This window comes from uncultured Cetobacterium sp. (assembly GCF_947072685.1).
Classification (GTDB): Bacteria; Fusobacteriota; Fusobacteriia; order Fusobacteriales; family Fusobacteriaceae; genus Cetobacterium_A.
In genome coordinates, this window is sequence record NZ_CAMTIK010000004.1 from 57,672 (window position 1) to 115,342 (window position 57,671).

Sequence of the window (57,671 nt, forward strand, 5' to 3'; positions counted from 1 at the left end):
AAACTGCAGAGATGCAGTTTTTTTTATTTGTTTTGAAAAATAAAAAAGACTTTAGTAGTAAAAAAATAGCACTTCAAAAGATTGTCACCTATTTTGATAATAATTATATAAAATATGAATAGAACTATTATAAAAATATATTTTCAAATTAAAAGATAATGAAATATATTATTCGGAATAATAAAAAATAAAAAATAGGGAGGGAATTATTTATGAGAAAAATATTGACGTATCTATTAGCAACATTATTTTCTGTATTTACTTTTGCGGAAGTTCCGTATCATATTGGGGTTATAACAGGAACGGTTTCTCAGTCTGAAGATGGTCTTAGGGGTGCAGAAGAAGCCATAAAGATTTACGGTGCTGCCGATAAAGGGGGAGAGATTGTTCATGTGACCTATCCAGATAACTTTATGCAAGAGATGGAGACAACAATATCTCAAATGGTAAGTTTAGCAGATGATCCAAAAATGAAGGCGATTGTTATAGGAGAAGCTATTCCAGGAACAGTAGAGGCTTTTAGAAGAATAAGAGAAAAAAGACCGGATATACTGTTGTTAGCAAACTCTCCACATGAGGACCCGGAGATGATAGGGGAGGTGTCAGATCTAGTTGTAAATCCAGATAGTATCGCAAGAGGATATCTGATAGTTAAAGCTGCTAAAGAGATGGGAGCAGATAAATTTATGCATATATCGTTCCCAAGACATATGAGTTATGAATTACTTTCAAAGAGAAGAAATATAATGAGAGTGGCGGCAAATGATTTAGGTATGGAGTTTATTGAGATGACAGCTCCAGATCCTGTAAGTGACGTTGGAGTAGCTGGAGCACAACAATATATATTGGAGCAAGTTCCAAGTTGGATAAATAAATATGGGAGCAATGTAGCTTTTTTTGCAACGAATGATGCCCATACAGAGCCATTGTTGAAAAGAGTTAGTGAATTAGGAGGGTATTTTGTTGAGGCTGATTTACCATCTCCAACTATGGGCTATCCTGGAGCTTTAGGAATACAATTTACAGAGAGTGAGAAAGGAAATTGGCCAAAAATATTAGGGAAAGTAGAAAAAACAGTTGTGGATAAAGGTGCAAGTGGAAGAATGGGAACATGGGCATATTCATACAATTTTGCTGTGACAGTCTCTTTAGTTGATCTAGCTAAAAATGTTTTAGATGGAAAATCAAAAATAGATGATTTCGATTCTCTTAAAGAAGTTTTATCTAAAAATACTCCAGGAGCACAATGGAATGGAAGTAACTATGTGGATGTAAGAGGGGTTGAAAAAGACAATTTCTATTTATTATATCAAGATACCTATGTGCTAGGAAAAGGATACTTGAAAATGACGGAATTAGAAGTACCGGAAAAATATTTTTCAGTTAAATAATTAGAAATATATTGACCACTAGTTTCTATAACTAGTGGTCAATATTTTAATAAACTCAAGAGGTGATGGGATGTCTGAAGTACTTTTAAAAATGGAAGGTGTATCTAAAAGTTTTGGTGAGAATACAGTTTTAAAAGATATAAATTTAAATATAAAAGCGGGTGAAATAGTAGGATTAGTAGGAGAAAATGGAGCTGGGAAATCTACACTTATGAAGATAATATTTGGGATGTCTGTTATAAATGAAACGGGCGGGTATAACGGAGAAATGTTCTTCAACGGAGAAAAAGTAAGTTTTAAAACTTCTTTTGATGCTTTAAATGCGGGAATAGGAATGGTTCATCAAGAATTTTCTTTGATTCCAGGATTTAAGGCTTCAGAAAATATAGTTCTAAACAGAGAGAGTTTAAAAAAATCATTTCTTAAAGATATTTTTGGAGAGAGAATAAGTAGAGTAGATGAGCAGCTAAATGATGAAAGAGCTAAAAAAGCGGTATCTCATTTAGGAATAGATTTGAGCATAGATACAAAAATCTCGGATATGCCTGTTGCTCATATGCAGTTTACTGAAATTGCACGGGAGATTGAAAGGGAAAATACTAAACTATTAGTTTTGGATGAACCTACAGCAGTTTTAACAGAGAAAGAAGCTGAAATACTTTTAAAAACTATGAAGAGACTATCACAAGAGGGAATTGCAATAATATTTATAACACATAGATTGGAAGAGATTATGAATATATCCGATAGGGTTATAGTTTTGAGAGATGGAGTTATGATGAATGAATTAGAAACGTCAAAAACTGATGTAAATGAAATTACTGAATTGATGATAGGGCGTAAGATATCTCATGAAAGTAGTAAGAAAGAAAAAACTGAGAATATAGAAGAAATATTAAAGATAAATGATTTGTGGGTAGATATGCCTGGAGAAAAAGTTAAAAAGATAAATTTAAGTATCAAAAAAGGGGAGATAATAGGATTAGGAGGAATGGCAGGTCAGGGAAAAGTTGGAATAGCGAATGGTATAATGGGACTTTTTGAAGCGGGTGGAGATATTATTTATAGAGGGGAAAAATTAGAGTTAAATAATCCCAAGATTCCTTTAGAAAATGGGATTTATTTTGTATCGGAGGATAGAAAAGAGGTAGGATTAATCCTCGATGAAACAATTGATTTGAATATAGCTTATCCATCGATATGTATAAAAAAGAAATTTTTAAAAAAGAAGTGTTTTGGAATTTTTAATAGTTTAGATATGGATTCTGTTGAAAATAATTCTAATAAATATATAGATAAATTAGAAATTAAATGTATGGGAGGTAAACAAAAAGTTGGTGAATTGAGTGGCGGAAATCAACAAAAGGTTTGCTTGGCTAAAGCTTTCACAATAATGCCAGATATTTTGTTTGTATCTGAACCTACTAGAGGGATTGATATCGGAGCTAAAAAAATTGTTCTTGAAACACTAAGGGAATATAATGTAAAAGAAAATATGACAATAATACTAACCTCTTCAGAGCTTGAAGAGTTGAGGATGATATGCGACAGAATAGCTATAGTTAACGAAGGAGAAATAGCAGGAATACTTCCTCCAGAAGCAAGTTTACTAGAATTTGGGAAGATGATGGTTGGAATAAAAGGGGGCAGCGATGAATAGAACGGATATATCTAAAAAAATTTCTAAGATAGGATTACCTAGAATAATAATCGCACTTTTTTTGATATCTCTTTATGCAGTTGCTCCGTTTGTAGGGATAAATCTTAAAACAGCTTTTCAAGATACATTTGTAAGAGTTGGGATGAATATCATATTGGTTTTGTCACTAGTACCAATGATTCAAGGGGGGACAGGATTGAATTTTGGAATGCCACTGGGAGTGGAGGCTGGACTTTTAGGAGCAGTAATCAGTATTGAACTAGGATTGACTGGTTTTTTAGGTTTTTTAGGAGCTATGATGATATCTCTACCAATAGCTGTAGTTTTTGGGTATGGGTATGGGAAGATATTAAATAAAGTAAAAGGTGGAGAGATGATGATAGCTACTTATGTAGGGTTTTCATCCGTAGCACTTATGTGTATTATGTGGCTCTTATTGCCGTTTAAAAAGCCGGATATGATTTGGGCTTATGGAGGGGAGGGGCTTCGTACTACAGTGAGTGTAGAGAACTACTGGAGTAAGATATTGGGTAAAGTTTTGAATATACCTAATAGTTACAGTTTTATTGGAGAATTTATATTTTTTATTTTAGTTGCTTTCTTGATAAAGGAGTATTTTAGAAGTAGAAGTGGTCTTTCTATGAAAGCTGTTGGAGCAAATGAAAAATTTGCTAAATCAGTTGGAATAGATATAGATAGAGCGAGGATAGTGTCGGTTGTAATGTCTACAGTCATAGCGGCGCTAGGAATAATTGTGTATCAACAAAGTTTTGGATTTATTCAGCTTTATTTAGCACCATTTTATATGGCTTTTCCGGCAATTGCAGCAATTTTGATAGGTGGAGCTTCAGTTCATAAAGCGACAATATTCAATGTTGTGGTGGGTACATTTCTGTTTCAAGGGATAATAACGATGACGCCGATTGTTATAAGTGGACTTATAAAAACTGATATGTCAGAAACAATAAGGGTTATAATTTCTAATGGAATGATACTGTATGCGCTTACTAGAAAAGGGGGTGGGAATTAATGAAAAGATTAAAAGAATTTTTAGAAACTAATATTGTTCCTATATTTATACTGTTTTTTATAATTTTAACAGTTCCTATTTCAAAATTGACACCACAATATTTAATTCAAGAAATGATATTGAGATTGGATAGGAATCTGTTTTTAGTACTCTCGTTACTAATTCCAATAATAGCGGGAATGGGGCTTAATTTTGGAATTGTTTTAGGAGCTATGGCAGGGCAATTAGCCCTTATATTTATAACAGAAATGAGAGTTGTAGGGTATCAGGGCGTATTTTTAGCTATGATTATATCCACACCTATCGCAATTTTATTGGGATGTATGAGTGGGAGTGTTTTAAATAAAGCTAAAGGAAAAGAGATGATCACATCCATGATATTGGGGTTATTTATGAATGGGATATATCAACTTGTAGTTCTTTATGGGATGGGAAGCATAATAAAAATATCAAATCCTAAACTTATTTTATCAAGGGGAAGTGGGATAAGAAATGCAATAGATTTACAGGGAATAAGACAGGGATTGGATGGGTTATTGGAAATTAATATCTTGGGGCAGAAAATACCGTTAGCAACATTTATAATTGTTGCCATTTTATGTGTGTTTATAGTTTGGTTTAGAAAAACAAAGTTAGGGCAAGATATGAGAGCAGTTGGACAAGCTATCGATATTGCAAGAGCATCAGGAATAGATGTAGATAGAACAAGAATAATTGCTATTGTAATTTCAACAGTTTTGGCGGGCTTTGGGCAAATAATTTATTTACAAAATATAGGGACTATGAATACATATAATAGTCATGAACAAATAGGGATGTTTTCAATTGCAGCTCTTCTTATAGGTGGGGCTTCAGCAGTTAAGGCAAGTATCCCAAACGCAATAACAGGGATTGTATTATTTCATATGATGTTTATAATATCTCCAATGGCAGGAAAAGAGCTTATGGGGTCGGCTCAAATAGGGGAGTATTTTAGAGTGTTTATATCCTATGGTATAATAGCCCTTGTATTAGTGATGCATGAGTGGAGAAGAGAAAGAGATAAGAGGAAAAAAAGAAAAGCACGTTTTGATGCAAAAGAGGGGGAAGCCTTATGAAAAGAGTGCTAGGAATATTGAGCTTTTTTTTAGGAATAATTTTTATAACATTTATTCTTTTTTATACAGGGCAAGAGCATACACTTATAATAGATAATAAATATAAAGAAAAAAATGAGTCTAAAAATATAGTTTTTAAAATTGAAGGAGAGAAAGCTAAAAAAATATCAAAAAATAAAAAAGCTATATTGGAGTTAAAGGGATTAAAACATAAGTTTGAAATAGAGATAGATGGAGAAAATTTTTATGGGGAGATAAACTTTTCTTTAAATAGAGGAAGCGAAATTATGGTAGAAAATTTTGTAGCTAAAAAAGAGGAGTGGATAAAATCTATACCACAATATTAAAAATGTAACAGTGTCAAGCACTGTTACATTTTTAATTTATAAATCTACTTTCTTCAAGATATTTAGGATCGTTTCCAGCTATGAAAACAATAGAATTATCGGAAAGTAAATCGATAACAGGTTTGGACAGCTCCAAAGGAATAGCAGGACATCCCAAAGTTCTTCCTAAAAACCCCATATCATCAATATATTTTTTAGAAGCGTAGTCAGCTCCATGAATTACTATTGATCTATCATAGGCATTCGAGTTGAATCTGTTTTCTAATCCTTTAAGTCTGAGAGAATAACCATAAGCACCAAAATATGGTTGAGTATCAGTTATGAAAAAACCTAAAGAACTCTGAAAAGAGTTGGGGGAGTTCGAAAATTTTGTAGCTAAAACTTTTCCACTATTTTTTCCATGAGTTACGTATGTATAATATAGAAGTTTTTTTTCTTTTAAATCAATAACAGAGAATCTAGGTTCTGTGGAGGGCTTTGTGAAATCAATAACAGTTAAAAATCTAAACTTTTTACCTTTTATTTTAGAGGAACCTTTCACAGCATTCTTAAAAACTGAGTAGTTCATTTTATCTTTAAGGTGAAGATTTCTGTACAATTGTGATGTAGAACCAAGGGCGGTTAAATAAAAAGTAATGAAAAACAGGAAAAGCTTTTTCTTCATAGATCCCTCCTAAAATTGTAAAGATGTATTAAAGTTATTATAACAGAAAAAGTAAATAAAATTAATAAATTAATAAAAATGATGAAAAAAAATCCTAAAAAAGTTATTTTTTTATCAAAGTTAAGGAAAGAGAAAGAGAAAAGTTGACACAAAATATAAACTCATGTAGAATACTAGTAGACTAAATTTATTTGGAGGAAAAATATCATATGTTAAACGAAGTAATTGTTGAAAAAATGAAAGACTTGGTTGAAAATTGTATGGGAGATTCTCAAGCAGCATGTAAGAGCAATTGTCCTATGAATACAGATGTAAAAAAATATGTAAACTTAATCGGGCAAGGGAACGGGAAAGAAGCTATTGATGTTATCAGAGAAAAGCTTTTCTTACCAGGTACTCTAGGAAGAATTTGTGCACATCCTTGTGAACAAAACTGTAGAAGAGGAGATGAGGATTCATCTATAGCAATAGCATCATTAAAAAGATATGCGGCAGATAACTTTGATGATGAAGCTAATTGGGATTTATCAAAAGAATCATTAAAAGGAAAGAAAGTAGCTATTATAGGAGCTGGGCCAGCGGGAGCTCAATCAGCAATAGATTTATCTAAACAGGGATATGATGTGACAATTTTTGAAAAACTACCTGTGTTTGGTGGAATGATGAGAGTAGGAATTCCGGAGTATAGACTTCCAAGAGAAGTAATAGATAGAGAATATGCAATATTAAAAAAATTAGGTGTTGAGGTAAAGTTATCAACTGAGATAGGTAAGGACATATCGTTTGAAGAGTTAGAAAAAAATTATGATGCAATTCTAGTGGCAGTAGGAAAGCAAGCAGGAAGAGTTGATAGATCCCTAGAAAATCATGGTGCAAAAGGGGTTTTCCATGCAGCAGAGTATCTAAAAGAGATTTCATTGACTAAAAATTTTCAAGGTGCAGGTAAAAAAGTTGCGGTTATAGGTGGTGGAGACGTAGCCATGGATTGCGCTAGATCATCTAAAAGAGTTCCTGGTGTTGAAGTTGTATACTCAGTACCTTTAGAAGCTACATTTGAAAATATGGCTTCTTCTAATCATGAAATTCATGGGGCAATAGAGGAAAATATAGAGTTTAAGCTAGGAAATGGAATCAGCAGAATTATCGTAGATGAAAATAATAGAGTTTCAGGACTTGAAATTAAAAAATGTCTAGGACTTTTTGATGAAAACGGGAACTTTAATCCTCAATTTGATGAAAATCAAAAAGAGATTATAGAGATAGATACATTAGTTTTCGCAATAGGTCAAGGGGTAGACAGTTCGTTTGATAGTGAAGGGAAATTAACAACAAGAAGAAATGGAACTTTCGAATCAGATAAATTGACAATGCAATCAACTACAAATGAGAAAGTATTCGTTGCTGGAGATTGTGCTAATGCCTTTATAGTTATAGAAGCTATGGCAGAGGGAAGAAGGGCAGCAAGATCAATAGGTAGATTTTTAGAGGGGAAAGATCTCTTTGAAGGAAGAACAATAGATGATGAGGGTGGATATAAATCAAAATTATATTTACCAACAGAGTACTTGCCGGAAGGTTGGGACGCAGCTGAAAAAGTTGAAAGAATGGTTTCTAACACTACCAATGGAGAAAAAAGAATTAAAGATTTCTCTGAAGTAGAGATGGTATTTACTGAAGAGCAGGCTTTAAAAGAAGCCAATAGATGTTTACAGTGTGAATGTAAGCTTTGTATGAAAGAGTGTATTATGTTAAATGATTATACAGATTGTCCAAAAACTTTATTCCAAGAGTATTTAGAAAAAGGTTGTGAAGAGATGGATGCTAAAATTGCTTACTCTTGTAACATGTGTGATCAATGTACGCTGAAATGTCCTAAAGATTTTGAGATAAAAACTAATTTTGGAGCTATGAGAAGTGAGTACGTGAAAGTAAATAATGGAAAATCTCCTATGAGTGGGCATAAAGCTATCGAAGTTCATCAATATTTAGGATATTCAAAGATGTTCAATACAACCAATGCAGCACCTGAAGGAAAGAAAACAAAATATGTATTTTTCCCAGGATGTTCACTGCCATCATATAATTCTGAGGCTGTTGGAAAGATACAGGAACATTTACAGGATAAATTAAATGGAGAGGTAGGTTCACTTCTAAAATGTTGTGGAAAACCACCCAAAGCTTTAGGGCAAGATGACTTATTTAAAGAGAGATTTAAATCAGTTCAAAAAGAACTTGATAAAGTTGGAGCAGAAACAGTTATAGTTGCATGTCAATCTTGTTTTGGAATATTTAACATGTATGCTAAGCAAAATGTGGTATCATTATGGGAACTCTTACCAGAAATCGGACTTCCTGAATCTCAAATAGGTGTGGGAAAAGGTTCTGATGTTACATTTAATATACATGATTCTTGTTCGATTAGAAAGCAAACTAAAATTCATGATGGAATAAGATGGATTATGAATGAATTAGGATACAATGTAGAGGAGTTAGAGAACTCTAGAGAAAAAACTAGATGTTGTGGATTTGGTGGGATGATAGTTCCAGCAGTACCTGGTGTAGCAAAAAGAGTTATGGAAAGAAGAGCTTGTGAGACAACAACAGGTCATATGGTGACATATTGTGCAGCATGTAGAGAATCTATGGAAAAGGGTCAGGCAGATGCACTTCATATATTAGATTTAGTGTTTGGGGAAAAATATAATAAATCCCAAGCTCAACCAAGAAACGCTGGTCCAGTGAAGCAATGGATGACAAGATATAAATCTAAAATGGAATTAAACAAAAGAAAATAAACAAATAAAAAAACTAAAGAGATAAGGCGGAGGAATGAAGAGATGAAAAAGTCATTAATTTTAGGATCGTTATTATTATCAATGGTAGCATTTGGAAAAGATTACACTCAATATAAATCGGATAAATTAATTAGTCCAGAAGCAGCCAAGCAATTGGTAGAAACAAATAAGAATGTGGTACTTATAGATGTTAGACCTGAAGCGAAATTCATGTTAAACAACATAGAAGGATCATATAATATGTGGAGACCTGATATGGAACCAAAAGATCATAGACATGGTGAAATTGGTGGGATGAGAGCTTCTAGAGAAGAAATGGAAATTGAGTTAAATAAAATGGGAGTGACAAAGGATACAACACTTGTGCTTATAGGAGATGGACTAGACGAGTATAGATTGTGGTGGATACTAGATCTATATGGAATGGAAAATATTAAAATAGTAGACGGCGGATATGCAACACTTAAGGGAACTGGAATAAAAACTAAATTTGGAAAAGAAGCGGCTGAAAAAAAAGGCGATTACAAATTTCCAGAAACGCCTGATAAAAATACTTTAGCAGAAATGAAAGAGATGGAAGAGGCGTGTGAAAGTCATTCAGAAGTGATTCTTGATACAAGAACTAAAAAAGAGCATACTGGTGAGGATATGAAAAAAGGAGCAGTGGCTAAAGGAAGAATACCCGGAAGTGTATTTGTAGAGTGGACAGAGGCTTTAAATAAAGATAAAACTATTAAATCTTATGATGAGTTGGTAGAACTATATACATCTAAAGGGGTTACAGCAGATAAAGAGATTCTACCATACTGTCAATCAGCGGTGAGATCAGCTCATACAACATTTATATTAAAAGAACTTTTAGGATATCCACAAGTTAAAAACTATGATGGTTCTTGGATTGAGTGGTCTCATGCAGTAAAATCTGGAAAAGAAAAAGTGGAGATAGGAGAATAAAATGAATCAGAAGAAAAATCCGTTAAAAATAATTTTAATAGTAGTTGTTCTAGCAGCACTAATATTTGGGCTTATAAAGTCAGGTGCATTCGAGTATTTAAAAGATAGAGAGAAACTTGAAACTCTGATAAAAGGGTTAGGAGTTTGGGGACCAATAGCCTATATGGGAATGTATGCATTAGTAACAATAACATGTGTTTCAGTTCTTCCGTTGACACTGGCTGGAGGACTTATATTTGGAGCTGTTATGGGGGTTGTTTATACAGCGATCGGGGCATGTATTGGTCTTTCACTGTCGTTTTTAATAGCTAGATATATAGCTAGAAAACCTATTGAAGAAAGATTTGGGAAAACAGAAGCATTTAAAAAGATAAATGAAGGAGTAAAAAACGAAGGATGGTTCATTCTTGCAACAACAAGATTATTACCGGTATTTCCTTTTGGAATTCAAAACTATGTATATGGGTTAACACCGATTAGTTTTATTCAATACTCACTACTTTCAACAATATTTATTTTGCCAGGAACATCTGTATTCGTCTTACTGGCTGGAGCAGTGGCATCTGGGGATATGAAAACGGCAGTTAAAATGTCAATAACAGCCTCTTTAATATTCTTTGCTTTAACGATGATAACAAAAGTTATTGCAAAAAAATCAAAAAAAAGTTAATAAAATAAAAAAAATATCGAAACAAAAAAGCAAATGATGTATAATTTGAGGGGGAGGATTTAATCCCCCTTGTTTTTATTAAGTCAGAGGGAGAGTTGAAATGATAAAAAAAATAAAATGGTCTTTGCAAATGCTGTTGATACCGTTAATATTTATGGGTTGTGGGAAAAAGCAGAGCCAAGAAGTAAATATCTATATGTGGGGTGGATCTAAAGAGATCAATACTTTTATGGATGATGTAGTGGCACCAAAAGTGAAGCAAAAAGAGGATATAACTTTGAAAAGAGTTCCTATAGTAGATATAAAAGATATCGTAAATAAATTAATAATAGAAAAACAAGCTGGAAAAAAGGATGGAGTTATTGATATTCTTTGGTTAAATGGAGAGAATTTTAAAGCATTAAAAGATGCGGGTGTTTTAGAACAGAATATTCTATCAAAAATTTCGAATAAAAATCTATTGAAAGAGAGTACAACAGTTAAAGATTTTGGAGAGGATATAGATGGATTAGAAGTGCCATTTGGAGAAGCTCAGTTCAATTTTATCTATGATAGTAAAAAAGGGGAAGTACCATTTACAAATTGGGAGAGTCTGACAGAATATGTGGAAAAAAATCCAGGTAGATTTACATATCCAAATGTATCTAACTTTACAGGGAGTGCATTTGTTAGAAATTTAACTATTGATATGTTAGGTTATGATAATATTCAAAACATGACATCAGAGGAGCTTAAAGTACAACTTAATATTGTATGGAATTATTTAAATGAAATAGAACCTTTTTTATGGAGAGCAGGAGAGACATATCCAGAGTCTGAAGGGAAATTAGATCTTTTATATTCAACGGATGAAGTAGATGTAACGATGGGATATACAGTAAATAAAGTGAATTCTAAAATAGATTCAGGAGATTATCCAAAAACATCTGAGAGTTTTTTATTGGAGAGGGGAACACTGTTTAACAACCATTATTTAGCAATTCCAAATAATTCTAAAAACAAAGAGAATGCCCTAAAAGTTATTGATACTCTAATCTCTCCAGAGATTCAGATTTTAAAACAAGAGCCAAAAAATTGGGGTGATTTTACAATTTTAGATATGAATAAACTTAGTTCTGAAGATAAAATAGCATTTGAAGAGTTAAATAAAAGTGGGAAAATTCCAAGCTTAGAAGAGTTAGAAACTAAAAGAGTTTTGGAGTTATCGCCAGAAAAAGTTACTCTTATAGAGGAAGGATGGACAGAAGAGGTTGGAAAAAATTAAAAAATTTATATGCTTAATACCTTTTTTAATGTACATAACATTTTTCTTTTTATATGGATTGTACTATGTTTTAATGACATCGCTGGGATACAACAGAATTCTTTCAAAATCATGTTTTACCTTGCACTACTATAAAGAGGTTTTAAATTCAAAAGAATTTTTAGAAAGTTTAATATATACAACAAAACTTAATATAATTTCAGCATTTTTTGCGTTCGTTTTAACTATTATAATTTTATATTTAGTTTTTTTAAGTAAAAGAAGAGGGTATTTTTATAGTAAAAGTTTTCAAAAGGTTATAGAAGCCCCTGTTTTCGTTCCATATTTAGTAGGTGCTTATGGAGTTCTTTTACTTTTAATGAGAAGAGGGATAATGAGCAATATCTTAATGCAGTTGGGAATAATTAAATCAGCACAAGAGTTTCCTATACTTACAAATGATCACAGTGGAATAGGGATAATTATAACGTATATATGGAAAGCTCTCCCTTTTATGACAATGATGACATTACCTATAGTTTTTAGAGTTGATAAAAAATGGGATTCGTTAGGAAAATTATATAATTTAAGTAACTATCAATTCTTTAGAAAGATAGTGTTGCCACTCATATTACCAGCTTTAAGTGTCAGCTTTTTTATTGTTTTAACATATCTATTTGCTTCTTTTGAAACTCCATACATACTAGGAGTAACTCACCCTAGAGTACTTTCAGTTTCTGTATTTGATATGTATACAAAAGGAAGTTTAGAAGCTAGAGGTAAAATTATGGTTATGAATATTATGATTTCAATAATAAGTTTATTTTTTGGTGGAATGATCTCTCTAGCTTTGAAATTTTTCTCAAAATTTGAAAATAGGGAGTGGTAAAAATGAAAAAAACAATCATAGGTACTATATATTTCATAATCTCGTTAATTTTTTTACTTCCGTTCATAGGTATTGTTTTAAAAAGTCTGAATTTTAAGATGTGGGAGTATGTTTTACAAAATAATAAAACCTATTTAAGTTTATTTACGACATTTATGGTGGCCTCGATAGCTATGTTGATAAATTTTTTAATAGGAACACCTCTGGCCTCTTTTATGGCTAGAGAAAATTTTAAAGGGAAAAAAATAGTGGAGTTACTTATAATTTTACCTATTATAATTCCAACACTTGTAAGTACTATGGGATTGCAGTTTTCTTTTATAAAATTAGGACTTATTGAAACTGTAATAGGAGTAGGAATAGTACATAGTGTGACTACAATGCCTTATTATGTTCAGAGCATGAAAGCTGGATATATGACTCTGAGTAAGGATTATATAAATCTAGGAAAAATTTTGGGAGCGAATACACTTCAAAGGTTTTTTAAAATAACATTGCCGATAATTTCACCATCATTTTTGGTGGGGATGTCTCTTGTTATAATAGTTTCATTTTCTCAGTATTTGGTGACTTTTATAATAGGTGGAGGTCAAGTTATGACACTCCCAATACTTATGATGCCTTATTTAGCAGATGGAGATATGAGAAACGGGACAGTATACAGTATAATATATGTTTTATTTACTTATTTTTTAGTTTTTTTAGTGGGAAGATTGGTAAAATTTATTTATAGAAAGAGTGATAAGTGTAGATGATAGAGATAAAAAGATTGTCAAAAAAATTTGCAGAATTTTCGTTGAAAAATATAAACTTTCAAATAGAAACAGGGGAGTTTGTGGGTATTTTAGGTCAATCTGGATCCGGGAAATCAACGATATTGAATTTGATTGCAGGTTTGGATAAAGAGTATGAAGGTGATATTTTAATAGAGGGTGAAACGCCCAGAAAATCTATAAAAAATGGAGATATAGCAATGGTTTTTCAGCAGGATCTATTACTTCCACATTTAAATGTATGGGAGAATATAGCTTTTGGATTAAAAATAAAAAAAATTCCAAAAGAGGAAATAGAGAAGAGAATAAAAGATGCTATTCTTGAAATGGATTTAATAGGGAAAGAAAAAAGATATCCCAATGAATTGAGTGGAGGAGAAAAGCAAAGAGTTTCAATAGCTAGAGCAATAGTAACTCGTCCGAAGCTTCTTTTAATGGATGAGCCGTTCTCAGCATTAGACTTTAATTTAAGAGATAGAATGCAAAAAATGGTCAAAAACATGCATAAAAAATTAAAAATAACAATAGTTTTCGTCACTCATGATAGGGAGGAAGCGTTCTTTTTATCTGATAAAATTGGAGTTATGTTTAAAGGGGAACTTCTAGACTTTGGAACTCCACAGGAGTTGTATTATAATCCTAAGAATGTGTATACCGCTAAACTTTTAGCTATGGAAAATATATTTTCTAAAAAGGTTTTTGAAAAAATATTTATGTGTAAAGTTGAAAAAGGTGAGTTTGTGGGATTGAGAGGAAAGGATTTGAAAATTTGTGAAAAATCTGAAGTCAATGGTGAAGTTATAGGAGTGAACTTTGGAATGGGAGAGTATAATATAACTTTGAAAATCAATGGAGAAAAAATAGTGGTAGTAAAACAGGGTGAGTTCAAGGTTAGATTGGGTGACATTGTAGGAGTAACTCATAATGAAAAAAATCGAATTATAATAGAGGGAGTTAAAAGATGTTAGATACACATTGTAGGAAATATATTCAGCCATCAATAAAATTTGGGGCTTATATTGCTATGAAAATGGGATTAAGTGCAAATAATGTTACAATTATAGCGATGATATTGGGTGTTTTAAGTGGAGTATTGACATATTTTGGAATGGAAGTACTAGGAGTGTCTCTTCTGTGGTTTTCAGGGTATTTAGATGCTGTAGATGGAACGATAGCAAGAGAAACAAAATCCTCTTCACCTTTTGGAACAGTTATGGATATAACTTTTGATAGAATTGTTGAAGGAGCTATTATAATTGGAGTAGCTCATAGATTTCCACAATTCAGTTTTCAATCTCTTTTGTTAGCAATAAGTATAATAATATCGATGACGATATTTTTGACAACAGGATCACTTGCAGAAAATAAAGGTGAAAAAAGTTTTCACTATCAAGCTGGATTGGCTGAAAGATCTGAAGGTTTTATAATGCTGACTCTGATAATGGTTTTAGGTGATAGAGCTGGAATAGTTATAAATATTTTTACAGGAATAGTTTTATTTACTGCATATCAAAGGTTTATAGAAGCGAAAAAAATATTGAAATAAAAAGGATGGTACAAAATTGTATCATCCTTTTTGTTTTAAAGTTGTACTGTTATAGATTTAAATATTTTATATGTAACAAATCCAGGTCTAGCTCCTTTGGGTTTATTTAAATATTTGATTTGTGTGTAATCAATAGTTAATTTTGTCCCTTTAGGAAGCTTGGACATCTGTCCACAAAAGACTCCGATGTCATAGATTTGTTTTTCACTTAAAGCGATATCTTGATTGACAATAGCATGTGTTCCTGGGATGTCTCTACAGTGAAACCACATGTCATCTCTGTTTGCGTACTTAGTTCTTAAAGCATCGTTTTCAAGGTTGTTTCTACCATAAGTGACTAAAATACCATCAACTTCAATTTCACCAAAAGTGAAAGGTTTAGTTTGGACTTTTTTAGGATTTTTTCTTTTCTGTTTGATACTAATTTTTAGATAACCTTGAGCTGTAAGTTCCTCTTCAATAAGTTTAAGATTTTCTCTAGAATCACTATTTTCAATAAAGTTTCCAACACCCGTAAAATAAATTAGGTTATCAGAAATTTCAATCAATCGTTTATTGTTGTGTTCCATACCTTTTTTTAGTTTGTTGTACTTTTTATAAATCTTCTCTAAGTTTACTTGCGGAGTAACCAAAGGATCTAGTGGGATAGTACACAAAGAATCGTTATAGAAATCGTAGAGTTCAACTTCGTTCATACCTTTTTTTAAAGAGTATAGAGAAGCTGCAAGGATATCTCCAAGCTCTCTATATCTATCAAAATCTTTTTTATCCTCAAGATCTTTTTTTATGGATACAATGATTTTTTCTGCCTTTTTTCTCTCTTTTTTTACGCAAGCAAGTAGCTTATCTTTTAATATTTTAAAAGTGTTCGAAAGATTTTCGCTGTTGATATAAAGATTGATAAGCTCTTCAAAAGAGTTGTAGTTTTCAACGAAGGAGTATGTTTTGGGCTCTATATTCAAAACGGTTGCCAAGATAATTTCTTTATGCTCGTTAAAAAATATTTTAGGTGCAATACGATCGTTTAAAATATTTTTAAAATTTTCAAAAGAATCAAAAGTATTGGCAAGAAGTTTACCCATCCCTTCAATATTTTTCAAAAGAGTTCCTGCTATCATTTCAGTTTCAAACTGCTCCTTTGTAACGTCTGCAGGATTTAATTTCTTTTCGACGGTGGGATCAGAATAGATTACACCTGGGAAAAGGACTCTCACAGAGTTCTCTTCTAAAGAGAATCTTTTGATTGAATCAAGAACCTTGTTGTTTTTATCAGTCAAAATAAGATTGGAATGTTTTCCCATCATTTCAAAATATAGATTATATGTTTTAATTTCACCCAGCTCATTTAATTTAGAAAAAGTGAAAACTAAAATTCTATCAAACCCAATTTGTTTGATTGAAATCAGTGTAGACCCAACAATATGTTTTTTTAAGTTTAAAGAAAATGTGCTATTCTCATCGAGTAGATTATCTTCCTTCGTATTTGAAAGGTAGCATAACGAAAGAGAAGGGAAACAAGAGAAAATAAGTCTCTGTTTCCCAAAATTCATAGAGATAGCAAGAGAACTTGTTTGAACAATTTTATTAGCACTTTTGCCTTTTAAATTGGTTTCAAGTTCATCTTTTATTTTGTTGAGAGAGATTCCATCAAGGTATAACATTACTCTTCAACCTTAATAGCAATAAGATTTTTAGCATCCAGTAGGTTTACTTTTAAAGTTGAACCATCCTCTTTTAAAAGGGCTACCTTGTCCTTTTCATCTGAATCTATAATTTTAACTGCAGTGTAGTGCTCGATTCCATTAGCGGAAAAATAATCTTGAATTATAGGGGTTCCTTTAACTTCTGTTATAGATACAAGAGCGCCTATAGGAAACTCTGTAACTGAATGAGGTTTAAAAAACTGAGTCTTTTCCTCAAGATTTTTTAAAATTATTTCAAAAGTCTTAGTAAAATGATCTAAATCTTTACTAGGTATATTTTCAGTTATAGTAGAGATTATATTCTTATGATAGCTGTTATGATAGCTCAAAGCTTCTAAGCCTTTTTTAGATAGGGAAACATAAACTTTTCTTCTATCTGCATCAGAACGAACTCTATCAATAAACCCTTTTTCTCTAAGTTTTGTAATTGCAACAGTAGCTGTTCCCATAGTGATTCCAAGTCTATCAGAAAGTTCATTCATACTTAATGACTCCTTACCGATGGCTTCAATTATATGTAGTTCTGTGTGAGTGATACACTTTATTCCTCTTTTTAAAGCTAAATCTTCTGTTTCGTAAAAAAGTTTATAAAAGTTTTCTAAAACATCATTAACTTTATTTATATTATTCATAATTTACATCTCCTTTAAAGATCTGATTCTCTCTTCGTAGTTTCCAGAGAATACATAAGAACCTGCAACAAAAACATTCGCTCCAGCTTCGATACATTTACCGATAGTTTCATTTGTGATACCGCCATCCACCTGAATATCAACTGTTTGATTAAGAGAACGAACCTCTTTTATTTTTTGGATAGAATTTTCAATAAATTTCTGTCCGCCAAAACCAGGATTAACAGACATAACTAAGACCATGTCAACATCGTTAATAATATATTTGATAGCTTCAACTGGAGTAGCAGGATTTAAAGAAACACCAGCTTTAATACCGTAAGATTTTATAAGTTGAATAGCTCTGTGTAAATGTTTTGTAGCCTCAGCATGTACAACAATTATATCTGCTCCGGCTTTAACAAAATCTTCAATATATCTTTCTGGTGATTCAATCATTAAATGAACATCAAACACAAGCTTAGTTTTGTTTCTGATAGACTTAATAACAGGTGCTCCAAAAGTTATATTAGGAACAAACATTCCATCCATAACATCGATGTGTACATAGTCAGCCCCAGCTTTATCAATAGCAATAACCTCATTTCCAAGTTGGCTAAAATCAGCAGATAGTATAGATGGTGCTATTTTAATTGTTTTGTGTGTCATTAAATTCACTCCCTTAATTATATCATAATGTTTTTATTTGTATCTATTCCAAATCTCATTTTTTGATTTTTCATAACAACGTTTATAAAAATCATATCTCTCTTTAGAGATTTTCCCATCTTCGACAGCTTCTTTAATTGCACATTGAGGTTCATTAATATGAACACAGTTATTAAATTTACAGCCTTTATCGATATTAAACTCAGGAAAAAGTTCAATTAATTCTTGAGGATTTTCAGTAGGGGGAAGATCCACAGACGAAAATCCAGGAGTATCGATAACAAAGCCACCGGCAGCAAGGGGTAGAAGTCGACTATCTCTTGTTGTATGTTTACCGGCTCTGAGTCTTTTGCTTGTTTCTCCAGTTTTAAGTTCTCTAGAGTCTTGTAGAAGATTTAAAATACTTGATTTTCCAACTCCAGAAGGGCCGCCAAAAGCAGTGATTTTATCTTTGATAAAAGCAGTGAGATCTTCAATTCCAGCTTCAGTTAAAGTTGATATATAAAAAACAGGAATATCAATTGTTTCCAAGTACTTGAGGTTTGTTTTAATCTCAGATAACTCCTCCTCCGTAAGTAAATCTATTTTATTTATTATTAAAATAGGGTTTATTTTATTATATAGACTATTTATTGTTAAAATGTTAATTTTTTCATAGTCTATAGCGGGATCTTTAGCGGAAAATTGGATTACACCATAGTCTATATTAGCGACAAGTGGTCTTCTTAAAAGGTTTTTTCTAGTTTTGACCTCAGTTATAAAACCATCACTATCAAAAACTACATGATCTCCAACAGTACAATTCTCTCTTTTATCCGATCTTTTTAAAATACCTCTTAATTTGCAAAGATAATCATTTCCTTCACTTTTTATATTATAAAATCCTTGAATTTTATTTGTAACAATACCTTCGATAATAATTCACACTCCTTAATTTAATAACTGACAGTCATGTCGATAATGGTTCCAGTAGGAACAGTTTCACCGATATGGTTAGTTTCAATAACTATACCTTTTTCTAAATCGGGAACAACCTTTTCCTTGATAACTCCAACGATAAGTCCTTTAGATATGAGTTCATTTCTAGCCTCTTCAAAAGTAAATCCAATTGTGTCAGGAACTTCAACAGAGACAATTGAATTTGAATTACTCAAAAGAAGAGAGATGCCCATATTTTTTTGAGTACTATCTCCAGTGGCTGGATTCGTAGCTAAAACAGTATTGTAAGGGAGGTTAGATGATGTGTACGATGTTTTATTAACTTTAACACCTTCCTTTTGCAATTCAGCTAAAACTTCAATTAGATTTTTGTTTGTAAAATCAGGAATAATATAGTTATTTTTTCCTTTACTTACCCAAACTCTAACTGTTCTCCCCTCTTTAACAATTTTTTCAGGGTCAGGATTTTGTCTAAAAATAGTTCCCACAGGTAAATCTGAAAAATCATTGCCCGCAACAAGCAAGTTAACGTTATCAATAGACTCAATTTTAGAGGCTTGATTTAAGTTAAGTCCAATTAGATTGGGTAGAGAGTAAAACCTTTCGTTGAAATAAGTTCTTAAAAATATATTAAAACTAAAAAAACAAATATAAACTATAAGGATACCTGATAGAAGGTATACTAAATATTTTTTCATCTTTCCTCCTCGTATCTTTGTATAAAAACTAAAGAATAGAACACTTTAAATACTTATAAAATAATATCATAGTAGCATTAAAATATCAATAATTACTTGATAAATAGTAGGTTAAATGATAGAATATTTTGTAAACTATTATTTGAAATTTAGGAGGGACAAATGGATTACACTATAGAGAAAATGATTTCTGAAGATGAACTACAAGTTAGAGTTAAAGAGGTGGCAAAAGAGATTGAAAAAGACTACCAAGGAAAAGATCTAGTTTGTGTGGGATTACTTAAGGGATCAATCATGTTTATGGCGGATTTACTAAAAAATGTAGAGCTAAATTTAGCTATGGATTTCATGAAAGTCTCTAGTTACCATGGAGGAACAGATAGCACAGGAGTAGTAAAAATATTAAAAGATGTGGATGAGGATTTGACAGGAAAAGATGTTTTAATTATTGAGGATATAATTGACACAGGATTAACTCTTGAATCAGTTAAAAAATTTTTAATGTCAAAACAACCAAAATCATTGAAGGTATGCTCTTTATTAGATAAACCAAGTAGAAGAAAAGTAGAGATGGTTGGAGAGTATATAGGATTTGAAATTCCTGACGAATTTGTAATTGGTTACGGATTAGATTATGATGAGCTATACAGAAACCTTCCTTATATTGGAAAAGTAGTTAGAAAATAAGAGAAAAAAAGGAGGTACAATGTCCTTTAAGCATAAGAAAAAATTTGGACAAAACTTCTTAACAGATCAAAACGATGTTTTGAATAAAATTATGGAAGTTTCAAATGTTAAAGAAGATGAACATATAATCGAAATTGGTCCAGGAGAAGGAGCTTTAACAGCACTTTTACTAGAGAGAGCAGAAAAAGTTACTTGTATTGAGATCGATACGGATTTAGAAAAAATATTAACTAAAAAATATTCATCAAATCCTAAGTTTAATTTAATAATGCAGGATGTTTTAACAGTTGATTTAAAAGAGGTTTTAAAAAAAGGAAGAGTTGTAGCAAACATTCCTTATTATATAACTTCACCAATTATCAATAAGATAATTGAAAATAGAGATATTATAAGTGAAATGTTTATAATGGTACAAAAAGAGGTTGCAGAAAGAGTTTGTTCAAAATCAGGAAAAGAGAGAAGTGTTCTAACTTTGGCTGTGGAGTACTACGGTGATGCGGAATATTTATTTACTATCCCTAAAGCATTCTTTACTCCAGCCCCAAAAGTAGATTCAGCTTTTATGTCTATAAAGTTTTATGATGATGGAAGATATGAAAAGAGTATCTCGGAAGAGTTATTTTTTAAATATGTAAAAGCAGCATTTTCTAATAAAAGAAAGAATATTATAAATAATCTTGCAATGTTAGGACATTCTAAAGATTTTATTAGAGAAAAGTTAGAGAAACTTCAGATATCTGAAACAGAAAGAGCAGAAAATCTTACGATAGAGCAATTTATACAGTTAGCTGAAATTTTTGAAGAAAAATAAAAAGCTTTTAAATAAGAGAGGCGTGGATAAAATAGGGGATAACTCAATTTTTGAATGCCTCCTTTTAGCTTAAAAGGAGTTATTAATGGGAAGTTATGAATTTAGAATAAAAACAAAACGTGAGGATATAGATTTTATAAATAAAATTATGGAAGCTTATGAAGGCGTTGGAATTGTTAGAACTAAAGATGCGAATGCAGGAGATTTAACAATTGTATCAACTACAGATTTCAAAGATGATGTCAGAATGATAGTAGAGGATTTAAACTCAAAATGGGTTAAAGCAGAGATTGTATGGGAAGGACCTTGGTCTGGAGAATTATAAAATTTGGAGGAGTGATTTGATATGGAAAAATTAGAGACGTTAATAAACTATATTATTGGAGAATTGGTTGAAACAAAAGAAGAGATCAGAATAACTTATGATTTGATTGATGATACAATTACGTTCAAAGTGAGTGTAGCACAAGGTGAGATGGGAAGAGTTATCGGAAAAAATGGACTTACAGCAAACTCAATTAGAGGAGTTATGCAAGCTGCGGGAGTTAAAGATAGATTAAATGTAAATGTTGAATTTGTAGATTAAGGAGAGCGAAATGGATTTATTATCGGTAGGAAGAGTTTCGGGAACACATCATTTAAAGGGTGCTGTAAAAATAACTTCAAATGTGGACGGTATAGAAGTTCTAGAAGGAAATAAAGTTATGGTTGAGCTATCAACTGGTGAGATAAAAGTTTTAACTGTAAAAAAAGTAGCCCCAATGGTTGGAAAAAAATGGACAATGGAGTTTGAGGAGTTAACAAATAAGACAGATGCAGCAGGTATTCAAAATGCAGTTATAAAAGCTCGAAGAGATTTACTTGGAATAGAGGAAGATGAATTTTTAGCTAATGATGTTTTAGGGATGAAAGTGTATACAGAAGATAATGAGCCAATCGGTGAGGTTGTGGACGTGTACGAAACTGCAGCACATGATGTATATGTTATAGAAGATGATGAATATGAAACTATGATTCCAGATGTTGAAGTATTTATAAAGAAAATAGACTTTGACAAAAAAGAGATGATTGTCTCTCTTTTAGATGGAATGAGAGAAAAAAAGAAAGACTAAGGAGTATTCTGTGAAAATAAATATATTAACACTGTTTCCAGAGTTTTTTAACTCTTTTAAGGAGCATAGTATTGTAAAGAGGGCTGTAGAAAGAGATCAAGTAGAAATAAATATAGTTAATATAAGAGATTTTGCTGAGGGGAAACATAAGCAGTGTGATGATATCCCATTTGGGGGAGGGGCTGGAATGGTTATGAAACCAGAGCCTCTTTTAAAAGCTTTGAAAGAAAGTGGTGGAAAAGTGATATATACTTCACCTCAAGGAGTAAGGTTTAATCAAGGGTTAGCTTGTGAATTGTCCGAAGAAAAAGAGATAACTATAATAGCGGGACACTATGAAGGGATAGATGAAAGGGTTATAGATAGTCAGGTAGATTTAGAAATATCCTTAGGGGATTTTGTATTGACTGGTGGAGAGCTACCAGCGATGGTGATTTCAGATGCTATAATTAGACTTATCCCTGGAGTTATAAAAAAAGAATCTTATGAAAATGATTCTTTTTATAATGGGTTATTGGATTATCCACATTATACAAGGCCTGCAGAGTATGAAGGAGTAAAAGTTCCAGATATACTTTTATCAGGGCATCATAAAAATATTGATGAATGGCGTTTAAAACAAAGTTTAAAAAGGACTTTAGAAAGACGTCCGGAGTTGCTTAATGGAAAAGAGTTTTCTAAATTAGAAAAAAAACTTTTAAAAGAGATAAAAGAGGAGCAAAAATAATGATATATAAATTAGGTGATTTGGTTCCAAAAATAGGTGAAAATAATTATATAGCAGATAACGCTACTTTAATTGGAGATGTTGAAACAGGAACAAATGTATCAATCTGGTTTTTAGCAGTTTTGAGAGCGGATATGAGCAAAATATCTATTGGAAATAACTCAAACATTCAAGACAATACAACAGTTCATGGAGATACTCCATACCCTGTGATAGTTGGGAAAAGTGTAACTGTAGGGCATAACTGTGTGATTCATGGTTGTGAAATAGGGGATAACTCTATAATTGGAATGGGATCAGTTTTATTAAATGGAGCTAAAATACCTAAAAATTGTATCGTGGGAGCTGGAAGTTTAGTAACAGATAAATTGGAAGCAGAAGAGGGAGATTTGATTGCAGGATCTCCAGCTAAAGTGATAAAAAAACTTTCGCAAAAAAATAAAGAGTATTTAGAGTACGCAAGTAATGTTTATTTAGAAAAAATAGAAAAATACAAGAAATTAGAGAGAATAGGGTAGGTAGAAAATGAGAAAATCAATATATTTAGGATTAGTACATTCACCTGTATACAACAAAAGAGGGGATGTAGTTTGTACATCTGTTACAAACTTTGATATACACGATATTTCAAGAACTTGTAGAACATACGATATAAATCAATATCATATTATTGTATCTGTAGATGCTCAAAAGCTATTGACAGAAAGAATTATAGGGTACTGGCAAGATGGACTTGGAGCCGGGTATAACAGAGATAGAGAAGAGGCTTTTGGAAGAACAAGAGTCTACGAATCTATAGAAAGAAGTATTGCAGAGATAGAGGCAAAAGAGGGTAAAAAGCCATTGATTATTACAACATCAGCTAAAACTTTTTCAAATTCAATAAGTTATAAAAATTTATCTGAAAAAATGATGGAAGATGAAAATCCGTATTTAATTTTATTTGGTACTGGTTGGGGTCTTATAGATGAAGTTATGGACTTGTCGGATTATATTTTAGAGCCTATAAGAGGAAATTCAGACTATAATCACCTTTCTGTAAGATCAGCTGTTTCGATTATATTAGATAGATTATTAGGAGAAAATTAATTGAGAAGAGAGATTAGAATAAAACCTCAAAGAAATATTTTTAAAGAGATGGGGATAGAAAATATTGAGATTACTGAAATTATCTTCAGCGAAAGAAATAAAAAAATGGATATGCTTTGTGTTGTTTCTACTCCTCAAGATTTAAAAGGGCTTGATAAAGCTTATGAAAATTTAAAGAAAAAATTTGGTTCAGAATTAGATATTAATTTTAAAATAGACTATCTATGTAAAGAGATAAGTAAAGAGAGTTTTTTAGAGATTGTAGAAAGAGTTATAGAGAAGTTAAAACAGACAAATGCAATCTCTAAATCTTTTTTATATCTGTATAGAGTATCTATAGGAGAGGGAAATGTTGAAATAGAACTAAAAAATGAGATGGCAGTAGAGACACTTTATAGTTCAAATGTAGATAGTAAAATTCAAACCCTTTTAGAAAATTATGGAATCAAAGGATTTAAAGTAAACTTTGTTTCAGGAGATTTTAATAGAGAAATAAATTCTATTGAAAACGAGATTGAAAATGGATTGATAACATTGAATGCTAAATCTGATGAACAAAGAGAAAATAATATAAAAGCAAGCAATCCAATTCCTAAAGTGGAGATAAAATCCGCTATTTCAACAGGAAGAGGAGGATTTAGTAAGAAAAAAGATATAAAAAGTCCAAGTATGCCTATCTCAGAGTTTAAAGAGCTTATTGAGAATGAGATAGCTGTTGTAGAAGGCGAGCTTTTTGCAACAGATGGAAGAGAGTTAAGAACAGGTAAAGTTTTACAAGTTTTAAGAATTACTGATGGAGAGGACTCTATAACAGCTAAAATATTTTTAAATAAAGCTGACGAGTTCGATGTTAAAGTTGGAGACTTTATAAAAATAAGTGGAAAAAAACAAATAGATACTTTTGAAAATAATGAAGAAGTAATTCTTGTTAATATATTAAATAAATTAGAAAAGCAAAAAGTAAAAAAAATAGATGATGCAGAAGAAAAAATGGTAGAACTTCATACGCATACAAAAATGAGTGAAATGTGTGGAGTGGAAGACGTTAAGGGAATTGTTGCAAGAGCTGTTGAATACGGACATAAAGCTGTGGCAATAACAGATTATGGTGTAGTTCATGCTTTTCCATTTGCTTATAAAGCCGCAAAAGGAAAAGATATTAAAATTATTTTTGGATGTGAAATGTATATGGTTGATGATAAACAACCTATGGTTAGAAATCCGAAGGACGTTTTAATTGATGAGGAGACGTATGTTGTATTTGACCTCGAAACATTAGGATTGAATGCACATCAAAACGAAATAATAGAGATAGGAGCAATTAAACTTCAAGGTAGAAGAATAGTTGATAAATATTCTCAGCTTATAAATCCCGGAAAAAAGATACCGAAAAAAATACAAGAAATAACTGGGATAACGGATGCTATGGTTGAAGATATGCCCACTATTGATAAAATAATATCTAAATTTATGGATTTTGTAGGAGATGCTACGCTGGTGGCTCACAATGCACCATTTGATATGGGGTTTTTAAAAAGAGATGTAAAAAAACATTTAGGAACTGATTATAATCCAGCGGTAATAGACACTCTTCAAATGGCAAGAGATCTTTATCCAAATCAAAAAGCATATGGATTAAAACCAATAACTAAGTTTTTAAAAGTAGCACTTGAAAATCATCATAGAGCAGTTGATGACTCTCAAGCTACTGCAGCTATGTTTGCAATATTTTTAGATAGATATTTAGAGATAGGGGTTACAAATCAGCTTCAAATGACAGGAGCTTTTCCTTTGAACTATAGAAAACAAGACATAAGAAATGTGATGGTTCTAGTCAAAAATTTAGAGGGATTAAAAAATATGTACAAACTTATTTCAGAAGCACATATAGAATTCTTTGGAAATAAAAAACCTAGAATTTTAAAATCAGTTCTATCTGAAAATAGAGAGGGGCTTATAATAGGAGCTCCAACCTCAATTCATTTTGCTAATAGCGGAGAGATATCGGAAGCGTACTTTAGAAATGATTTAGAAAAAGTAGAAAGAACAATGGAGTTTTATGACTATGTGGAACTTCAACCTAGAATAGCATTTTCAGAATTTTTAGATACAGACGAAACAGGTGCAATATCATCATATAAAGATGTTGAGAAAATGAATCTTTATATGTATAATTTGGCTAAATCTAAAAATAAAAAAGTTACAGCTACTTCAAACGTTCACTATTTAGAAAAAGAGGACCATAAAATAAGATCAATCCTTTTATATGGAAGTGGAAGTGTATTTAGAGCAAATCAATACAGAGTAGACAATGGGTTCTACTTTAGAACTACAGAGGAGCTTTTAGAGGAGTTCAACTATCTTGGAGATGAAATCTCTAAAGAGATTGTTGTAGAAACCACCAATGAAATAAGCGATATGATTGAAGCTATCCAACCTATTCCAAGTGGATTTTACCCACCTAAAATAGATAATGCTGAAAATATTGTTAGAGATATGACTTATGAAAAAGCGTATGAACTCTATGGAAATCCTCTTCCTGAAAATGTTGAAGCAAGAATAGAAAGAGAGTTAAAAGCCATAATAGGAAATGGATTTTCTGTACTCTATCTATCGGCTCAAAAGTTGGTAAAAAGATCTTTAGATAATGGTTATTTAGTTGGATCAAGAGGCTCGGTAGGATCATCTATAGTAGCTTATATGATGGAGATAACCGAGGTTAATGCTCTATACCCACACTACTTATGTATAGATTCTGAATGTAAATATTCTGAATTTATAGAAAGAGAGGGTGCTGGAGTAGATTTACCAGATAAAGTATGTCCAAAATGTGGTAAAATTATGAAAAAAGATGGACATTCAATTCCATTTGAAGTATTTATGGGGTTTAATGGAGATAAAGTCCCTGATATTGATCTGAACTTTTCTGGAGAATATCAATCTGAAATACATAGATATTGTGAAGAACTATTTGGAAAATCAAATGTATTTAAGGCGGGAACTATTTCAACACTAGCAGAAAAAAATGCGGAGGGCTATGTTAGAAAATTTTTTGAAGATCATACAATAAATGCTGGAAGAGCTGAGGTTATGAGAATGGCTAAGAAGTGTGAAGGAGCTAAAAAAACAACCGGTCAGCATCCTGGAGGAATGATTGTTATTCCTCAAGACAAATCTATATATGAATTTTGCCCTGTACAAAGACCAGCAAATGACCAAAATAGTGATTCTACAACTACACATTATGATTATCATGTAATGGATGAACAGCTTGTAAAACTCGATATACTAGGACACGATGATCCCACAACTATAAAGATGCTTCAAGAATATACTGGAATAGATGTATATGATATTCCGCTAGCAGACCCAGAAACGATAAAATTATTTTCTGGAACAACTTCGCTAGGAGTAAAACCTGAGGATATTGGATCAGTTATTGGAACATATGGAGTACCTGAGTTTGGAACAGGATTTGTAAGGCAGATGCTTGTGGATACGATGCCTACAACATTTGCAGAACTTGTGAGAATATCAGGTCTTTCACATGGAACAGATGTTTGGCTAAATAATGCTCAAGAGTTTGTAAGAGATGGAAAAGCAACCCTTTCTCAAATTATATCGGTGAGAGACGATATAATGAACTTCTTAATAGATCAAGGGGTTGAAAAAGGAACGGCATTTAAAATAATGGAGTTTGTAAGAAAGGGTCAACCCAGTAAGAATCCAGATCAGTGGAAAGATTATTCGGACATGATGAAAGAACATGGAGTGCCGGAATGGTATATAGAATCGTGCAGAAGAATAAAATATATGTTTCCAAAAGGCCATGCAGTTGCTTATGTAATGATGGCTATGAGAATTGCATATTTCAAAGTACATTATCCACTGGCTTTTTATGCAGCATATTTAAGCAGAAAAGTGGAGGATTTTGATTTTGAACTTATGGGTGATTTGATGAAAGTGAAAGGGAAAATACAAGAACTGAATAAGGAACCCAAATTAGATGTTAAAAAGAAGGCGCAGTTAGCTGTATGTGAAATTATAGTTGAGATGCATGCAAGAGGATTTGAATTTTTAAATTTAGATGTTTATAAATCTCAAGGAAATAAGTTTACCATAGAGGATGGGAAAATTAGAGTTCCACTGATGGCTTTAAATGGACTTGGGACATCTGTAATGGAAAATATAGTCAGGGAGAGAGAGTTAGGGAAATTTATCTCTTATGAAGATTTTAAGAGAAGAACAAAAACTTCTCAAACAACAGTGGACAAATTAAAAGAGCTCAATTGTATAGAGGCTCTGAGCGAAACAAATCAAACGACTTTATTTTTTTAGGAGGAAACATGTTGAATATAAAAAAGCAGCATTTGGGAGCGGGATTAGTCTGTTTAGCTGCTACAATGTGGGGATTTGATGGAATTGTTTTAACTCCAAGATTGTATCAATTGAATGTGTCGTATGTGGTATTTGTCTTACATCTGTTACCTTTAATAGGAATGAGTATTTTATTTGGAAGAGTAGAATTAAAGAATATAAAGAAACTTAGCAAAGAGGATAAATTTTACTATTTTTTAATAGCACTTTTTGGTGGAACTTTAGGAACTCTTTCAATAGTAAAAGCACTATTTTTAGTAAATTTTAACCATCTCACAGTGGTGACATTACTTCAGAAGTTACAGCCAGTTTTTGCGATAGTTTTAGCAAAAATCATATTGGGTGAAAAGATAGGGAAAAACTTTGTATTTTGGGCTATTATGGCTTTAATAAGTGGATACTTTTTAACTTTCCAGTTTGCATTACCTCATTTTGAAGTTGGTGACAATATGGGATTAGCAAGTTTATATGCTATTCTTGCAGCGTTTTCTTTTGGTAGTTCAACCGTATTTGGAAAAAAGATTTTAACAAATTCATCTTTTAGAACTGCTCTTTATACGAGATATCTTTTTACATCAATGATAACTGGTTTAATTGTTATTTTTAATGGGAATTTAAATTGGTTTCTAAAAACAACACCCCATCAGTGGATAATTTTTTCGATAATAGGTCTTACAACAGGAAGTGGAGCGGTGCTCCTATACTATATAGGTCTTAGATATATAAAGGCAAATGTGGCAACAATGTGTGAACTTTGTTTCCCCATTTCATCAATAGTTTTTGATTACATTTTTAACGGTAAAATACTTTCATCTTTACAGTTTGTAAGTGCGGGGTTTTTATTGTTTACGATATATAGAATAACTAAAAATCAAAAAAATTAAAAATAAATAAAAAACAATTGAAAAAAATGTTCTAAAAATATATAATAATGTTGTAAAAAGTTATATAATAATTAAAATCGGAGGAATTAAGCATGGATTGCAATTTTACTTTAGAAGATATATTAAAAGCAAATGAAACTATCAAAGATTCGTTAAAAAGAACTCCAGTTGTTGAGTGTCCAACATTAAAGGAATTGACAGGTAATACAGTATTTTTTAAATTGGAAAACTTACAAAAGACAGGTTCTTTTAAATTGAGAGGGGCTTTGAATAAAATAGCAAGTCTTACACAGGAAGAAAGAGCAGCAGGAGTTATAGCATCTTCAGCTGGAAATCATGCACAGGGTGTCGCTTTAGGAGCAGCAGCTCAGGGGATAAAAGCAACAATTGTGATGCCTGCAACAGCACCACTTGCTAAAATAGCTGCCACAAAGAGTTATGGAGCAGAGGTAATTTTAGAAGGGGAAGTATATGATGATGCATATAATAAGGCTTGTGAAATTCAAAAGGAAACAGGTGCAACATTTTTACATCCATTTGATGATAAATTTGTAATGGCTGGACAAGGAACAATAGGGCTTGAAATATTGGAGGATATTCCAGATGTAGATGTAGTTTTAGTTCCAATTGGTGGCGGAGGTATTATTGGTGGAATAGCAAAGGCTATAAAATCATTGAGACCAGAGGCAAAAGTGATAGGGATTGAAGCACTCCATGCAGCTTCGATGGCAGAAGCAGTAGCCGTTAAAAAGGTTTGTGAAATATCAACAAAGCCTACAATTGCGGATGGAATAGCAGTAAGAAAAGCAGGTTGTGAACCATTTAAAGTTGTTCAAGAGTGTGTGGATGAAATAGTGACAGTAACTGAAGATGAGATCGCAAGAGCTATTTTGTTTTTAATGGAAAAAAGTAAAGTTGTAGCTGAGGGAGCAGGAGCAACAACTGTTGCAGCACTACTAGCTGGAAAAATAAATGTTGAAGGAAAAAAAGTTTGTGCAGTAATATCTGGTGGAAATATTGATATCAATCTTATAGAAAGAGTTTTGAATAAAGCTTTAATATTAGAAGGAAGAAGATTTGCATTCTCTGTAGAACTTTCTGATAAAGTGGGAGAAATGGCAAAAGTTGTAGCTACTATTTGTGAAGAAAATGCAAATATCTTGAGCATAAATCAAACAATGTATAGTGCTAATTTAGGAATAACATCTCAAGAAGCTAGTTTTGTATTGGAGTGTTTTGATAAAACTCATCAAGAAAAAGTGAAAGAGAAGCTATCTTCTTTAGGATATAGAATATATTAGTAAAAAATAAAAATAAAAATAGAAACCACGAGATTATAACTCTCGTGGTTTTTTAAATAAAGATTGAATTTTTATTTTATTTGTGGTTAAATTAAAAAAAGATATTGTTAAAAAGTATATATAAAGAGGTGCTTTTTTATGGAAAAAGTTAGAATGATTCAAGAATATGTACCAGGAAAACAAGTGACATTAGCACACCTTATTGCTCACCCGAACAAAGATATTTATAAAAAATTGGGATTGAACATGGAGAAAAAAAATGCGATAGGTATACTTACAATAACCCCTGGCGAAGCAGCAATAATAGCAGCAGATATTGCCACAAAAGCCGGAGAGGTAGAGATAGGATTTTTAGATAGATTTAGTGGGACATTGGTTATAACTGGCGATGTTTCGAGTATAGAGGGTTCTTTAGAGGCTGTTATGGATTTCTTGAGCAACGCATTAAAGTTTTCCACAACACAAGTTACGAGGTCGTAATATGAAAATAATGTTGATAGGAAGAACGGGAAGCGGAAAGACAACATTACTTCAAAGATTGACCAATCAAAAATTGGAATATAAAAAAACACAGATGGTTTCTTACGAGAATCAAATTATAGATACACCGGGAGAGTATGTAGAAAACAAATCTTATTATAGAGCTCTCAATGTAATCTCTCAAGACGTGGACACAGTTATTTTTGTTCAAGCGGCAAATGACGATGAGATGATTTTTCCTCCACAATTTTCTACGATGTTTTCAGGTAAGAAAATTTATGGACTGATTACTAAAAAAGATATCTTTCCAAATACAGAAAAAGTAAAAAAATATCTTGAAGATGCTGGTGTAGAAAAAATTTTTGAAACAGGAATAGATGACTGTGAAAGTTTAAATTTCTTACAAGAAAGCTTGGGGTGATTGCTATGGAAAAAAGAATAATAGTGGCAGAGGATGACTCATTAATAAGAATGGATATAGTGGAGATGTTAAAAGATAATGGATATTTGGTTTTAAGTGAGGCCAAAGATGGATTAGAAGCAGTAGAAATGGTTATGAAATATCAGCCAGATATAGTGCTTTTGGATTTGAAAATGCCATATTTGATAGGAACAAAAGTTGCAAAAGTATTAAAAGAAAAAGATTATCAAGGTTGTATAATAATGTTGACGGCATATAGCTCTGAAGATTATATAAAAGAAGCTACAATAAATAATGTGTCGGGATATCTAATAAAACCTTTAGATGAAAAAATATTAATTTCACAGATGGAATTGCTCTATAAAAACTATAGAGAAAAACAAGAATTAAAAAAAGAATTAGAAAAAAGTGATAGAAAATTGAAAGAGAGAAAAATTATAGAGATAGCTAAAGGAATACTTATGGAAAAGTACTCTTTAAACGAAGAGGAAGCATATTTTAAATTAAGAAAAATAAGCATGGAAAAAAGAATAGGTATTTCAAAGTTAGCAGATATAATAAATGTAACTGGAGATCTTTTATGATAAGAGATTTTTGCCGAATATGTTGTACGCTAACTTCAGTCGATATAGATAAAATTGAAAAATTGCAGGAAACAGCTGTTATATTGAGCAATGTATTAAATGTAGATACTTTTATAGATTGTCCCACGAAAGATTCGGAAAAGGCTTTTGTGGTACATCACTCTAGACCGGTAGGAAAGAGTTTATACTCTAAAAATATAGCTGGTGAAATTGCACAATATATAAATGAACCTGCAGTTTTTAGGACTCTTACAACAGGGATGCCGTCTAAGAACTATAAGGCTACTACCCAAGAGGGTGAAAGTGTTTTTCAAAATGTCATAGCTATAAAAAATGATGGAAATGAAATTATTGGAGTTTTAATACTGGAGCATTCTACCCAAAAAAAAGACCTTGTCCACTTTGAAGAGATAGAGAGAGTCATTCCAAAGCAAATAAATGATTTAGATGAAGAAAGGCATGATATTCCTGAGCTAGTAAAGGATGGAGTTGTAATATTTAACAACTCAGAAAAAATAACATATGCTAATGGAATAGCTAAAACGATTTATAAAAAAATAGGATTTGGAGATAGTATAATTGGAGAAACTTTTCAAAATATAATAATAAATAAAATTGAATTTAAAAATATATTAAAGAATAAAAAAATAGATGTTGTAGAAGTGAATCTATTGGGAATGGTTTTAGCAATTAGCTACTTTGCGACAATTGCAGATAAAAATAAACAAAATGTAATAATGATAATCAGAGATATAACCCAAGAAAAAAATAAAGAACAAGAGTTAATATTAAAATCAGTTGCAATAAAAGAGATACACCACAGAGTAAAAAACAATTTACAAACGATTGCAAGTTTGTTGAGAATACAGAGTAGAAGAACTAAAAATGAAGAGGTTAAAAAAATTTTGGAAGAAACAATCAGTAGAATTTTAAGTATTGCTATAACTCATGAAGTACTGTCAAAAAATGGTTTGGATAACTTAAATATAAAAGAAATAGTTGATTTAATATATAAAAATTATTCTACAAAAACTATTGACAAACAGGAGAAAATAGAGTTTACTGTACTAGGTGATAACTTCAATATATCATCAGATAAAGCCACAGCAATAGCACTAGTAATAAATGAGATAATTCAAAATATAGTAGACTATGCTTTTCCGGAGGAGAGAAAAGGAATCGTTAAAATTTTAATCCAAAGAGGAAAGTTTTTTTCTCAAATAATAATATCTGACAATGGAGTTGGAGTTTCTGAGAAAAATTTAAAAAACACAGGGTTAGGCTTGATGATTGTGGAGAAAATAATAAAAGAACAGTTAAAAGGAAACTTTAGTATAAAGAGTAAATTGGGTATTGGGACAGTTGTTAAATTAGAAATAAAAAACGAATAGTGATATACAAAGATGTATATTAAGAAATAGCAAAGAAGCTAAAGAGATGTAGTTATATGACTACAGTTCTTTAGCTTTTTTTGTTTTTTATTGGAGGTGAAAGTTGAAGGAAGAGATTATAAGTGTAGGGATAGACATCGGAACATCTACGACAAAGATTGTATTTTCAAAGATTATACTTGAAAATCTTTCTTCCGGGGCTAGAGTTCCGCAGATAAAAATAGTTGGAAAGGAAGTGTTTTATAGAAGTAAAATCTATCTAACTCCATTAGTAAATCAGTATGAGATAGATATTGATGCTTTAAAAAAAATTTTAAAAGCTGAATATGAAAAATCGAAAATTCCAATAGAAAAAATAGTGACCGGAGCTGTAATAATAACAGGAGAAACAGCGAGAAAAAATAATGCAAAAGAGGTTTTAAATGCTGTAAGTGCTATGGCAGGAGATTTTGTGGTTGCAACAGCAGGACCGGATTTAGAAAGTATAATATCTGGTAAAGGTGCAGGGGCAATGCAGTTTTCAGAAGAAAAAAATACGAGTATCTATAATTTAGATATAGGAGGTGGAACAACAAATATCTCTTTATTCAATAGAGGAGAGGTGATAGACACAACCTGTTTAGATATAGGAGGTCGACTTCTTAAATTTAAAAATAAAGATTTAGAGATCGGATATGTCTATAAAAAATATGAACAAATAATATCGCAATTAGATTTAAAAAGTTTAGTGGTTGGAAGAGTAGCGGATAAAAATGAGATTAAAAGACTCTGCGACAAAATGGCTGAAATTTTATTAGAATCTGTTTCAAATCAACAAAAAAGTAAAATATATGAATTTTTAATTACAGATAGAGATTACAAGACAAAAGAGAAGGGAAAGTATATTAACTTTTCAGGAGGGGTTGCAGATAGCATATACAATCACTATGAGGATGACAAATACAGGTATTTAGATATAGGAATAATATTAGGAGATTCTATAAGAGCATTATTTGAAAAAAATACAATAGATGTAGTGAAGCTAGGAGAAACAATTGGGGCAACAGTGGTCGGAGCAGGAGCGCACACAACAGAAATAAGTGGAAGTACTATAACATATACAGAAAATTTGTTTCCTTTAAAAAATATTCCAGTTATAAAAATTAATGATTTAGAATTGGAAGATGGATATATTGGGTTAAAAGATATTTTATTGAAAAAGTTTGAGTGGTTTAAAACGGAAGAGGGTTATCAAGAAGTAGCAATTGGTCTAATAGGAAAGAACAATTTAAAATACAAGGATATTTTGGAAATAGCGGATCAAATATATTTGGGATTGAGTAATTTGAAAAGAATTATTGTTGTTGTTGAAAATGATATAGGCAAAGTTTTAGGACAAAGCTTAATTTTAAAATATGGATCAAAAGTTCCTGTGATATGCATAGATGGGATAAAAGTAAATGATGGAGACTTCATAGATATAGGAGTTCCGCTAGGGAATGGGAGCGTATTGCCTATAATCGTAAAAACATTAGTTTTAAATTATTAAAAAAAATAAAACGAGGTGACGTAAATGAGATTAAACACAAGACTTTTTGGTCAGGATTATGTTTTTAAAAATTTATATGATGTCATGGCTAAAGCGAATGAAGAAAAATCAGGTGATGAATTAGCTGGAATAGCGGCAGTAAGTACAAAAGAAAGAGTTGCAGCAAAGGAAGTTTTAGCAAATATAAAGTTAAAAGAATTTAAAGAAAATCCAGCAGTTCCTTATGAGGAAGATGAAGTGACAAGAATAATAATAGATTCTTTGAATTTAAAAGTATATGAAGAGATAAAAGATTGGACAGTAGGAGAGTTAAGAGAGTGGATTCTATGCACAAAAAATCAAGATAGAGAGATTCAATGGTTAAGAAGGGGGTTGACATCAGAAATGATATCAGCCGTTACTAAACTGATGTCAAGCCTAGACTTAATTAATGCTTCAAAAAAAATTATAGTTAGAAAACATTGCAATACAACTATTGGTGGAGAGGGGATTTTAGCTGCAAGGTTACAACCTAACCATACAACAGATGATCCTGATGGAATTATGATATCACTATTAGAGGGGTTGAGCTATGGAGTTGGAGATGCTCTAATAGGATTAAATCCTGTTGATGATACTGTGGATAGTGTTGTTAGAGTATTGCAAAGATTTGATGAAATAAAGAAAAAATGGAATATACCAACTCAAATATGTGTGTTAGCTCATGTAACAACTCAGATGGAAGCTATAAAAAAAGGAGCACCAACGGATTTAATTTTTCAAAGTATAGCAGGGTCTCAAAAATCAAATGAAGCATTTGGAATAACAGCAGCGATGATAGAGGAAGCAAAAGAGTTAGCATTAACTCACGGAACAGCAGCAGGGCCAAATGTAATGTATTTTGAAACAGGGCAAGGATCGGAACTTTCATCAGATGGGCATAATGGTGTAGATCAACTGACAATGGAAGCAAGATGTTATGGTTTTGCTAAAAAATATGATCCATTTATAGTGAATACGGTAGTTGGATTTATAGGCCCAGAGTATCTATATGATAGTAAACAAGTGATGAGAGCAGGATTAGAAGATCATTTTATGGGGAAACTGCATGGGTTGTCTATGGGAGTTGATGTGTGCTATACAAACCATATGAAAGCAGATCAAAATGATATTGAAAATTTAGCTGTTTTATTGACAGCAGCGGGATGTAATTACTTTATGGGAGTCCCTGCTGGAGACGATATAATGTTAAATTACCAAACAACAGGTTATCATGATATTCAAACTTTAAGAGAAACACTAAATGTAAGACCTATAAAAGAGTTCAATGACTGGTTAGAAAAATATGGAATTAGAGATGAAAATGGAAGATTAAAAGAAATAGCAGGGGATGCATCACTATTTTTATAGGAGGATATAAAATGATTTCTGAAAAAGAGTTGAAAAATATAATTTCACAAGTTCTAAAAGAGATGGATGGAGAAGTAAAAAATATAGATAAAGTTAAAGAAAAGATTGTAGGAAATATAGAGAAATTAGAAAATGTTGAGGATATAACAAAAATAGATCTAAGAGAGGTAATAGAAATAAAAAACCCAATAAATAGGGAGGAGCTATTAAAATATAAAAGAAAAACTCCAGCGAGGGTTGGTATTTCAAGGGCTGGAACAAGATATACTACAAATACTATGCTAAGGTTTAGAGCTGATCATGCTTCGGCACAAGACGCTGTATTTACAGACGTTTCAAATGAGATATTGGAGAAAAACGGTCTATTTACAGTTCAAACAAAATGTAACTCAAAAGATGAGTATATAACAAGACCAGATTTAGGAAGAAGATTATCAGAGGAATCTATAAAAATTTTAAAAGAAAAATGTAAAAAAAATCCGGTTGTTGAAGTATATATATCGGATGGACTTAGTTCTACTGCAGTTGAAGCCAATGTAGCAGAAATTTTACCATCACTATTGAATGGATTAAAATCTTATGGAATAGATACGGGAACACCATTTTTTTTAAAGTATGGAAGAGTTGGGGCGGCAGATGATGTTTCCGAAACTTTAGGTGCAACTGTAACTTGTGTTCTGATAGGAGAGAGACCGGGACTTGCAACATCTGAGAGCATGAGTGCATATATAACATATAAAGGGTATGTAGGAATTCCAGAAGCTAAAAGAACAGTCGTTTCAAATATCCATGAGAGAGGAACACCAGCTGCTGAGGCAGGGGCACATATAGCTCATATAATTAAGAAGATTTTAGATGCTAAAGCCAGTGGGCAAGATTTAAAACTATAAGGAGGAAAATAGAGATGATAAATGATCCTATAAAACCAAATGTATTAGCAATTAAGTTGATTCCCAACGTAGATGAAAAGATGGCGGAAGAGTTTAAGTTGCCAAAAGGATATAAAAGTATAGGAATAGTGACTGCAGATTGTGACGATGTTACCTATACAGCTCTTGATTACGCAACAAAAATGTCGGAAGTGGAAGTTGTTTACGGAAAATCATTTTATGGTGGAGCTGCAAATGCAAATACTAAATTGGCAGGAGAAGTGATTGGAATTATTGCTGGGCCAACACCGGCAGAGGTAAAGAGTGGTTTAAATGCAATAGTAGACTTTATAGAAAATGAGGCATGTTTTTATAGTGCAAATGAAGATGATACAATAGCTTATTATGCACATTGTGTTTCGAGAACAGGAAGCTATTTGTCAAAAACAGCTGGAGTAAGTGAGGGGGAAGCTTTAGCATATTTAATCGCCCCACCATTAGAAGCTATGTATGCTTTGGATGTGGCATTGAAGGCTGCAGATGTAAAGATGGCTGCATTTTTCGGACCTCCATCTGAAACAAACTTTGGAGGTGGACTATTAACTGGAAGTCAATCTGCTTGTAAAGCAGCATGCGAAGCATTCGCAGATGCTGTAAAGTATGTTGCTCAGAATCCATTAAAGTTTTAAAGGGGTTGTAAACAATGAAAAAAGCATTAGGATTAGTTGAAACAAGAGGGATGATTGGAGCAATAGAAGCTGTAGATGTAGCGTGTAAAACAGCGGATGTTGAGATTTTAAATAAGCATTTGGTGAAAGGTGGAATAGTAACAGTGGAGTTTGTTGGTGATGTTGGAGCAGTGAAAGTAGCGGTAGAAGCTGCCGAAGAAGCGACAAAGCGATTAGGAGTGTATGTGAGTAGCCATGTGATTCCAAGACCAGATGAATCTATTTATTTGATGATAGAAAAAAAAGAAAAAGAAGTAAAAAAAGAAAAAGAAGTTGTTGAAGTAATAGAAGAGATAGGAAAAGTTTTAGAAGAAAAGATTAGAGATAAAAAAATAAAAAAATAAGAGGAGTTGGTAGTTATGGCAACATTAAACGCATTAGGGATGATAGAAACAAAAGGGTTAGTAGCAGCGATAGAAGCAGCAGATGCAATGGTAAAAGCAGCAAATGTGGTACTAGTAGGAAAAGAACTAGTTGGTGGTGGATTGGTAACAGTTCTTGTAAGAGGCGATGTTGGAGCAGTAAAGGCAGCAACCGACGCTGGTGCAGCGGCGGCGGATAGAATAGGTGAATTGGTTTCTGTTCATGTAATTCCAAGACCTCATTCAGATGTAGAGATGATACTTCCATCAATTGAAAAAAAATAAGTTAAATAAAATATTAAGAATGGTAGTGTAAAAGCTACCATTCTTAATAAAAGGAGTAAAGATATGAGATCTATTGGAATAGCAGAATTTAATAGTATCCCTACAGGAATAGAGCAACTAGACAAAATTTTAAAAAAAGTGGATGTAGAAGTTTACAGAGGTGGAACAACGTGTCCAGGGAAATATTATTTTATAATATATGGAGAAGTTGAGGCTATATCTCAAGGAATGCGTGAGATAGAGAAAAGTACCAATGTAGAGATTGTGTCTGGAGTTGCTCCAGAACTGATTAAAGCATTGAATAAAAAAGAGGTCGGAAAAAGATTTTCAGCGATAGGAGTCTTTGAATTTTATGGAATTCCAGAAGGAGTAAAAGCTTTAGATCTTGTGATTAAAAGTGTTGAGATATCTGTATTAAAACTTATTTTGGGGTGGACTTTGGCAGGGAAAAGTTATTTTGTTATAGGTGGAGATATAAGTTCAATAGAAGAAGCAGTAGTTTTAGTTACAGGATCTTTTAAGACGAGAGATATAAAGATAATCAATAATCCAACAAAGGAACTATTAGATTTTATCTAAAAAGGAGGAGTATTATGGATAGAGATTTATTATCTATACAAGAAGTAAGAGATTTGTTAAAGGAGTGCAAAGTAGCGCAAAATAAATTTGCAACTTTTTCTCAGGAGAAAGTGGATCGAATAATTTATGAGATGGTAGAAGAGATAAAATTGCACAATGAAAGATTAGCTAAAATGGCAGCAGAAGAGACAGGGTTTGGAAATTGGCAAGATAAGGTTTTGAAAAATAAATTTGCGTCAGAGTATCTTTATGAGTATATAAAGAATATGAGAACTATAGGGAAGTTAAAAGAGGAAAATGGTGTCATAGAAATTGGAATTCCTATGGGTATAGTTGCAGGATTAATACCTTCAACAAATCCGACATCAACAGCTATTTATAAAGTTTTAATATCTTTAAAAGGAGGGAACGGAATAGTTGTAAGCCCGCATCCGAATGCAAAACAATCTATTATAGAAACAGTTAGAATATTGAAGGAGGCAGCTAAAAAGGCTGGAGCACCAGAGGGATTGATAGGAGTTATACAAAATACTACAATGGAAGCGACAACGGAGCTAATGAAACATGAGGATACTTCGTTAATTCTAGCAACAGGTGGGGAAGCGATGGTTAAAGCTGCATACAGCTCAGGAACACCAGCAATAGGAGTTGGGCCAGGAAATGGACCGGCATTTATCGAAAAAACCGCAAATAAAGCGTTGGCTGTAAAGAGAATATTGGATAGTAAGACGTTTGATAATGGAGTGATATGTGCTTCGGAACAGTCTATAATTGTAGAAAAAGAAAGTAAAAGAGAAGTTGTAGAGGAACTAAAAAAACAAGGTGCTTATTTTTTAGATAGAGATGAATCTAAAAAATTAGGAGATTTTATTTTAAGAAGTAATGGAACAATGAATCCGCAAATAGTTGGAAAAACAGCGTTAAAACTTGCACAACTTTCTGGAATAAATGTGCCTTGTAACACAAGAGTTTTAATATCTGAAGAGAGTGAAGTTTCTAAAAAAAATCCATATTCGAGAGAAAAGTTAGCACCGATATTGGCATTTTATACTGAGGAAAGTTGGGAAAAGGCGTGTGAAAGATCAATAGAGATATTAAATGTTGAAGGGAAAGGGCATACGATGGTTATTCACTCTGAAAATAGAGATATAATAATGGAGTTTGCATTAAAAAAACCTGTTTCTAGATTATTGGTAAATACACCGGGAGCTCTCGGTGGAATTGGAGGTACAACAAATTTAGCTCCAGCATTAACTTTAGGTTGCGGAGCAGTGGGAGGAAGTTCAACATCTGACAATATAACTCCTTTAAATTTGATAAATATAAGAAGAGTTGCCTGGGGAGTATCAGAGTTAGAGGATTTAAAAGGAAGTGCAACTTCAAAAATATCTTGTGAAGATGAAAAGTTAGAGGAGTTAGTTAGAAAAGTGATAGCTGATATATTGAATAGATAGGAGAGGAGAAATGGTCCTAACTGAAGAAAAATTAAAAATAATGTATAAGCAAAAAAAAATGGATATATTAGAAGTAGACGAGGGAACTATATTGACACCTTCAGCTAGACAATTTTTAAGTGAAAAAGGAATAGAACTAGTAAATGTACAAGAAAAATTAAGCAATGAAATCCAAGAAGAAAAAGTTATTCAAGAGGTGAAAAGTAAATATAAAGGAATAAATGGAGAGTTGTATATGGATAAGCCTGAATATATGACACAAATATATGGAAATGTTTTAGTGAAAAAGGATAATAAAAGGATTGTATTGAGAGGGAAAATAGACTCGCTACAAGCCAAGTGGTTGGTATTATCAAAGGGACTTGAAAGTTGTAAAAATGCAAATTTAATTAAAGATTTAGAGAGTGTTGAAAAGTTTATAAAAAAAATATTAGTTTCAGAGGTTCTAGGAGAAGCTTTAGGTGAGCTAGATATTTTAGGAAATAGTTTAGATCAAATAAAAGAAATTTCACATAACCCGAATAAATTTTTTAAAAGAGGGCATCTTTTTGAAATATCTAAGAAAGATGATGAGATTATTTTAAAGCTAAATGAAGTTAGAACCTACTCTAGAGAGGTTGAAATATCTGCTATTGAAGCCTTTGTAAAAGAAAATGGAGTTGTTGAAAGAAAAGATTTATTAACAGCCTTAAATAGAATGAGCAGTGTGATATATATAATGATGCTAAAAGGAGCTGTGGGTGAATATGGAAATAGATGAAATCGTTAAAATTATAAAAAAACAACTTTTAGAAGAGTGTGGGAAAAAAGAGAGATTTCCGGTGGAAGCATCTGGAAGACATATCCATTTATCACGTGAAGATGCTGAAAAAATTTTTGGTGTGGGATATGAATTTCAGATCTTAAAAGATTTATCACAGCCGGGGCAATACGCATGTAAAGAAAGAGTAAGAGTGATTGGACCCAAAGGTATAATCGAAGGGGTTATAGTATTGGGACCTTTTAGAGATAAGACACAAATTGAGCTTTCTTTAACAGATACAAGAATTTTGGGTGTTGAGGCAGTTTTGAGAGAATCGGGAGACACACAGGGTACACCGGGCGTATATATAAGCAATCTGGATAAAATGATAAAAATAGATTCAGGAGTTATAGTTGCAAAAAATCATATCCATATGACTGAAAAAGATGCTGAAAAATTACAATTGAAAGATAGACAACTTGTTAAAGTTAAAATTAATAATACACTGAGACCTATAATTTTTGAAGATGTTATCGTGAGAATAAATAATAAATTTAGTTTGAGTATGCACTTGGATTATGATGAAGCCAATGCTTGTTTTTTAAATAGAGATTCTTATGGTGAAATTTATGAGTGAGTTGGATCTTTTAGAAATAATAAAAAAAGAGATAGAAAAATATAAAGTAGATATAGAGAAAAATACAAAAATATCTATTCTAGGAGAGGATAAAATATTAAAAGAAGAGTTACAAAAAATATTTGGATTGGATGAGAATGCCTTAAAAATATTGATAATTACTCTGGAAATAGACGAACTGGTAGCTTTATCTCAAGGTTCGTATATAAATTTTAAAACTCAAAAAATAATAGAGAGTGTGTTGGAAGGAAAAGAAATTTTTTTAATAGAAGAAGGAATAAAATGGAGAGCATATAAATTAGCTCCATCTAAATTAATACAAAAATATTTATCTTGTGAAGAGGAGTTGAAGAGATATAATATTAAAATTTTAAAAAAAATAAATTGTATAGAGAGGCTAAAAGGAGAAGATAAAAAAGAATTTTTTTCAAAGAAACTATTGACTCTAAGGGATATAAAAGAGATCCACCAAAAAAATAAAAATGTAATAATAATAGATGAAAAGGTATTTGTTACAGATTCAGCTTTAGATTATATGAAAGAAAATAATATAAATTTGATAAAAAGGTGAGTGCAATGGTTATTGGGAAAATAATAGGAAACGTATGGGCTACAAGAAAAGACGAGAGTTTAAATGGATTGAAATTTATGATAACTCAATTAGAAAATGGAGAGAAAATAGTTGTATGTGACTATATAGGAGCGGGTATAGGGGATTTAGTTTTGATAACAAGGGGTAGTGGTGCGAGGAAAGTTTTGCAAGACCCAAGTATTCCCATCGATGCTGTGACAATAGGGATTATTGATGGCTTTGAGGAAGGTGAATAATGAAGAGAAAACTAATAACACTTGAAAATGTTCAGGATTATATATGTGAAAAAGAGATAAATATAACAAAAGATATGATTATACCACCAAAAGTAAATGATTATTTAAAAAATAATGGTATAAGGATGCTTTTTCTTGAAGAAAAATTGGAAGAAAAAATCAAAAAAATTTTAAAAGAAGAGTTTAAAATATTGGATGAAGATAAAGTGGATGAGATTATAAAAAAAGTAAAAGGGGGGCTAAGCAATGGGTATTAATGAGATTATTATATACATAATGGTACTATTTATGGTTATTGGTGCAATCGACAAATGCTTAGGAAATAAATTTGGTTATGGTGAAAAATTTGAAGAGGGAATAATGGCGATGGGAGCCCTAGCTTTAGCTATGGTTGGAGTGATCTCTTTAGCTCCTGTTCTAGCAAAAATATTGAGACCAATAATATCACCAGCATATACAATGTTGGGAGCAGACCCAGCAATGTTTGCCACAACACTACTAGCAAATGATATGGGTGGATATCCACTTGCTATGGAATTAGCCCTTTCACCAGAAGCAGGAAAATTTGCAGGATTGATATTGGGAGCTATGATGGGACCTACTCTGGTGTTTACAATTCCAGTAGCTTTAGGAATAATAGAAAAAGAAGACAGACCATTTTTAGCAAAAGGAATATTAGCAGGTATGATTACAATACCACTTGGTTGTTTAGCAGGAGGATTAACAGCAGGATTTCCACTTCAGTTGGTTTTATCAAATATTTTACCAATTATAATATTTTCACTACTAATCTCTTTAGGATTATGGAAAATTCCAGAAAAGATGACGAGTGGATTCACTATATTTGGAAAAGGAGTCGTAATAGTTATTACCTTAGGACTAGCGGCGGGAATAATAGAGTTTTTAACAGGATTTGTAGTAATACCTGGCATGGCACCGATAACTGACGGAATAGAAATTGTTGGAAGCATAGCGGTGACGTTAGCAGGAGCATTCCCGTTAGTTTACTTTTTGACTAAAGTTTTAAACAAACCACTTACTAAAATGGGTGAGTCTTTAGGTATGAATGAAAAAGCGGCAGCAGGAATGGTAGCGACACTGGCAAACAATATTCCTATGTTTGGACTGATGAAAGAGATGGATAATAAAGGTAAAATTTTAAATGTTGCATTTGCAGTTAGTGGCGCATTTGTATTTGGAGATCACCTGGGATTTACTGCAGGAGTGGATTCTCAAATGATCTTTCCAATGGTTGTAGGTAAATTAGTAGGTGGTGTAACGGCAGTTTTATTGGCGAAATTTATGTTTAGAAACGTAGTGGGTGGAGCAAAATGATGAATATAGATGAAAAAGAACTAGAAAGAATAATTAAAAAAGTTATTGAAAAAGAGTTGGGAGAAAAAAAATCTATAAAATATATAGATCCTAGTGGAATAGGCGTTATCAAAGCAGAGAAAATTGATAGAGTGAGATTTGATACAGGAAATCCAAAAGATCAAGTTTACGTAACGGATCTATATACTCTTGAGGAAAGCCCAAGAATTGGTGCGGGAATGATGGAGATGATCGAAAGTACGTTTGATTGGACTTTAAACTATGATGAAATTGATTATATTATAGATGGAAACTTAGAAATAATAGTCGATGGAAGAAAAATAGTTGGAGAAAAAGGAGATGTGATATTAATTCCTAAAAATTCAAAAATAAAGTTTAGTGCTCCTATATACGCAAAATTTATATATGTAGTTTATCCAGCAAATTGGAATGAAAAGTAGGTGTGATATGAACGAATTTTTTATAAAACCCAAAATAAAATTTGGAATAGATTCATTGGATTATTTAGAGAGTTTAACTTCAAAAAAATATTTTATAGTTACAGATGATTCAATGGTAAAATTAAAAATAATTGATAAAATTTTAGAAAAACTACCTAAAAATTCTGAGATAGATATTTTTTCTGAAGTTATACCAAATCCAACTGTTGAAACTATAGAGAATGGCTTAAAAAAATTAATTAAATTTAATCCAGAGTGTGTAATAGCACTTGGTGGTGGGTCACCGATAGATGCCTGTAAAGGGATGTTGTATTTTGAAAAAAAAGTGGCAGAAGAGTGTAGCGAAAAGATAAAACCTTTTAGACACTTTATTGCCATTCCAACAACAAGTGGAACAGGCTCGGAAGTGACTTCGTATAGTGTTATAAGTAGTGGTGAGAATAAGATAGCGTTGGCAAATGAAGATATGTTACCAGATATTGCGATATTGAACCCAGAATTTATGAAAACGTTACCGCCTAAAATAATAGCAGATACAGGAATGGATGTTTTAACTCATTCTTTAGAGGCCTATATATCTTTGAAATCGAATCCTTTTACAAGTGCAATGGCAATAGAGGCGATTAAGTTGATTGAGTCCAATCTCTTGAAACACTATAAAAATCCTCAAGAGTTATATCACCGAGAAAAAGTTCAGGACGCTTCATGTTTAGCAGGAGTGGCATTTAACAATTCATCCTTAGGAATAAATCATAGTGTAGCTCATACTATTGGAGCCAAATTTCATATAAGTCATGGAAGAGCTAACGCCATAGTTATGCCGTATATAATTCAAGTAAATAAAAATGCTTGGAAAGAATATGCTAAAATTTCAAAAGAGTTAGGATATGAATTTTCAACTGTTGTAGAAGGGAAGGATGCTTTTGTAAAACTTGTTGAAGAGTTAAAAAAAGAGATGCAGATAGAGACGAGTTTAAGTCAAGTAGGAGTTGAATTTAATGAGTTTAAATCAAAAATTCCAATTTTAATAAAAGATATAAAAAAAGATATTTGTACAGAATATAATCCTGAAACTTTAAGTGATGAGGAGTATGTTAAATTGTTATTAAAAATATATTTTGGAAATAATGATATTTAAATTTGTAAAAAGGGGGAGTTGAATTTTCAACTCCCCCTTTTTATAATTAAGCGTTTTGCTATAGAAATTTGTTTAATACTTTAACAACCATTTGAATTCTTTCTTCTATCGAAGAGAGAACTAAATATTCAGAAGCTTCATGAGAGTTTCCACCAATTGGACCAACTCCATCTAAAACACCAACTCCAAGTATTCCTAAGAAATTGGCATCGGAACCACCACCAGTCTTCTCCCATTCCGCTTTAATTCCCATCTCCTCTTTAACTTCATCAAATTTAGATAAAAGTTCTTTAGAAAGATCATTTAAAACAAGTGGAGGTCGATATCCAATCTCCTTAACATCCACTTCAATTCCAGAAATATATGGATTTGCCTTCAATTCGTCAAGAGTTTTCATAATCTGGTGAAAGTGATCTATATCATGAGATCTACCTTCGAATTTAATTACAGCTTTATCGGGAACTGTATTAACTCCAAATCCTCCGTTAATAACTCCAACATTAATAGAATTTCCTTTTTCAAGATTTTGAAGTTTAGAAATTTCTAAAACCCATCTAGAAGCTTCAACAATAGCATTTATTCCATTTTGAGGTGCAATTCCAGCATGAGCAGCTTTCCCTTTAAAGGTGATTTCAAACTTGATTAGGCCTTTTCTCTCAGAAACCATATTACCAGTTTTTCTAGCAGGTTCAAAAACTAGTGCATATTTAGTTTGTTTCCCTAATTTTGTAATTAAATCTCTCGAGATAAGTGAGCTAATCTCTTCATCTGTATTTATAATAATACAGATATTCAATTTACTATTTTTAAATTCTTTAGCTACTTCATACATTGAAAGAAGTCCAGATTTCATATCATATACTCCTGGACCTATAGCAATATCTCCTTCGATTTTAAATTGTCTTTCAGCAACAGTTCCTTCTGGAAAAACTGTGTCGTTGTGCCCAATGAAAAGAAAATCAAAATTCTCAACGGCTCTATTTTTTATAACAAGAGCAGGGTTTTTACCATTTAGATCATGATATTCAACAATCCAGTCTTTATATAAATTTTTGAAAAAGTTACTTACAAATTGCAGCCCAACAGGTGTATTACTTCCACAATCAACATTGACAAGTGTTTCTAAATTTTTTAAATAATTTTTAAAATCCATAAAAATTCCCCTCCAATTAACCAAATAAAACCATATTAGTAATAAGTAACACTATCAATCCAACAAGCATAGGCAAGAATGTTCTTCTTACAACTAAAAATGGAGAGACACCAGAAATACCGCAAACAGCAACAATAACAGCTGTAATAGGAGATACACTTCTAGCAATACCTGAAGCGAGCTGCATTGGCATAGCGATAACAATCGGATCAATATTAACGGATGCAGCAACGGTTGGTGCAAGAGCAGCAAAAGCAAAGAATGGTGCATTTCCAGAACCCATGATAACAGATGAGGCTGAAATAACTCCTGTCATAACTAGAATCATTGGTTGAACTCCAAGTCCCGCCGTTTTTGTCCACTCGATGATGCTGTTGATAACGCCTACTTTAGTTAGGCCATAGGCGAAGAATTGACCAGCAACAATAAGTGTTATAACAGCGGCAAATTGAGATCCCATAGAATTAAATATTGTCTTTAAATCTGCAATAGTTTTTTTAAACTCTTTTTTTCTAAGACCTTCAATAACCATACTTAAAGTTATACTTATTAACATAGCAACTTCAACATTCATTTTTATAGAACTTTTAAATAAAGAACTAAATCCTAGAATAACAACAAGAGGAACTATTGGAAGGATAGCATAAAAATTAGGTACAGTTGGCTCATCGTCGTAAGATTGTTGGACAAAATCAGCTTTTTCTTCCATAGTAAGATGTCTATCCCCAATTTTTTGAACAAAGTAGTGGGTGATAGCAATAGCAGTAATAACGAAAATAGCCACAGGAAGTTGATATTTAACAAAATATAAAGCAGCATCTATGTTAGCCGTTTTAGCTGCAAGGACAGAGTTTCCAGATGCGGGACCTAAATCTAAACAAGCAGTTGTACCAATAACAGCTGTAGCGGATAAAGGGCTGGCACCAAGGGATACAAGTATTGGATAGACAGTAACCATAAGCAAAACCCCTAGGCCTGAAGCGCTCGGAATAAAGATGTTAAGTATTTGCCCAACAATATATGTTAGAGCTAGAACGATATATGGTGAATTTAATTTTTTCATAGGTGAAGTTGTTAATTTAACTAGAGCTTTACTGGCACCGATATGGTCCATATATTTAGCGAAACCGCCAACTACCATAATGGTTAGACCAAGTCCAGCTGTTGTTTTAGAAAAAGTAACTTTCAAATATTCAAAAATATCTAAAAAATTTGAACCTATAGAGGCCTTCTCTGCAAGAATAGGGGTATTATTAAAAAAAAGTGCGGTACATAATAAAAGAAAACCACCTATAAAAAGAACTCCTTGTGGAAAATATTTTTTGACAATAAAATATCCGACAAAAAATATGATGAAAAGTGTGATGAAAAAAATCATTTAGTAAATCCTCCTCGAAATTAATATTTTGTATTGATAAAAAATGTATAAAATTAGAATTTTAAAATTTAATTAAGAACACTTTTCACTAATTATACATATTTTTGACATAAGTGTCAACAAAGAACAATTATAAATGGTTGGAAAGTGAAGAAGAAAATATAGAAAAAGATAAAATTGATCATACAATGAACAAATTTTCACAATAATATTGGATTAATAGAAAAAACAGTTGACATAATACTAGTATTAAATATATAATTAAACTTAAAAACTGTTCATTAATTAGTAAAAATAATAATTTTTAGAACAATAAAATTTGAAAAAATACTTTCAAAAATGGAGGGCGTAATATGAAATATAGTTATTACCCGGGATGTACATTGAAAACTAAGGCGAAGGACTTGGAAGAACATGCTTTAGTCGCAGCGAAATTGCTAAATATTTCTCTAGAAGAGATAGAAAATTGGCAATGTTGTGGGGGTGTGTATCCTCAAAGTGATGGTGAAGTGGCGCAAAAACTTTCCTCTGTAAGAAGTTTAGTTTCTGCAAGAGATAAAGGAGAGAAGCTCTTGACTCTTTGTTCAGCTTGTCACAATGTTATTAAAAGAGTTAACAATGATATAAAAACAAAGGAAAATGTAAAAAAGAAAGCTAATCTGTATTTAGAGCTCGAAAAAGAGTATTCAGGAGAAACCGAAGTGGTTCACTATTTAGAGATGCTAAAGAACGATGTAACTTTTGAAGTTTTAAAAGAAAAAGTATCAAATCCATTAAAAGGGAGAAAAGTTGGAGCTTATTATGGGTGTTTACTTCTTAGACCTCAAAAAGAAATGGAGTTTGATAATCCTGAAAATCCAAGCATTATGGAGGATTTTATATCTGCTCTCGGGGCCGAAGCAATTAAATATCCATATAGAACTGAATGCTGTGGAGGATATTTATCGGTTAATAATAAAAACTTAGCAGAAAATATGAGTGATAAAATTATGAGATCAGCAGAATTAGCAGGTATAGAAGAGATAATTACAGCATGCCCGTTGTGCAAGTATAATTTAGAGAATAAGAGTTCTAAAGTTAAGGTGACTTATTTTACAGAGGTATTGGCAGAAGCTCTTGAAGTTATAAGCGGGGAGGAGAAATAATGCTAAAGATAAAAATAAATCCTAAAAAAAATTCTCATGTACAAAAAATATTAGATTTAAGTAAAGAAAAAATAGATGACTGTATGCAGTGTGGAAAGTGTTCTGCAGGTTGCCCGGCAAATGCTGGAATGGATGTATTACCTCATCAAGTGATAAGACTTTTACAGATTGGGGATGTAGAGAGTATAAAAAACTCAAAATCTATTTGGAACTGTGCGGCTTGTTTTACGTGTGAGTCTCGTTGTCCTAGAAATGTGAGTGTTTCAAAATTAATGGAAGCAGCAAGACAAACGATTGTTAGGAAACAGGGTGGAGATATGTTGAATCCAAATTTTGTTTCAAAACTAATGGAGGATAAAAAAATGCCACAACAAGCTGTAGTAAGTGGATTCCGTAAATATAGTAAGTAATTTTTAGAAGTTTGAGGGAGGAGTTTTAGTGCGTAGAATAGGAGTATTTGTTTGTTGGTGTGGAAGTAATATCGCAGGGACTGTAGATGTAGAAAAGGTTAGGGAAGCAGTTAAGGATATGCCAGGGGTTGTGCATTCTGTAGATTACCAATATATGTGCTCAGAAGTAGGGCAAAATTATTTAAAAGATGCAATAAAAGAAAAAAAATTAGATAGAATAGTAGTTGCATCATGTTCACCGAGAATGCATGAGGCAACATTTAGAAAAGCTGCAGAATCAGCAGGGTTAAATCCTTATCTGGTGGAAATAGCAAATATAAGAGAACATTGTTCATGGGTTCATAAAGATAAAGAAGTGGGAACAGAAAAAGCGATTTCTTTAACAAAAGCGGCTATAGCCAAAGCTACTTTAAATGAAGAGCTTGTATCAGGTACAACTCAAGTAGAGAAAAGGGCATTGGTAATAGGTGGAGGAATAGCGGGAATTCAAACAGCTTTGGATATAGCAGATGCAGGATATTTGGTCGATATTGTTGAGCAAACTCCAACTATTGGTGGAAAAATGGCTCAGATAGATAAAACATTTCCAACTTTGGATTGTTCAGCTTGTATATTGACACCGAAAATGGTTGATGCGGCCGCTCATCCAAACATAACTCTTTATACTTATAGTGAGATTGAGAGTGTAGCTGGATTTGTCGGAAATTTTAATGTGGCAATAAAAAAGAAACCTCGTTATGTAGATATGGAAAAATGTACAGGATGTGGAGTTTGTATTGAAAAATGTCCATCTAAAAAAGGTAAAAGTGAGTTTGAAGAGGGATTAGCTACAAGAACAGCAATCTATACACCATTTGCTCAATCAGTTCCAAAAGTTCCTGTAATAGATAAGGAGCAATGTCTAAAGTTCAAGACAGGTAAATGTGGAGTATGCTCTATTGTGTGTGGAACAAAAGCGATTAAATTTGATCAAGAGGAAGAGATTGTAAATCAAAAATATGGAGCAATTGTCTTAGCTACAGGATTTGACCTTATAAAGCTGGAAAATTTTGGAGAGTTTCATAATGAACATCCAGATGTAATAACAGGATTGGAGTTTGAGAGATTAACAAACGCAGCAGGGCCTACAAGTGGTAAATTTGTAAAACCATCAAATGGAGAAAGACCTAAAAAAGTTGTTTTTGTTCAGTGTGTAGGATCAAGAGATAAGAGTGAAAGAGGTAAATCTTATTGTTCAAAAATATGTTGTATGTATACAGCAAAGCATGCAATGTTGATAAAAGATAAATATCCAGATACGGAAGTTTATGTGTTTTATATAGATGTACGTACCCCTGGTAAAAACTTTGATGAGTTTCATAGAAGAGCTGTAGAAGAGTATGGGGTCCACTATATAAAAGGGATGGTTGGAAAGGTAATGCCGGAGGGAGAAAAATTGATGGTTCAAGCTGTGGATTCTCTATCTGGGACACCTTTAGAAATTGATGCAGATATGGTTGTTTTAGCTTCAGCAACTCAAGCAAAACCAGATGCAGTAGCTTTAAAAAGAAAGCTCAATATAAGTAGTGATTTAAATAACTTTTTTACAGAAGCCCATCCAAAACTAAAACCAGTAGAAACAGCATCAGCTGGAATATATTTAGCAGGAGCATGTCAGGGACCAAAAGATATACCTGAAACAGTAGCTCAAGCCAGTGCTGCTGCAGCAAAGGCGATAATATTATTGAGTAAAAAAGAACTTACTAACAATGCATGTGTATCAAATGTAAATAAAAATATATGTAGTGGATGTAAAGCTTGTTCGAAGATGTGTCCATATGATGCTATAAAGATAAAAATGATGGATATATATGATCATGGAAAAGTAGTGAGAAAAGAGGTTGCTGAAGTAAACGAAGCTCTGTGTCAAGGGTGCGGGGGATGTACTGTATCTTGCCGTCCAGGAGCTATTGACTTAAAAGGATTTACAAACAAACAGATAATGGCGGAGGTAGACGCAATATGTCTTTAGAAATAAATAAAAAAGAAGAGTTTAAGCCCTTGATAGTTGCATTTTGTTGTAATTGGTGTAGTTATGCTGGAGCAGACTTAGCTGGTACAAGCAGATTAAATTATCCAGCAAATATAAAAATAATACGTGTTCCTTGTTCGTGTAGAGTGAATCCTAATTTTGTTCTACGTGCTTTTCAAAAAGGGGCAGACGGAGTAGTGATGGCAGGGTGTCATCCAGGCGATTGTCATTATTCAACAGGTAATTATTATACAAGAAGAAGATTTTCTGTTTTTACAAACCTACTTGAGTTTATGGGAATTGAAAAAGATCGTTTAAAAGTGGATTGGATATCTGCAGCAGAAGCAAATAAATTCTCTACAGTGATGAATGATATTTTAGATAAAGTTCATAGATTAGGACCAAATAGAAAGTTAAGAGATATGAGGTGGGAAAGATAGAGATGATATTAAAGGCTAAAGAAGATTTTCAAAATGGAAAAGTTCAGATAGTTTTAGGGTGGAAAAAAGAGCAGGATTCAATAGAATCAATACCGGCTTTTATAGAGAGTGCAGATGAGTTAGAAGAGTTAATATTTGATGAATATTGTGTAAACAATCTTTCGAAATATTTGATTGATGAAATAAATGGTGGAAAAAAAGCGGGAGTTTTTTTAAAAAAATGTGATGCTTTGGGGCTGGAGCAGATGATAAAAGATAATAGAATTCTATTGGAAAGCGTAGTACCTTATGAAGTGGAATGTTTAGGGATGAAAGATTTTAAGACGGGAGATATTTTTAAAAAATGTGAAAAATGTTTGGATAAATCCCAAGACAGATTTGAAGAAGTTAGAGATATAGAGGGTATGACACACGATGAAAGGTATGATTACTGGATGAGTGAGTTTTCTAAATGTATAAGATGTAACGCTTGTAGAAACATATGTCCGGCTTGTAGTTGTGAAACTTGTGTTTTTGAGAAAAAAGATGAGGATGTATTAGGTAAAGCTAATAATGAGAGTGAAACAGGATTCTATCAAATAATAAGAGCATATCATGTAGCAGGAAGATGCTCTGATTGCGGAGAGTGCGAAAGAATTTGTCCTGTTGGAATTCCACTTGGAAAAATTAATAAAAAAATAATAAAAGATATAGAAGAGCTTTATGGAAAAGGGGAAGAGGATACACTTTCTAGTTTCAATCTTGAAGATGAGGATACATTTACAGAAAAAAGAGGTGGGAAATAATGAAAAGAATATCTAAAGCTAATCTTTTAATAGTGTGGAAAAAAATAGATGAAATTTTTGATTTATTCCTTCCAAAATCAGAGAATGGAAATACAAAATTTAAAAATTTTCAAGATGAGGGAGAGGTTGATTTAAAAACCCTAAAAACAACAGTACCGCTAAAAAACTTTGTATTTCCTCAAAGTGAAACTTTTTTAAAGTTCAAAACAAAAGATAAAAAAATAAAATTTGATATTACAAGTGTTTCTGAAGATGAGTACGTGATATTTGGAGCTAGACCTTGTGATATAAAATCTTTAGAGATATTGGATAATATTTTTTTAAGAGAGCCAGTTGACACTTATTATAAAGCACATAGAGACAGAGCTATTATAATATCTTTAGCTTGTAAAAATCCGGAGAGTAGTTGCTTTTGTGGAACTTTTGGAATAGAGCCAACATCAGTAAATAAAGCTACAGATATATCTTTGATTGAAGCTGGAGATTTCTATTATTGGAATACTATTAGTGAAAAAGGTAAAAAAATAACTGAGCTTTTAAAGGATATTTTAGAAGAGGTCTCATCAGAGGATTTAGTTACGTTGAAAATTGAAAAAGACAGAATTGAACTTGAAATGGAGAATTTACCTTTAAATTCTTTAGATATAGAAAAAATAGATGGGGAATTACAAGAAATTTTTGATAAAGAAAAGATGTGGAAAGAACTTTCAAGAAGATGCCTGGCTTGTGGATCTTGTACATATGTTTGCCCAACATGTCACTGTTATGATGTCAAAGATTATGCAGGAAATAATGGGGGAGAAAGATTTCGTTGTTGGGATTCGTGCATGTTCTCAGATTTTACTTTGATGGCGCATGGAAATCCAAGAACTGAGCAAATGCAAAGAGTAAGACAAAGATTTATGCATAAACTTGTGTATTATCCAAATAATCATGAGGGAACGTACTCGTGTGTTGGATGTGGAAGATGCATAGAAAAATGTCCGGTTCATATAGATATAGTTAAAGTAATAAAAAAATTGGTGGTGGATAGATAATGGCTTGTACTTGTCACGAGAAGGACCCTTTGGTTCCTAAAATAGCGAAATTAGAATTTGTAAGAAGAGATACCCCGGATGTAACAACATTTAGAATTGTATCTCCGGAAGGAGAGGCTCCATTTGAGTTTAAGCCAGGACAGTGTGCGATGATATCTGTGCCACCTCTTGGTGAAGCAATATTTTCAATAACATCTTCTCCAACAGAGGTGGGATATATAGAGTGCAGTATAAAAAAATGTGGTGCTGTAACAGATTATCTTCATACTTTAGAAGCAGGGGACGAAATAGGAATTAGAGGACCATATGGAAATAACTTTCCGATTGAGGAGTTAAAAAATAAGGATTTATTATTTATAGGAGGGGGAATAGGGTTAGCACCACTTAGATCGGTAATAAATTATGTTATGGATAGAAGGGATGAGTTTGGAAAGGTGGATATAGTTTATGGTGCTAGAACACCGGAAGATTTAGTTCATCCCAATGATATATATAATGTTTGGCCAGCAGCAAAGGAAACGAATGTTTATTTGACTGTTGATAGAGAGGCTAAAAATTGGGATGGAAATGTAGGATTTGTACCTAGTTACATAAAAGAATTGGGATTTGATACAAATAAAGTTGCATTAGTTTGTGGACCACCAATTATGATTAAATATGTTCTTCAAGGACTAGAGGAGATTGGATTTAAAAAAGAACAAGTTTATACAACTTTAGAATTGAAAATGAAATGTGGATTTGGAAAGTGTGGGCGTTGTAATATCGGTGATAAATATGTTTGTAAAGATGGGCCGGTATTTAGATGTGATGAAATAATAGAACTTCCGGATGAATATTAATACCTATAGGAGGAAAAATAAGTGATTGATAAAAAAATGGTAGATGTATATATACTAGGAAAAAAGTATTCTGTTCCGAATACTCTAACGATAATGGAGTCTATGGAATATGCAGGATATCAATTGAAAAGAGGATGCGGATGCAGATCTGGATTTTGTGGAGCATGTGCAACAGTTTATAGAGTAAAAGGGCACAAGGAGATGAAAGTTGTTCTTGCATGTCAAAGTAAAGTAGAAAATGATATGTATTTAACTCAAATTCCTTTCTTCCCAGGAGATAAAGGAATTTATGATTTGAATAATTTAGAAGCAACAGCTGACACAATAGCAAAATACTATCCTGAAGTTTATAAATGTATTGGATGTAACTCATGCACAAAAGGATGTTCTCAGAGTCTGGATGTAATGCAGTATATAGGATATGCCCAAAGGGGTGAGTTAGAAAAATGTGCCCACACATCATTTGATTGTGTATCGTGTGGGATTTGTGCAACAAGATGTCCAGCAGGAATAACACATTACAATGTTGGGCTTTTAGCTCGTAGACTTACAGGGAAGTACATAGCATCTCAAACAGTTCATTTGAATGAAAGAGTAGAAGAAATTCACAAAGGAATTCATGATAGAAAACTTGAAGAACTTATGAATAAAACTACTGAGGAATTAAAATCATTGTATAATAATAGAGATATCACAAAATAGGAAAATTGGAGGAGATTTAATGTATACACCAGAAATGAGAGAACTTATAAAAAAAGTTGAAGAAACTCGTTCTCAAAGAATCGCTAATGGAGATTTTCCAAGAATGACGGCTGAGGAAAAAACAGAAGTTTTAGAAGAAAATCATCCGGATTATATAGAGAGTGGTTTTGTAGAATTAAAAGTAGGTCCAAATAAAGGAGGAAGAGTTCCTAATGAATTAGGGGAATTGTTACAAGGGAAGAGTAGAATTGAAGGTTTAAACATAAATTTGAACAAAGTGGATTATGAGGCGGATGTTCTGATTATAGGTGGTGGTGGTTCTGGTGCAGCAGCAGCACTAGAAGCTCATAAAGCGGGATCAAAAGTAATAATAGCTACAAAGTTACGTTTTGGTGATGCAAATACGATGATGGCAGAGGGTGGAATTCAAGCAGCAGATAAATCAGATGACTCTCCGGCATTGCATTATTTAGACGTTATGGGTGGTGGACATTATTCTAACGTTCCGGAGTTGGCAGCGGCTTTAGTAAAAGATGCCCCAGTTGCAATAAAATGGTTAGATGATATGGGTGTTATGTTTGATAAAGAAAAAGATGGGACTATGGTTACGACTCACGGTGGAGGAACTTCAAGAAGAAGAATGCATGCGGCAGCAGATTATTCTGGAGCTGAAATAATGCGTGTTTTGAGAGATGAAGTTCAAAATAAAGAGATTGAGGTTTTAGAGTTTTCTCCAGCGGTAGAATTAATAATGGATGTTGATGGAAAGGTTGCAGGAGCAGTTCTTTTCAATATTGAAACAGAAGAATATCATGTAGCTAGAGCTAAAACAGTTATAATCGCTACAGGAGGAGCTGGAAGACTTCATTATCAAGGATTTCCAACTTCAAATCACTATGGTGCAACAGCAGATGGGCTTGTATTAGGATATAGAGTTGGAGCTAAATTAGCCTTTGCTGATACTATCCAATACCATCCAACAGGAGTAGCGTATCCAGCTCAAATTTTTGGAGCTTTAGTGACTGAAAAAGTACGTAGTTTGGGTGCGACACCACTAAATATTGATGGAGAGCAGTTTGTATACCATTTAGAAACAAGAGATGTGGAAGCGTCAGCGGTGATAAGAGAGTGTAATATAAAAGAAAAAGGTATTCCAACACCTAATGGAGGACAAGGAGTTTGGCTTGATACTCCTTTGATTGAAATATTGAATGGATCAGGAACGATTGAAAAAAGAGTTCCTGCTATGATGAGAATGTATCAAAAATTTGGAATAGATATGAGAAAGGAACCGATATTAATATATCCAACTCTTCATTATCAAAATGGTGGACTTCTAATAGACGAAAATGGGGCTACAAGCATAGAAAATCTATATGTGGCTGGAGAGGCTGCAGGAGGAATCCATGGGAGAAATAGATTGATGGGGAACTCGCTTTTAGACATTATTGTTTTTGGAAGAAGAGCAGGAAAATCAGCAGGAAATATATCTAAGAAAGTTGAGTTAAAAGAGTTAACTTTAAACCATGTAGAAAAATTTCATGGCATTTTGGTGGAGTCTGACTTAGTTATCAACACAGTATCTCCAATGTTATTACCTAATTATACCAATAAAGGGAAGTAAATATGAGTAAAGAATACGACGAAACCTTAAATAAGAGTCTCAAAATATCTATTTCAGTTTTCTTATGTGTTTTTTTACTTAAAGTTATATTTGGTGTCAATCCTTTTTATGCGGCTATAGCTGCAGTATCTTGTTTACAAGGAAATATAAAGGATTCTTTCAAAGTGGGGACTGAGAGAGTAATTGGAACAATTTTTGGTGGGGGAATAGGATTAGTAGCAATATATTTTATATCAACAGAAGCAAGCGATTTAAAAGGGAGTTTAATCATAGGATTTTCTATGATGTTT

At 32.4% G+C, this 57,671-nt stretch carries 62 protein-coding genes (1 of these 62 only partly in view); 54 read left to right on the forward strand and 8 right to left on the reverse strand.

Annotated elements, in window-relative coordinates; genetic code table 11:
- Positions 1–212 precede the first annotated feature (212 nt).
- The 5 genes from Q0V67_RS02245 to Q0V67_RS02265 all read left to right on the forward strand — a co-directional run bounded on the left by Q0V67_RS02245 (position 213) and on the right by Q0V67_RS02265 (position 5,525).
- Complete coding sequence (locus tag Q0V67_RS02245; RefSeq protein ID WP_297596639.1) at positions 213–1,391, forward strand: DUF3798 domain-containing protein; 1,179 nt, start codon at positions 213–215, stop codon at positions 1,389–1,391.
- Positions 1,392–1,461: 70 nt separating this feature from the next.
- Positions 1,462–3,051 (forward strand): sugar ABC transporter ATP-binding protein, encoded by a 1,590-nt coding sequence (locus Q0V67_RS02250; protein ID WP_297596641.1) that lies wholly within the window; start codon positions 1,462–1,464, stop codon positions 3,049–3,051.
- Entirely contained in the window at positions 3,044–4,081 is a 1,038-nt protein-coding gene (locus Q0V67_RS02255) for an ABC transporter permease (protein ID WP_297596644.1), read from the forward strand. The genes Q0V67_RS02250 and Q0V67_RS02255 overlap by 8 nt, the downstream gene beginning before the upstream one ends.
- Positions 4,081–5,178, forward strand: coding sequence for an ABC transporter permease (locus Q0V67_RS02260; RefSeq protein ID WP_297596646.1), 1,098 nt, complete (start codon positions 4,081–4,083; stop codon positions 5,176–5,178). Before Q0V67_RS02255 ends, Q0V67_RS02260 begins: the two co-directional genes overlap by 1 nt.
- Entirely contained in the window at positions 5,175–5,525 is a 351-nt protein-coding gene (locus Q0V67_RS02265) for a DUF6672 family protein (RefSeq protein WP_297596648.1), read from the forward strand. Before Q0V67_RS02260 ends, Q0V67_RS02265 begins: the two co-directional genes overlap by 4 nt.
- 31 nt (positions 5,526–5,556) lie before the next feature.
- Here Q0V67_RS02265 and Q0V67_RS02270 read toward each other — a convergent pair whose 3' ends face one another.
- On the reverse strand, positions 5,557–6,189 hold the full coding sequence (locus Q0V67_RS02270) for a murein L,D-transpeptidase catalytic domain family protein (RefSeq protein ID WP_297596651.1): 633 nt from the start codon (positions 6,187–6,189) through the stop codon (positions 5,557–5,559).
- A 209-nt stretch (positions 6,190–6,398) separates the two neighbouring features.
- Between Q0V67_RS02270 and Q0V67_RS02275 the strand changes: the two genes are divergently transcribed.
- The 8 genes from Q0V67_RS02275 (at position 6,399) to Q0V67_RS02310 (ending at position 15,059) form a co-directional block, all read left to right on the forward strand.
- Positions 6,399–8,984 carry an FAD-dependent oxidoreductase gene (locus Q0V67_RS02275; RefSeq protein WP_297596654.1) on the forward strand — a complete coding sequence of 862 codons (2,586 nt, stop codon included), beginning with the start codon at positions 6,399–6,401 and terminating at the stop codon, positions 8,982–8,984.
- Between the two features lie 42 nt (positions 8,985–9,026).
- Positions 9,027–9,938 (forward strand): sulfurtransferase, encoded by a 912-nt coding sequence (locus Q0V67_RS02280; RefSeq protein ID WP_297596656.1) that lies wholly within the window; start codon positions 9,027–9,029, stop codon positions 9,936–9,938.
- Between the two features lies 1 nt (position 9,939).
- Entirely contained in the window at positions 9,940–10,608 is a 669-nt protein-coding gene (locus tag Q0V67_RS02285; protein ID WP_297596657.1) for a TVP38/TMEM64 family protein, read from the forward strand.
- 100 nt (positions 10,609–10,708) lie between these two features.
- The gene (locus Q0V67_RS02290) at positions 10,709–11,872 is read left to right on the forward strand and encodes an ABC transporter substrate-binding protein (protein ID WP_297596659.1); all 1,164 of its coding nucleotides are present in this window, start codon (positions 10,709–10,711) and stop codon (positions 11,870–11,872) included.
- A complete protein-coding gene (locus Q0V67_RS02295) occupies positions 11,859–12,740 on the forward strand; it encodes an ABC transporter permease subunit (RefSeq protein ID WP_297596661.1) in 882 nt (293 codons plus the stop codon). Before Q0V67_RS02290 ends, Q0V67_RS02295 begins: the two co-directional genes overlap by 14 nt.
- 2 nt (positions 12,741–12,742) lie before the next feature.
- Positions 12,743–13,495 (forward strand): ABC transporter permease, encoded by a 753-nt coding sequence (locus Q0V67_RS02300; RefSeq protein ID WP_297596663.1) that lies wholly within the window; start codon positions 12,743–12,745, stop codon positions 13,493–13,495.
- Positions 13,492–14,481 (forward strand): ABC transporter ATP-binding protein, encoded by a 990-nt coding sequence (locus tag Q0V67_RS02305; protein WP_297596666.1) that lies wholly within the window; start codon positions 13,492–13,494, stop codon positions 14,479–14,481. The genes Q0V67_RS02300 and Q0V67_RS02305 overlap by 4 nt, the downstream gene beginning before the upstream one ends.
- Entirely contained in the window at positions 14,475–15,059 is a 585-nt protein-coding gene (locus Q0V67_RS02310; protein WP_297596668.1) for a CDP-alcohol phosphatidyltransferase family protein, read from the forward strand. Before Q0V67_RS02305 ends, Q0V67_RS02310 begins: the two co-directional genes overlap by 7 nt.
- A 35-nt stretch (positions 15,060–15,094) precedes the next feature.
- Here the strand turns inward: Q0V67_RS02310 and Q0V67_RS02315 are convergent, their stop codons facing one another.
- The 5 genes from Q0V67_RS02315 to Q0V67_RS02335 are packed head-to-tail and all read right to left on the reverse strand — an operon-like array spanning position 15,095 to position 19,679.
- The gene (locus Q0V67_RS02315; RefSeq protein WP_297596670.1) at positions 15,095–16,720 is read right to left on the reverse strand and encodes an NFACT family protein; all 1,626 of its coding nucleotides are present in this window, start codon (positions 16,718–16,720) and stop codon (positions 15,095–15,097) included.
- Positions 16,720–17,397, reverse strand: a complete 678-nt coding sequence (locus tag Q0V67_RS02320) for a MarR family transcriptional regulator (protein WP_297596759.1) — start codon at positions 17,395–17,397, stop codon at positions 16,720–16,722. Before Q0V67_RS02320 ends, Q0V67_RS02315 begins: the two co-directional genes overlap by 1 nt.
- Positions 17,398–18,042: a ribulose-phosphate 3-epimerase gene (gene rpe / locus Q0V67_RS02325; protein WP_297596672.1), complete on the reverse strand. Its 645-nt coding sequence runs from the start codon at positions 18,040–18,042 to the stop codon at positions 17,398–17,400.
- Positions 18,043–18,075: 33 nt separating this feature from the next.
- Positions 18,076–18,963, reverse strand: a complete 888-nt coding sequence (gene rsgA / locus Q0V67_RS02330) for a ribosome small subunit-dependent GTPase A (RefSeq protein WP_297596761.1) — start codon at positions 18,961–18,963, stop codon at positions 18,076–18,078.
- Between the two features lie 14 nt (positions 18,964–18,977).
- Positions 18,978–19,679 (reverse strand): PASTA domain-containing protein, encoded by a 702-nt coding sequence (locus Q0V67_RS02335; protein ID WP_297596674.1) that lies wholly within the window; start codon positions 19,677–19,679, stop codon positions 18,978–18,980.
- Positions 19,680–19,841: 162 nt separating this feature from the next.
- Here Q0V67_RS02335 and hpt point away from each other — a divergent pair, with 162 nt between their 5' ends.
- The 31 genes from hpt (at position 19,842) to Q0V67_RS02490 (ending at position 45,857) form a co-directional block, all read left to right on the forward strand.
- Positions 19,842–20,366 (forward strand): hypoxanthine phosphoribosyltransferase, encoded by a 525-nt coding sequence (gene hpt, locus Q0V67_RS02340; RefSeq protein ID WP_297596676.1) that lies wholly within the window; start codon positions 19,842–19,844, stop codon positions 20,364–20,366.
- A 19-nt stretch (positions 20,367–20,385) separates the two neighbouring features.
- Positions 20,386–21,177, forward strand: a complete 792-nt coding sequence (rsmA, locus tag Q0V67_RS02345; protein ID WP_297596678.1) for a 16S rRNA (adenine(1518)-N(6)/adenine(1519)-N(6))-dimethyltransferase RsmA — start codon at positions 20,386–20,388, stop codon at positions 21,175–21,177.
- An 85-nt stretch (positions 21,178–21,262) separates the two neighbouring features.
- A complete protein-coding gene (locus tag Q0V67_RS02350; protein ID WP_297596680.1) occupies positions 21,263–21,502 on the forward strand; it encodes a DUF4911 domain-containing protein in 240 nt (79 codons plus the stop codon).
- Positions 21,503–21,523: 21 nt separating this feature from the next.
- Positions 21,524–21,763, forward strand: coding sequence for a KH domain-containing protein (locus Q0V67_RS02355; RefSeq protein ID WP_297596682.1), 240 nt, complete (start codon positions 21,524–21,526; stop codon positions 21,761–21,763).
- Positions 21,764–21,773: 10 nt separating this feature from the next.
- Complete coding sequence (rimM, locus tag Q0V67_RS02360; protein WP_297596684.1) at positions 21,774–22,289, forward strand: ribosome maturation factor RimM; 516 nt, start codon at positions 21,774–21,776, stop codon at positions 22,287–22,289.
- 10 nt (positions 22,290–22,299) lie between these two features.
- Complete coding sequence (gene trmD, locus Q0V67_RS02365) at positions 22,300–23,016, forward strand: tRNA (guanosine(37)-N1)-methyltransferase TrmD (RefSeq protein ID WP_297596686.1); 717 nt, start codon at positions 22,300–22,302, stop codon at positions 23,014–23,016.
- Complete coding sequence (locus Q0V67_RS02370; protein WP_297596688.1) at positions 23,016–23,534, forward strand: gamma carbonic anhydrase family protein; 519 nt, start codon at positions 23,016–23,018, stop codon at positions 23,532–23,534. The genes trmD and Q0V67_RS02370 overlap by 1 nt, the downstream gene beginning before the upstream one ends.
- Positions 23,535–23,541: 7 nt before the next feature.
- Positions 23,542–24,105: an RNA methyltransferase gene (locus Q0V67_RS02375; RefSeq protein ID WP_297596691.1), complete on the forward strand. Its 564-nt coding sequence runs from the start codon at positions 23,542–23,544 to the stop codon at positions 24,103–24,105.
- A gap of 48 nt (positions 24,106–24,153) precedes the next feature.
- Positions 24,154–28,443: a PolC-type DNA polymerase III gene (locus tag Q0V67_RS02380; RefSeq protein ID WP_297596763.1), complete on the forward strand. Its 4,290-nt coding sequence runs from the start codon at positions 24,154–24,156 to the stop codon at positions 28,441–28,443.
- A gap of 8 nt (positions 28,444–28,451) precedes the next feature.
- On the forward strand, positions 28,452–29,366 hold the full coding sequence (locus tag Q0V67_RS02385) for a DMT family transporter (protein ID WP_297596692.1): 915 nt from the start codon (positions 28,452–28,454) through the stop codon (positions 29,364–29,366).
- Between the two features lie 92 nt (positions 29,367–29,458).
- The gene (gene ilvA, locus Q0V67_RS02390) at positions 29,459–30,667 is read left to right on the forward strand and encodes a threonine ammonia-lyase (RefSeq protein WP_297596694.1); all 1,209 of its coding nucleotides are present in this window, start codon (positions 29,459–29,461) and stop codon (positions 30,665–30,667) included.
- A gap of 138 nt (positions 30,668–30,805) precedes the next feature.
- Positions 30,806–31,147, forward strand: a complete 342-nt coding sequence (locus tag Q0V67_RS02395; protein ID WP_297596696.1) for a BMC domain-containing protein — start codon at positions 30,806–30,808, stop codon at positions 31,145–31,147.
- Between the two features lies 1 nt (position 31,148).
- A complete protein-coding gene (gene eutP, locus Q0V67_RS02400; RefSeq protein WP_297596698.1) occupies positions 31,149–31,568 on the forward strand; it encodes a EutP/PduV family microcompartment system protein in 420 nt (139 codons plus the stop codon).
- Between the two features lie 5 nt (positions 31,569–31,573).
- Entirely contained in the window at positions 31,574–32,152 is a 579-nt protein-coding gene (locus Q0V67_RS02405) for a response regulator (RefSeq protein WP_297596700.1), read from the forward strand.
- Positions 32,149–33,543, forward strand: a complete 1,395-nt coding sequence (locus tag Q0V67_RS02410; protein WP_297596702.1) for a sensor histidine kinase — start codon at positions 32,149–32,151, stop codon at positions 33,541–33,543. The genes Q0V67_RS02405 and Q0V67_RS02410 overlap by 4 nt, the downstream gene beginning before the upstream one ends.
- Before the next feature lie 103 nt (positions 33,544–33,646).
- The gene (gene eutA / locus Q0V67_RS02415; protein WP_297596704.1) at positions 33,647–35,071 is read left to right on the forward strand and encodes an ethanolamine ammonia-lyase reactivating factor EutA; all 1,425 of its coding nucleotides are present in this window, start codon (positions 33,647–33,649) and stop codon (positions 35,069–35,071) included.
- Positions 35,072–35,095: 24 nt separating this feature from the next.
- Complete coding sequence (locus Q0V67_RS02420; protein ID WP_297596706.1) at positions 35,096–36,460, forward strand: ethanolamine ammonia-lyase subunit EutB; 1,365 nt, start codon at positions 35,096–35,098, stop codon at positions 36,458–36,460.
- 11 nt (positions 36,461–36,471) lie between these two features.
- Positions 36,472–37,350 (forward strand): ethanolamine ammonia-lyase subunit EutC, encoded by an 879-nt coding sequence (eutC, locus tag Q0V67_RS02425; RefSeq protein ID WP_297596708.1) that lies wholly within the window; start codon positions 36,472–36,474, stop codon positions 37,348–37,350.
- 14 nt (positions 37,351–37,364) lie between these two features.
- Positions 37,365–38,018 carry an ethanolamine utilization microcompartment protein EutL gene (eutL, locus tag Q0V67_RS02430; RefSeq protein ID WP_297596710.1) on the forward strand — a complete coding sequence of 218 codons (654 nt, stop codon included), beginning with the start codon at positions 37,365–37,367 and terminating at the stop codon, positions 38,016–38,018.
- A 14-nt stretch (positions 38,019–38,032) separates the two neighbouring features.
- Positions 38,033–38,401, forward strand: coding sequence for a BMC domain-containing protein (locus Q0V67_RS02435; protein ID WP_297596712.1), 369 nt, complete (start codon positions 38,033–38,035; stop codon positions 38,399–38,401).
- Positions 38,402–38,416: 15 nt separating this feature from the next.
- On the forward strand, positions 38,417–38,704 hold the full coding sequence (gene eutM / locus Q0V67_RS02440) for an ethanolamine utilization microcompartment protein EutM (protein ID WP_297596714.1): 288 nt from the start codon (positions 38,417–38,419) through the stop codon (positions 38,702–38,704).
- Between the two features lie 63 nt (positions 38,705–38,767).
- Positions 38,768–39,283: a BMC domain-containing protein gene (locus tag Q0V67_RS02445; RefSeq protein ID WP_297596715.1), complete on the forward strand. Its 516-nt coding sequence runs from the start codon at positions 38,768–38,770 to the stop codon at positions 39,281–39,283.
- 14 nt (positions 39,284–39,297) lie between these two features.
- Positions 39,298–40,737: an acetaldehyde dehydrogenase (acetylating) gene (locus tag Q0V67_RS02450; RefSeq protein WP_297596717.1), complete on the forward strand. Its 1,440-nt coding sequence runs from the start codon at positions 39,298–39,300 to the stop codon at positions 40,735–40,737.
- 10 nt (positions 40,738–40,747) lie between these two features.
- On the forward strand, positions 40,748–41,497 hold the full coding sequence (locus Q0V67_RS02455) for an ethanolamine utilization protein (RefSeq protein ID WP_297596719.1): 750 nt from the start codon (positions 40,748–40,750) through the stop codon (positions 41,495–41,497).
- Complete coding sequence (locus Q0V67_RS02460; protein ID WP_297596765.1) at positions 41,484–42,116, forward strand: phosphate propanoyltransferase; 633 nt, start codon at positions 41,484–41,486, stop codon at positions 42,114–42,116. The genes Q0V67_RS02455 and Q0V67_RS02460 overlap by 14 nt, the downstream gene beginning before the upstream one ends.
- Positions 42,109–42,687: a hypothetical protein gene (locus Q0V67_RS02465; protein WP_297596721.1), complete on the forward strand. Its 579-nt coding sequence runs from the start codon at positions 42,109–42,111 to the stop codon at positions 42,685–42,687. The genes Q0V67_RS02460 and Q0V67_RS02465 overlap by 8 nt, the downstream gene beginning before the upstream one ends.
- Positions 42,688–42,692: 5 nt before the next feature.
- A complete protein-coding gene (locus Q0V67_RS02470; protein ID WP_297596723.1) occupies positions 42,693–42,944 on the forward strand; it encodes a EutN/CcmL family microcompartment protein in 252 nt (83 codons plus the stop codon).
- Entirely contained in the window at positions 42,944–43,201 is a 258-nt protein-coding gene (locus Q0V67_RS02475; RefSeq protein WP_297596725.1) for a hypothetical protein, read from the forward strand. Before Q0V67_RS02470 ends, Q0V67_RS02475 begins: the two co-directional genes overlap by 1 nt.
- Positions 43,191–44,279, forward strand: a complete 1,089-nt coding sequence (gene eutH / locus Q0V67_RS02480) for an ethanolamine utilization protein EutH (protein WP_297596726.1) — start codon at positions 43,191–43,193, stop codon at positions 44,277–44,279. Before Q0V67_RS02475 ends, eutH begins: the two co-directional genes overlap by 11 nt.
- Before the next feature lie 5 nt (positions 44,280–44,284).
- Entirely contained in the window at positions 44,285–44,719 is a 435-nt protein-coding gene (locus Q0V67_RS02485; protein ID WP_297596767.1) for a cupin domain-containing protein, read from the forward strand.
- 7 nt (positions 44,720–44,726) lie between these two features.
- Complete coding sequence (locus Q0V67_RS02490; RefSeq protein WP_297596728.1) at positions 44,727–45,857, forward strand: 1-propanol dehydrogenase PduQ; 1,131 nt, start codon at positions 44,727–44,729, stop codon at positions 45,855–45,857.
- Between the two features lie 58 nt (positions 45,858–45,915).
- Here Q0V67_RS02490 and Q0V67_RS02495 read toward each other — a convergent pair whose 3' ends face one another.
- Both Q0V67_RS02495 and dcuC read right to left on the reverse strand, forming a co-directional pair.
- Positions 45,916–47,010: a M20 family metallopeptidase gene (locus Q0V67_RS02495; RefSeq protein WP_297596730.1), complete on the reverse strand. Its 1,095-nt coding sequence runs from the start codon at positions 47,008–47,010 to the stop codon at positions 45,916–45,918.
- Between the two features lie 16 nt (positions 47,011–47,026).
- Entirely contained in the window at positions 47,027–48,388 is a 1,362-nt protein-coding gene (gene dcuC / locus Q0V67_RS02500; RefSeq protein ID WP_297596731.1) for a C4-dicarboxylate transporter DcuC, read from the reverse strand.
- 353 nt (positions 48,389–48,741) lie between these two features.
- On the opposite strand from dcuC, the gene Q0V67_RS02505 reads away from it, so the two are divergent.
- The 10 genes in view from Q0V67_RS02505 to Q0V67_RS02550 are tightly spaced (at most 28 nt apart) and all read left to right on the forward strand, a layout consistent with a single transcriptional unit that may run on beyond the window.
- Complete coding sequence (locus Q0V67_RS02505; RefSeq protein ID WP_297596733.1) at positions 48,742–49,533, forward strand: CoB--CoM heterodisulfide reductase iron-sulfur subunit B family protein; 792 nt, start codon at positions 48,742–48,744, stop codon at positions 49,531–49,533.
- On the forward strand, positions 49,533–49,943 hold the full coding sequence (locus tag Q0V67_RS02510; protein WP_297596735.1) for a 4Fe-4S dicluster domain-containing protein: 411 nt from the start codon (positions 49,533–49,535) through the stop codon (positions 49,941–49,943). Before Q0V67_RS02505 ends, Q0V67_RS02510 begins: the two co-directional genes overlap by 1 nt.
- 28 nt (positions 49,944–49,971) lie before the next feature.
- On the forward strand, positions 49,972–51,954 hold the full coding sequence (locus tag Q0V67_RS02515; protein WP_297596737.1) for a CoB--CoM heterodisulfide reductase iron-sulfur subunit A family protein: 1,983 nt from the start codon (positions 49,972–49,974) through the stop codon (positions 51,952–51,954).
- Positions 51,945–52,394, forward strand: a complete 450-nt coding sequence (locus Q0V67_RS02520; protein ID WP_297596738.1) for a hydrogenase iron-sulfur subunit — start codon at positions 51,945–51,947, stop codon at positions 52,392–52,394. Before Q0V67_RS02515 ends, Q0V67_RS02520 begins: the two co-directional genes overlap by 10 nt.
- Entirely contained in the window at positions 52,382–53,179 is a 798-nt protein-coding gene (locus tag Q0V67_RS02525) for a 4Fe-4S dicluster domain-containing protein (protein WP_297596739.1), read from the forward strand. The genes Q0V67_RS02520 and Q0V67_RS02525 overlap by 13 nt, the downstream gene beginning before the upstream one ends.
- Positions 53,179–54,216, forward strand: a complete 1,038-nt coding sequence (locus Q0V67_RS02530) for a 4Fe-4S dicluster domain-containing protein (RefSeq protein WP_297596740.1) — start codon at positions 53,179–53,181, stop codon at positions 54,214–54,216. The genes Q0V67_RS02525 and Q0V67_RS02530 overlap by 1 nt, the downstream gene beginning before the upstream one ends.
- The gene (locus Q0V67_RS02535) at positions 54,216–55,055 is read left to right on the forward strand and encodes an FAD/NAD(P)-binding protein (protein WP_297596741.1); all 840 of its coding nucleotides are present in this window, start codon (positions 54,216–54,218) and stop codon (positions 55,053–55,055) included. The genes Q0V67_RS02530 and Q0V67_RS02535 overlap by 1 nt, the downstream gene beginning before the upstream one ends.
- A 21-nt stretch (positions 55,056–55,076) precedes the next feature.
- Complete coding sequence (locus Q0V67_RS02540) at positions 55,077–55,757, forward strand: 4Fe-4S dicluster domain-containing protein (protein WP_297596742.1); 681 nt, start codon at positions 55,077–55,079, stop codon at positions 55,755–55,757.
- Positions 55,758–55,776: 19 nt separating this feature from the next.
- Positions 55,777–57,381: an FAD-dependent oxidoreductase gene (locus Q0V67_RS02545; RefSeq protein WP_297596743.1), complete on the forward strand. Its 1,605-nt coding sequence runs from the start codon at positions 55,777–55,779 to the stop codon at positions 57,379–57,381.
- 2 nt (positions 57,382–57,383) lie between these two features.
- Positions 57,384–57,671 carry the 5' portion of an FUSC family protein gene (locus tag Q0V67_RS02550; RefSeq protein WP_297596744.1) on the forward strand. The gene runs 240 nt beyond the window's last position, so the window shows 288 of its 528 coding nt (coding positions 1–288); it begins with the start codon at positions 57,384–57,386; the stop codon falls past the right edge of the window.

Bases quoted from the DNA above. Each gene is read 5' to 3' on its own strand.
- Q0V67_RS02245 (WP_297596639.1), top strand. From the start codon at position 213: ATGAGAAAAATATTGACGTATCTATTAGCAACATTATTTTCTGTATTT.
- Q0V67_RS02250 (WP_297596641.1), top strand. From the start codon at position 1,462: ATGTCTGAAGTACTTTTAAAAATGGAAGGTGTATCTAAAAGTTTTGGT.
- Q0V67_RS02255 (WP_297596644.1), top strand. From the start codon at position 3,044: ATGAATAGAACGGATATATCTAAAAAAATTTCTAAGATAGGATTACCT.
- Q0V67_RS02260 (WP_297596646.1), top strand. From the start codon at position 4,081: ATGAAAAGATTAAAAGAATTTTTAGAAACTAATATTGTTCCTATATTT.
- Q0V67_RS02265 (WP_297596648.1), top strand. From the start codon at position 5,175: ATGAAAAGAGTGCTAGGAATATTGAGCTTTTTTTTAGGAATAATTTTT.
- Q0V67_RS02270 (WP_297596651.1), bottom strand. From the start codon at position 6,189: ATGAAGAAAAAGCTTTTCCTGTTTTTCATTACTTTTTATTTAACCGCC.
- Q0V67_RS02275 (WP_297596654.1), top strand. From the start codon at position 6,399: ATGTTAAACGAAGTAATTGTTGAAAAAATGAAAGACTTGGTTGAAAAT.
- Q0V67_RS02280 (WP_297596656.1), top strand. From the start codon at position 9,027: ATGAAAAAGTCATTAATTTTAGGATCGTTATTATTATCAATGGTAGCA.
- Q0V67_RS02285 (WP_297596657.1), top strand. From the start codon at position 9,940: ATGAATCAGAAGAAAAATCCGTTAAAAATAATTTTAATAGTAGTTGTT.
- Q0V67_RS02290 (WP_297596659.1), top strand. From the start codon at position 10,709: ATGATAAAAAAAATAAAATGGTCTTTGCAAATGCTGTTGATACCGTTA.
- Q0V67_RS02300 (WP_297596663.1), top strand. From the start codon at position 12,743: ATGAAAAAAACAATCATAGGTACTATATATTTCATAATCTCGTTAATT.
- Q0V67_RS02305 (WP_297596666.1), top strand. From the start codon at position 13,492: ATGATAGAGATAAAAAGATTGTCAAAAAAATTTGCAGAATTTTCGTTG.
- Q0V67_RS02310 (WP_297596668.1), top strand. From the start codon at position 14,475: ATGTTAGATACACATTGTAGGAAATATATTCAGCCATCAATAAAATTT.
- Q0V67_RS02315 (WP_297596670.1), bottom strand. From the start codon at position 16,720: ATGTTATACCTTGATGGAATCTCTCTCAACAAAATAAAAGATGAACTT.
- rpe (WP_297596672.1), bottom strand. From the start codon at position 18,042: ATGACACACAAAACAATTAAAATAGCACCATCTATACTATCTGCTGAT.
- Q0V67_RS02335 (WP_297596674.1), bottom strand. From the start codon at position 19,679: ATGAAAAAATATTTAGTATACCTTCTATCAGGTATCCTTATAGTTTAT.
- hpt (WP_297596676.1), top strand. From the start codon at position 19,842: ATGGATTACACTATAGAGAAAATGATTTCTGAAGATGAACTACAAGTT.
- rsmA (WP_297596678.1), top strand. From the start codon at position 20,386: ATGTCCTTTAAGCATAAGAAAAAATTTGGACAAAACTTCTTAACAGAT.
- Q0V67_RS02350 (WP_297596680.1), top strand. From the start codon at position 21,263: ATGGGAAGTTATGAATTTAGAATAAAAACAAAACGTGAGGATATAGAT.
- Q0V67_RS02355 (WP_297596682.1), top strand. From the start codon at position 21,524: ATGGAAAAATTAGAGACGTTAATAAACTATATTATTGGAGAATTGGTT.
- rimM (WP_297596684.1), top strand. From the start codon at position 21,774: ATGGATTTATTATCGGTAGGAAGAGTTTCGGGAACACATCATTTAAAG.
- Q0V67_RS02370 (WP_297596688.1), top strand. From the start codon at position 23,016: ATGATATATAAATTAGGTGATTTGGTTCCAAAAATAGGTGAAAATAAT.
- Q0V67_RS02375 (WP_297596691.1), top strand. From the start codon at position 23,542: ATGAGAAAATCAATATATTTAGGATTAGTACATTCACCTGTATACAAC.
- Q0V67_RS02380 (WP_297596763.1), top strand. From the start codon at position 24,154: ATGGGGATAGAAAATATTGAGATTACTGAAATTATCTTCAGCGAAAGA.
- Q0V67_RS02385 (WP_297596692.1), top strand. From the start codon at position 28,452: ATGTTGAATATAAAAAAGCAGCATTTGGGAGCGGGATTAGTCTGTTTA.
- ilvA (WP_297596694.1), top strand. From the start codon at position 29,459: ATGGATTGCAATTTTACTTTAGAAGATATATTAAAAGCAAATGAAACT.
- Q0V67_RS02395 (WP_297596696.1), top strand. From the start codon at position 30,806: ATGGAAAAAGTTAGAATGATTCAAGAATATGTACCAGGAAAACAAGTG.
- eutP (WP_297596698.1), top strand. From the start codon at position 31,149: ATGAAAATAATGTTGATAGGAAGAACGGGAAGCGGAAAGACAACATTA.
- Q0V67_RS02405 (WP_297596700.1), top strand. From the start codon at position 31,574: ATGGAAAAAAGAATAATAGTGGCAGAGGATGACTCATTAATAAGAATG.
- Q0V67_RS02410 (WP_297596702.1), top strand. From the start codon at position 32,149: ATGATAAGAGATTTTTGCCGAATATGTTGTACGCTAACTTCAGTCGAT.
- Q0V67_RS02420 (WP_297596706.1), top strand. From the start codon at position 35,096: ATGAGATTAAACACAAGACTTTTTGGTCAGGATTATGTTTTTAAAAAT.
- eutC (WP_297596708.1), top strand. From the start codon at position 36,472: ATGATTTCTGAAAAAGAGTTGAAAAATATAATTTCACAAGTTCTAAAA.
- eutL (WP_297596710.1), top strand. From the start codon at position 37,365: ATGATAAATGATCCTATAAAACCAAATGTATTAGCAATTAAGTTGATT.
- Q0V67_RS02435 (WP_297596712.1), top strand. From the start codon at position 38,033: ATGAAAAAAGCATTAGGATTAGTTGAAACAAGAGGGATGATTGGAGCA.
- eutM (WP_297596714.1), top strand. From the start codon at position 38,417: ATGGCAACATTAAACGCATTAGGGATGATAGAAACAAAAGGGTTAGTA.
- Q0V67_RS02445 (WP_297596715.1), top strand. From the start codon at position 38,768: ATGAGATCTATTGGAATAGCAGAATTTAATAGTATCCCTACAGGAATA.
- Q0V67_RS02450 (WP_297596717.1), top strand. From the start codon at position 39,298: ATGGATAGAGATTTATTATCTATACAAGAAGTAAGAGATTTGTTAAAG.
- Q0V67_RS02455 (WP_297596719.1), top strand. From the start codon at position 40,748: ATGGTCCTAACTGAAGAAAAATTAAAAATAATGTATAAGCAAAAAAAA.
- Q0V67_RS02460 (WP_297596765.1), top strand. From the start codon at position 41,484: ATGGAAATAGATGAAATCGTTAAAATTATAAAAAAACAACTTTTAGAA.
- Q0V67_RS02465 (WP_297596721.1), top strand. From the start codon at position 42,109: ATGAGTGAGTTGGATCTTTTAGAAATAATAAAAAAAGAGATAGAAAAA.
- Q0V67_RS02470 (WP_297596723.1), top strand. From the start codon at position 42,693: ATGGTTATTGGGAAAATAATAGGAAACGTATGGGCTACAAGAAAAGAC.
- Q0V67_RS02475 (WP_297596725.1), top strand. From the start codon at position 42,944: ATGAAGAGAAAACTAATAACACTTGAAAATGTTCAGGATTATATATGT.
- eutH (WP_297596726.1), top strand. From the start codon at position 43,191: ATGGGTATTAATGAGATTATTATATACATAATGGTACTATTTATGGTT.
- Q0V67_RS02490 (WP_297596728.1), top strand. From the start codon at position 44,727: ATGAACGAATTTTTTATAAAACCCAAAATAAAATTTGGAATAGATTCA.
- Q0V67_RS02495 (WP_297596730.1), bottom strand. From the start codon at position 47,010: ATGGATTTTAAAAATTATTTAAAAAATTTAGAAACACTTGTCAATGTT.
- dcuC (WP_297596731.1), bottom strand. From the start codon at position 48,388: ATGATTTTTTTCATCACACTTTTCATCATATTTTTTGTCGGATATTTT.
- Q0V67_RS02505 (WP_297596733.1), top strand. From the start codon at position 48,742: ATGAAATATAGTTATTACCCGGGATGTACATTGAAAACTAAGGCGAAG.
- Q0V67_RS02510 (WP_297596735.1), top strand. From the start codon at position 49,533: ATGCTAAAGATAAAAATAAATCCTAAAAAAAATTCTCATGTACAAAAA.
- Q0V67_RS02520 (WP_297596738.1), top strand. From the start codon at position 51,945: ATGTCTTTAGAAATAAATAAAAAAGAAGAGTTTAAGCCCTTGATAGTT.
- Q0V67_RS02530 (WP_297596740.1), top strand. From the start codon at position 53,179: ATGAAAAGAATATCTAAAGCTAATCTTTTAATAGTGTGGAAAAAAATA.
- Q0V67_RS02535 (WP_297596741.1), top strand. From the start codon at position 54,216: ATGGCTTGTACTTGTCACGAGAAGGACCCTTTGGTTCCTAAAATAGCG.
- Q0V67_RS02545 (WP_297596743.1), top strand. From the start codon at position 55,777: ATGTATACACCAGAAATGAGAGAACTTATAAAAAAAGTTGAAGAAACT.